Genomic DNA, 56,700 nt, shown 5'->3' with positions numbered 1-56,700 from the left:
TCGGCAAAGGCGACGCCGAACTTGGACGCCTTCAGGCCGGTGGCGATGTACGGATGGGTCCTGGCGTCGACGTTCGGGTTCACGCGCAGCGATACCGGCGCGCGCTTGCCCATGCGGCCGGCGACCTCGTTGATGCGGTGCAGTTCCGGGATCGACTCCACGTTGAAGCACAGGATGCCCTTTTCCAGCGCCAGGCCGATCTCGGCCATGGTCTTGCCGACGCCCGAGAAGATCACCTTGCCCGGATCGCCGCCGGCTGCGATCACGCGCAGCAGTTCGCCGCCCGAGACGATGTCGAAGCCCGCGCCCTGGCGCGCCAGGATGTCGAGGATGGCCAGGTTGGAATTGGCCTTCATCGCGTAGCAGACCAGCGCGTCGCGGCCGGCGCAGGGGGCGGCGTAGCCGGCGAAGTTCTCGAGCAGCCGGGCTTTCGAGTAGACGTAGGTCGGGGTGCCGTACTGCTCGGCGATGGCGGACAGGGGGACGCGTTCGGCGTGCAGGACACCGTTCTGGAGGGCGAAGTGCGACATGGTTTACTGTTGGGTGGCGGGGGACGGCGGTTGGATGGCTTGGGTATCGTTGGCGTTCGCGCCCGCGGACGGCCCGACGACGCCGGCGGCCGGGGCCGGCGGCGAGGTATCGGTGCCGATGGCGGCGCCGACCACCGGCTGCGGCGCCGGGGGCGTGGCCCCCTTGTGCTGGCGCGGCGGCGGCGTATGGGGCATGTACAGGGGACCGGTCTGGCCGCAGGCGGACAGCGCCAGCAGCATGGCGATGCCGGCGGGGAGCGCAAATGGGGGCTTCACGATTAGAATCACGGTTTGATTAGCAGACCTTGGAGTGTAGCATGACCGAAACCGAATTCCTGGACCTCGCCGAGTCCACCCTGGCCCAGATCGAAGGCGCGTTCGACGAGCTGTTCGAGCGGGACGTCGTCGACGTCGAGTGCAAGCGCAGCGGCAACGTGCTGGAGATCGAGTTCGTCGACAACGGTTCGAAAATCATCATCAACAGCCAGGCGCCGCTGCAGGAGATGTGGATCGCGGCGCGCGCCGGCGGCTTCCACTACAAGCGCGTCGGCGACGAGTGGCGCAACACGCGCGACGACAGCGAGTTCTTCGCCTCGCTGTCCGCCTACGCCACGCAGCAGGCCGGGGTGCCGATCAAGCTGGTCTGACCGACCGGCGAGCGCGCGAGCGGCTGGACGAGGCAAGTAGGGTGGACGGCTCCGCCGTCCACGCGTTCAACGCGCGGCGGCGTCGACGCGACCGTGATTCGAACGCGTGGACGGGAAACCCGTCCACCCTACCGATCCCGGCATTGTACGAAGCACCAGTCGCCGACGTTTAAAACAACTCGTTGCGCACCGCGTCGCGCGCCTTCTGCTCGGCCGGCGGCTGGGTGCCGACGTCGAGCGACTGCACGCCGGTGCCCGGCGGGTTCTCGGCGTAGTAGTACTCGTCGCCGTACAGCACCAGCCCGTCCGGCGGCGGACGGTCGACCACCGGCTCGCCCTTCAGCGCCTTCTGCATGAAGCCGATCCAGATCGGCAGCGCCAGGCCGCCGCCGGTCTCGCGGTTGCCCAGGTTGCGCGGCTGGTCGTAGCCGATCCAGGCGATGCCCACCAGGTTCGGCTGGTAGCCGGCGAACCAGGCGTCGATCGAGTCGTTGGTCGTGCCGGTCTTGCCGGCGATGTCCGGGCGCTTGAGCGTGGCCTGGGCCTTGGCCGCCGTGCCGTAGCGCGCCACGTCACGCAGCATGCTGTCCATCAGCCAGGCGTTGCGCGGGTCGATCACGCGGTTGGCCTCGACGCCGGCGCGTTCCGGACGCGCTTCCGACAGCACCTTGCCGTCCGCATCGGTCACCTTCGAGATGATGTAGGGGCTGATGCGGTAGCCGCCGTTGGCGAACACGGAATAGGCGCCCGCCATCTGCAGCGGGTTGGTCGAGCCGGCGCCCAGCGCCAGCGTCAGGTAGGGCGGGTTGCGCTCGGCGTCGAAGCCGAAGCGGGTCGCGTATTCCTGGCCGTAGCGCGCGCCGATGCGGTTCAGCACGCGGATCGAGATCATGTTCTTCGACTTGGTCAGGCCGCGCCGCAGCGTCATCGGTCCCTCGTACTTGGCGTCGTAGTTCTTCGGCTCCCAGGCCTGGCCGCCGGTGGTGCCGGCGGCGAACGAGATCGGGGCGTCGTTGACCAGCGTGGCCGGCGAGAAGCCGCGTTCCAGCGCCGCCGAGTAGATGAACGGCTTGAACGAGGAGCCCGGCTGGCGCCAGGCCTGCGTCACGTGGTTGAACTTGCTGCGGTTGAAGTCGAAGCCGCCCACCAGCGCGCGGATCCGGCCGTCGTTCGGGTCGACCGCGACGAAGGCGGATTCGACGTCCGGCAGCTGGGTGATGCTCCAGCTCGAGCCGCCGTCCTGGCTCACGCGGATCACGGCGCCGCGGCGCAGGCGGCGCGTCTCGGCCGCCTTGGGCGACAGCCATTCGCGCGCGAACGCCAGGCCCGGGCCGGTGATCTTGATCTCCTCGCCGGAGGCCAGCACGGCCGTCACCAGCGTCGGCGACGCCTGCATCACCATGGCGGCGACGATGTCGTCCGAATCCGGATGCTCGGCCAGCTCGGCCTCGATGGCCTCGTCGGCATCGGCCTTGGCCTGCGGGATCTCGATGTACTTTTCGGGGCCGCGGTAGGTGTGGCGGCGCTCGTAGTCCATCACGCCGCGGCGCAGCGCCAGGTAGGCGGCGTCCTGGTCGGCCTTGGTGATCGTGGTGAACACGTTCAGGCCGCGCGTGTAGGTGTCTTCCTTGAACTGCTCGTAGACCAGCTGGCGCGCCATCTCGGACACGTACTCGGCGTGCACGCCGAACGCCGTGCTGTCGGTCTTGATCTTGAGTTCCTCGTCCTTGGCCTGGGCGTACTGGGCGTCGGTGATGTAGCCCAGCGTGTGCATGCGCTGCAGGATGTACTGCTGGCGCAGGCGCGCGCGCTTCGGGTTCACCACGGGATTGTAGGCCGACGGCGCCTTGGGCAGGCCGGCCAGCATCGCGGCCTCGGCCACGCTGATGTCGCGCAGGTCCTTGCCGAAGTAGATCTGGGCCGCCGACGAGAAGCCGAACGCGCGCTGCCCCAGGTAGATCTGGTTCATGTAGACCTCGAGGATCTGGTCCTTGGTGAGGTTCTTCTCGATCTTCCAGGCCAGCAGCGCCTCGTAGGCCTTGCGCTTGAGGGTCTGCTCGCTGGACAGGAAGAAGTTGCGCGCGACCTGCTGGGTGATGGTCGAGGCGCCCTGGCGCGAGCCGCTGGTGGCGTTGTGCAGCGCGGCGCGCAGGATGCCCCAGTAGTCGACGCCGCCGTGCTCGTAGAAGCGGTCGTCCTCGATCGCCAGCACGGCCTTCTTCATCACGTCCGGGATGTCCTTGAAGTGCACCAGCGTGCGGCGCTCCTCGCCGAACTCGCCGATCAGCACGTTGTCGGCCGTGAAGATCCGCAACGGCATCTTGGGCCGGTAATCGGTGAGCGTGTCCAGCGCGGGCAGGTTCGGATAGGCCATCGCCAGGGCGAACACCACTACCAGCACGCCGCAGACGGCCAGGCCAAACAGGCTGGCGACGACGGTGAGGAGGATGCGCTTCGGGCTGTGCCGGGAGGGCGGAGCGGACGGTGCTCCGTTCGGAGAGGCTTTCATGCGGGTAGACGTTTCACTTTGTTGATCGGGATCATTATAAGTCAGGGTTGGATCTGAAACATCGCTAGACAAGGCAACAACAGGTGTGAAAACGGCGGCAAGATTGCTGTTTTGCAGTGTCGCGTGGCCGCCTCATTCTCCCTTTGCCATTGGTTGTTCCCACATAGAAATTTCTTGTCTGGGGACATCAGTATTGCTACGATTTGCTGCGGTGCCTGATATATGTGCCCTAAATATCTGTTTTCTCAATAAATCCCCCCGCGGGCGTTGAAGCCGTTCCCTGGGAACGCAGGAGTCAAATGGGAGTGCGCTCGTGATCAGCCTCGGTTCCTTGTTCGGACAATCGAGTCCGCCCCTCGTCGGCCTCGACATCGGTACGTCCAGCGTGCGCCTGGTCGAACTGGCCGACGCCGGCAAGGGCGAACTGCGCCTGGAGCGCTATGCGTCCGAACCGCTGGCGCGCGGCGTCGTCGTCGACGGCAACATCGAGAACATCGAGGCGGTGTCGGACGCCGTGCTGCGCGTCTGGAAAAAAAGCGGCACCAGGGCCAGGCACGTCGCGCTCGGCATGCCTCCGGCCGCCGTGATCACCAAGAAGATCATCCTGCCGGCCGGCCTGGGCGAGGACCAGCTTGAGGTGCAGGTCGAATCCGAGGCGAGCCAGTATATCCCGTTCGCGCTGGACGAGGTAAGCCTAGACTTCGACGTGATCGGCCCGGCCGCCAATTCGCCGGACGACATGGAAGTGATGCTGGCCGCGGCGCGCCGCGAAAAGGTCGAGGACCGCGTCGCGATCGCCGAGGCCGCCGGCCTGACGGCGACCGTGATGGACATCGAATCGTATGCGGCGCGCGCCGCGGCCCTGCGCGCCCTCGACGTCGCCAGGGACCGGATCGTCGCCCTGTTCCAGATCGGCGCCCAGGCCACGCATGTCTCGGTGCTGCAGAACGGCGACACCATCTACGAGCGCGAGCAACCGTTCGGCGGCATCCAGCTGACCCAGGACATCGTGCGCGCGTTCGGCCTGTCGTTCGAGGAAGCCGAGGCGCGCAAGCGCGCCGGCGACCTGCCGGACGCCTGGCGCAGCGACCTGCTGCCGCCCTTCCTGGACAACGCCGCGCTGGAAGTGACGCGCGCGATCCAGTTCTTCTTCACGTCGACGCCGTACACGCGCATCGACCAGATCTACCTGGCCGGCGGCTGCGCCCTGCTGCCCGGCCTGCTCGACATCATCGGCGGGCGCACGCGCATCCCGACCGCCGTCGTGGCGCCGTTTCGCGGGATGCAGCTGGGCCCCGCCGTGCGCGAGCAGCAGCTGCGCAACGAGGCGCCCGGCTACCTGGTCGCCTGCGGGCTGGCGCTGCGGAGGTTCGGCTGATGATCCGCATTAACCTACTGCCGCACCGCGAAGCCAGGCGCAAGCAGAAACAGGCCGCGTTCGTCGCGCTGATGGCGCTGGGCGCGCTGGCCGGCGCCGCGCTGGTGCTGGCGGTCGGCGGCTACAACGCCAGCCAGATCGCCACCCAGAACGAACGCAACCTGGTGCTCAAGAACGCCAACGCGGAACTGGACAAGAAGATTTCCAAGATCGCCAGCCTGAAGTCCGAGATCGAGGCGCTGAAGGCGCGCCAGCAGGCCGTCGAGGACCTGCAGGGCGACCGCAACCAGCCGGTCTACCTGCTCGACGAGCTGGTGCGCCAGATGCCGGACGGCGTCTACCTGAAGAGCTTCAAGCAGGACGGCCAGAAAGTGCAGATGAACGGCGTGGCCCAGTCGCAGGAGCGGGTGGCCGAGCTGCTGCGCAACCTGTCCGGCAATTCGGCGTGGCTGGAGCGGCCCGACCTGACCGAGGTGCGCGCCGTGCCGCTGGCCCAGAGCAAGAGCGGCCGCAAGGTCGTCGAATTCAACCTGAGCGTGTCGATCAAGCGCGCCCGCGAGAAGGACGAGAACGCCAAGCCGGCGCAAGGCGGCGCGGGCGCCGTCAAGCAGGCCGCCGCGCCCGGAGCATCGTCATGAACATCGACCTGAAACAATTCGGCGCCGACCTGGCGGCCCAGTTCGAAGGCCTGCAGGGCCGCCATCCCGGCCTGTGGCCGCTGGCGCCGCGCCTGCTGTGCGCGGCCGGCGCCATGGTCGCCGTGCTGGCCCTCGGCTGGTACTTCTACTGGAGCGGCCAGTTCGAGGAACAGGACACGCTGGCCGCGCAGGAACTGAAGCTGCGCGACGACTACAAGGTCAAGCTGGCCCAGGCGATCAACCTGGAGGCGCTGCAGGCGCAGCAGCAGCAGGTCAACCGCTACGTCGAGCGCCTCGAAAAGCAGTTGCCGAGCAAGGCCGAGATGGCCGCGCTGCTGTCGGACATCAACCAGGCCGGCCTGGGCCGTGGCCTGCAGTTCGAGCTGTTCAAGCCGGGCCAGGTCGTGGTCAAGGATTACTATGCCGAGCTGCCGATCGACATCCGCGTCAGCGGCCGCTACCACGAGATCGGCGACTTCGCCGCCGACATGGCCAGGATGCCGCGCATCGTCACGCTGAACAACCTGTCGCTGTCCACCGCCAAGGACGGCACGCTGTCGCTGGACGCCGTCGCCAAGACCTTCCGCTACCTCGACCAGGACGAGCTCGAGGCGCAGGCCAAGGCGCGCAAGGCCAAGAAGAAGGGCGCCGCCGCCGGAGGTGCGACATGAAGCGCGTGAACACGCTGGCCGTGGCCGTGGCCGTGGCCGCGGGCCTGCTGCTGGCCGGCTGCGGCGACGGCGACGTGCGCGAGGTGCGCGACTGGATGGACCAGGTGCAGCGCGACACGCGCCCCAACGTCAAGCCGCTGGCCGAGCCCAAGGATTTCATCCCCTATGCCTACGGGGCGGCCGGCAGCGTCGATCCGTTCGACCAGAACAAGCTGCTGGCCGAGCTGGCGCGCACCGCGGCCACCTCGCCCAACCCGAACCAGCCCGACCTGCAGCGTCCGCGCGAACTGCTCGAGACCTTCCCGCTGGACACCATGCAGATGGTCGGCACGCTGCGCAAGGGCGGCGCCGGCTATGCGCTGCTGCAGATCGACCGCTCGCTGTACCAGGTACGCGCGGGCCAGCGCATCGGTCCCAATTTCGGCATCGTCACCCGCGTGGGCGAGGATGCCGTCGATATCCGTGAAGTGGTGCAGGACGCCGCCGGCGAATGGGTCGAACGCCCGGCCAGGCTGGAGCTGCAAACCAAGGAGAACCAGAAATGACCCGATTCCTGCAACGCGCGTGCGGCCTGCTGCTGGCGCTCGCCGTGGGCGGTGCCTGGGCCCAGGACAATGCGATCGAATCGATCTGCGCCAACCAGCAGGGCGGCAACGTCGTGCTCAGGGTGACGATGAAGGAGGCGCCGGCCAGGCCGCCGATCGGTTTCTCGATCACCAATCCGGCCCGCATCGCGCTCGACTTCGGCGCCACCGCGAATGCCACCGGCAAGAGCGTCCAGGACGTCAACCTGGGCGACGTGCGCACCGTCAACGTGGTCCAGGCCGGCGCGCGCACGCGCCTCGTGCTGAACCTGCAGCGCCCGCTGAACTACGCCACCGCGATCGACGGCCGCGCCGTCGTCGTGACGGTCGAGGGGCCGGGCGGCATCGCCCCGGCGCCGGCGGCCGCGCCCGCGCCGCTCGCGGCCGCCGGCGCGCGCGCGCCGCGGCACGTGCTGCGCGACCTCGATTTCCGCCGCGGCAGCAACGGCGAGGGCCGCGTCGTGGTCGACCTGCCCAACGGCCAGGTCGCCGTCGACGTACGCCAGGTCGGCCAGCAGATCCAGGTCGACTTCCTCGGCACCGGCCTGCCGCCGTCGCTGCGCCGGCGCCTGGACGTGACCGACTTCGGCACGCCGGTCTCGCGCATCACCACCACGGCGCAGGGCGAGAACGTGCGCATGCTGATCGACGCCCAGGGCAACTGGGAACAGACGGTGTACCAGAGCGACACCCAGCTCGTCATCGACGTCAAGCCGGTCAAGGAAGATCCGAACCGGCCGGCCGGCGGCGGCGGCGGCCAGTCCTACCGCGGCGAGAAGCTGTCGTTCAACTTCCAGAATGTCGAGGTGCGTGCGGCGCTGCAGGCGATCGCCGACATCTCGGGCCTGAACATCATCACCAGCGATTCGGTCGCCGGCAACCTGACGCTGCGCCTGAAGGACGTGCCCTGGGACCAGGCGCTCGACGTGATCCTGCAGGCCAAGGGCCTGGACATGCGCAAGAACGGCAACGTGCTGTGGATCGCGCCCAAGGAAGAGCTGCTGACCAAGGAAAAGCTGGAGCTGGAGCAGAAGGCGCAGATTTCCGACCTGGAGCCGCTGCGCTCCGAGATCTTCCAGCTCAACTACCAGAAGGCCGAGGCCTTCCGCAACGTGTTCGGCCTGGACGCCAGCGGCGCCGCCAGCGCCGACAGCCGCAACCGCGTGCTGTCGCGCCGCGGCAGCGCGATCATCGACCCGCGCACCAACCAGCTGTTCGTGACCGACATCGCGTCCAAGATCGAGGACATCCGCAAGCTGATCCAGAAGGTCGACATCCGCACCAAGCAGGTGCTGGTGGAGGCGCGCCTGGTCGAGGCCAACGACGGCTTCTCGCGCAACCTGGGCGCCAAGCTGGGCTTCGCCGACATGCGCGGCCTGCGCGGCGGCGACGCCGGCTACCAGCTCAGCGGCAACCAGCGCGCGGCGGTGGGCGGCAACATCACCGGCGTGGGCGAGGCCACCGGCCAGATCGTGCCGACCACCAACTGGTACAACAATACCCAGCTGGTGAACCTGCCGGCCGCGCCGATCAACGGCACCAACGCCCCCAGCATCGCCTTCTCGCTGTTCTCCTCGGCGGCCAACCGCTTCCTGAACCTGGAACTGTCGGCGCTGGAAGCGGACGGCAAGGGCAAGATCATCTCCAGCCCGCGCGTGGTCACCGAGGACAACGTCCCCGCCGTCATCGAGCAGGGCGTCGAGCTGCCGTACCAGATGGCGTCCAGCAGCGGCGCCACCGCGGTCGAGTTCAAGAAGGCCAACCTGCGCCTGTCCGTAACGCCGCAGGTCACGCCGGACGGCAACGTGGTGCTGGACGTCGACGTCTCCAAGGACTCGAAGGGCGAGAGCACCGCGGCCGGCTTCGCCATCAACACGCAGCACGTGAAGACCAAGGTGATGGTCGAGAACGGCGGCACGGTGGTGCTGGGCGGGATCTACCAGCAGAGCGAGACCAACAACGTCAACAAGGTGCCGCTGCTGGGCGACGTGCCGGTGGTGGGCAACCTGTTCAAGTCCACCGCGCGCTCGACCAGCAAGACCGAGCTGCTGGTCTTCATCACCCCGAAGATCGTGGCGGACCGGGTGCAGAATCCGCAACAACAATAACCAACGACGAAGAGCAGAGATGAACAACTTCAAGCATCAGATCGCAGGCCCGCGCGGCGTGCGCTTGGCCGCCCTGGCGATGGCCGCACTGCTGGCGGCCTGCGGCGGCGGCGGCGGCAATCCGGGCGCGCCGGGCGGCAGCGGCAACACCGGCACCGGCACCGGCGGCGGCACCACGACGCCGGTGGCGACCACGCCGAGCATGACGCTGGCCTTCGCCAACGCCGGCGGCGTGGCGAGCAATTCGTTGACCGGCGCGACCCCGCTGACGGCCCGCGCCACGGTGCTCGACAAGGACAAGAAGCCGGTCGCCAACGCGATCGTCACCTTCGCCACCGACAACAACCTCGGCGTCTTCTCGCCCACCGCCGCCACCGCGCTGACCGACGTCAACGGCGTGGCGACCATCACGCTGCGCGCGGCCAGCCTGGCCGCGGGCGGCGCCGGCACCGTCACCGCCACGACCACCGTCGGCGACACCACGGTCAGCGCCAGCGGCAATTATTCGGTGGGCGCCACCACGCTGACCTTCGGCACGCTGACGGCATCGCCGACCAGCCTGCAGGCCTACGGCTCGACCGTGCTGTCGGTCGACCTGATGGCGGGTGCCGCCAAGTACACCGACCAGCAGGTGAATGTGAGCTTCAGCTCGGCTTGCGTGACCGCCGGCAAGGCGACGCTGGCCGCGACGGTCGCCACCAACAACGGCACCGCGCAGACGGTCTACCGCGACAAGGGCTGTGCCAACAACGACACCATCACGGTGTCGGCCGACGGCGTCGCGCGCGCCGTCTCCACCACGCTGACCATCGCCCCGCCGGCCGCCGCCTCGGTGCAGTTCGTCGGCGCATCGCCGACCAACCAGTCGATCGTGATCCAGGGCCAGGGCGGCAACGGCCGCACCGAGACCGCCACGCTGACCTTCAAGGTCGTCGACATCTTCGGCAACGCGCTGGCCGGCAAGCAGGTGAATTTCAGCACCACCACGCCGTCGGTGAAGATCAACAAGGCGAGCGACACCACCGACGCCGAAGGCAGCGTGGTCACCACCGTCAACTCGGGCAGCGTGCCCACGTCGTTCCGCGTGCAGGCCACGCTGCCTGGTACGGGTAGCAACGGCGGCGCCGACATCTCGACCATGTCCGACTCGATCGTGGTCACCACCGGCCTGCCGGTGCAGAGCGCGTTCTCGCTGAGCACCGGTTCCTTCAACATCGAAGGCTGGAGCGTGGACAGCTCGCCGGGCACGCCGGCGACCCGCCTGCAGGTGCTGCTGGCCGATGCCTTCGGCAACCCGGTCCCGGACGGCACCCCGGTCGTGTTCCAGACCAATATGGGCGCGGTCGGCACCGCCGACAAGGGCGGCTGCAACACCGTCAACGGCGGCTGCTCGGTCGACTTCCGCGCGCAGAACCCGCGCGTCCCGGTCGCCGGCAAGCCGGCCACGCCGTGCAACGCGATCAGCCCGGACAGCACCCGCGCCGGCCTGGCCACGGTCTGCGCCAGCTCGACCGACGGCAAGAACACCGTGTACGCCAAGACCGGCATCTTCTTCAGCGGCAGCGACGTCGAATACGTGTACATGGACCGCAGCAGCACGCCGCTGACGGCAGGCACGGTGGATCTGGGATCGATCAGCGTGAACGGCACCAAGGTGTTCACGCTGCAGTTCAACGACCTCAACAAGAACCCGATGCCGGCCGGCTCGCGCGTGGACATCACCAGCATGCTCAACGGCACCGCCGCCGCCGTGCTGCCGGCCACCGTGCCGAGCGTGCGGCCGCACAGCGCCACCGGCATCGACGATCCGACCGGCGTCGCGGCCAGCGGCCCGCAGGGTTCGACGCACACGTTCAGCATCTCGAGCGGCGCCGCCGGCGTGGTGCCGTGCGTGGCGAAACAGGCGACCTTCAACGTCGTCGTCACGACGCCCGCTGGCTCGTCCACCGTTATTCCGTTTAAACTGTCGTTCACCTGCTCGTAACAGATGACGGATTGAAACAGAACGGCCAGGGTAACCTGGCCGTTTTTATTTGAGCGATCGAGAATAGTGTCTGACTGCAAGAACAACAATATCTTCCTCGTCGGCCTGATGGGGGCCGGCAAGACGACCATCGGGCGCTTGCTGGCGCGGCGGCTGAACATGAGCTTCGTCGATTCGGACCACGAGATCGAGGCGCGCACCGGCGCGTCGATTCCATGGATCTTCGAGATCGAGGGCGAGGCCAGTTTCCGCCGCCGCGAAGCCGACGTGATCCGCGAGCTGACCGCGCAGCGCGGCCTGGTGCTGGCCACCGGCGGCGGCGCCGTGCTCGATCCGGCCAGCCGCGCGCTGCTGGCCGAGCGCGGCACCGTGGTCTACCTGCGCGCCAGCGTCAACAGCATCCTGCAGCGCACCGCGCACGACCGCAACCGCCCGCTGCTGCAGACGGCCGACCCGAGGAGGAAGCTGGAAGACCTGACGGCCCAGCGCGAGCCCCTGTACCGCGAGATCGCCGACCTCGTCATCGATACCGGCCGACCTAACGTACAATCGATGGTACAAACGATACTCGACCAGATCGCGGCGCTGCAGGCGGCGCGCGCACGCAAGGCAAGGCACAGAATGAACGAACAGGCCAGCATCACCCATCGCATCACCACCCTCAACGTCGACCTCGGCGAGCGCAGCTATCCCATCGTCATCGGCCGCGGGCTGCTGGACGACGGCGCGCTGCTGGACCGCCACATCGGCGCCGGCGGCGGCAAGGTGGCGATCGTCACCAACACCACCGTCGCCCCGCTGTACCTCGACAAGGTCGCGGCGCCGCTGCGCGCGGGCGGACGCGACGTCGTCCCCATCGTGCTGCCGGACGGCGAGGAACACAAGAACTGGCAGAGCCTGAACCTCGTGTTCGACGCGCTGCTGGCCAACAAGTGCGACCGCAAGACCACGCTGGTGGCGCTGGGCGGCGGCGTGATCGGCGACCTGACCGGCTTCGCCGCGTCCAGCTACATGCGCGGCGTGCCCTTCGTGCAGATCCCGACCACCTTGCTGGCCCAGGTCGATTCCTCGGTGGGCGGCAAGACCGGCATCAACCACCCGCTCGGCAAGAACATGATCGGCGCCTTCTACCAGCCGCGCGCCGTGATCGCCGACACCGCCACGCTCGACACGCTGCCGGCCCGCGAGCTGTCGGCCGGTCTGGCCGAGGTCATCAAGCACGGCGCCATCCTCGACGCCGGCTTCTTCGACTGGATCGAGGCGAACGTCGGCAAGCTGGTGGCGCGCGACCACGCGGCGCTGGCCCATGCGATCGCGCGTTCCTGCGAGATCAAGGCCGACGTCGTGCGCCGCGACGAGCGCGAGGGCGGCCTGCGCGCCGTGCTGAACTTCGGCCACACCTTCGGCCATGCCATCGAGGCCGGCCTGGGCTACGGCGCCTGGCTGCACGGCGAGGCGGTCGGCTGCGGCATGGTGATGGCGGCCGACCTGTCGCATCGCCTGGGCCTGGTCGACGCGGCCAGCGTCGCGCGCGTGCGCCGGCTGGCGCAGGCCGCCGGCCTGCCGGTGGTGGCGCCCGACCTCGGCGCGCAGCGCTGGATCGAGCTGATGGAAGTCGACAAGAAGAACGAGGGCGGGGCGATCAAGTTCATCCTGCTCAAGCCGCTGGGCAGCCCGAGCGTGACGACGGCGCCGCCCGAGCAGCTGCTGGCCACGCTGGCGGCATCGACGGGAGCGGACCCGCGATGATCGATTTCGACGCCCACCTGGCACCTTATGCGGCGCACTCGTCGAAAAGCCGTGGGCGTCGTCATCCGGAAGGCACGGCCGGCGCGCGCAGCGAGTTCCAGCGCGACCGCGACCGCATCATCCACTCGACCGCCTTCCGCCGCCTCGAATACAAGACCCAGGTCTTCCTGAACCACGAGGGCGACCTGTTCCGCACCCGGCTGACGCACTCGATCGAGGTGGCCCAGATCGCGCGCACGCTGGCGCGCAGCCTGCGCCTGAACGAGGACCTGGTCGAGGCCACCGCGCTGGCCCACGACCTCGGCCACACGCCCTTCGGCCACGTCGGCCAGGACGTGCTGAACGACTGCATGCAGGACTACGGCGGCTTCGAGCACAACCTGCAGAGCCTGCGCGTGGTGGACCAGCTCGAGGAGCACTACGGCGCCTTCGACGGCCTGAACCTGACCTTCGAGACGCGCGAAGGCATCCTGAAGCACTGCTCCCTGGCGAATGCGCGCCAGCTCGGCGACCTGGGCTGCCGCTTCCTCGACCGCACCCAGCCCAGCCTGGAAGCCCAGCTGACCAATATCGCCGACGAGATCGCGTACAACAACCACGACATCGACGACGGCCTGCGCTCCGGCCTGCTGACGATGAAGCAGATGGAAGAGGTGGACCTGTTCGCGCGCCTGCACCGCCAGGTGGTGGCGCAGTACCCGGGCCTGCCGGGCCGGCGCGAGCTGTACGAGACGATCCGCCTGATGATCACGGCGATGACGGCCGACCTGGTCCAGACCTCGGCCGCGCTGATCCTCGAGGCGAACCCGCAATCGATCGACGCGGTGCGCGCCGGCCCGCCCCTGATCCGCTTCTCGGCGCAGATGCGCACGGAAACCACGGCCCTGAAGCGCTTCCTGTACGCCAACCTGTACCGCCACTACAAGGTCAACCGCATGCGCGTGAAGGCCAGCCGCATCGTGCGCGAGCTGTTCGAGGCCTTCATGAGCGACCCGGTGCTGCTGCCGTTCGACTACCAGGTGGCGTCGGACGACCCCGCCAGGCAGGCGCGCAAGATCGCGGACTACATCGCCGGGATGACCGACCGCTACGCCATCCGCGAGCACAAGCGCATCTTCTCCCTCGACGAGTTGTAGGGTGGACGGCGCCGCCGTCCACGCGTCCAATCCTCTTTCGATGCGTCGTGCGACATGCCGGCGCCGCGTGGGAACCCGTCCACCCACCCGGTGCGTGGGCGATTCCGCGTTCGCGGGAACGACGGCGATGGGTCATTCGGTGCGTGCGAACACGCGCAAGCGGTGGCCGTCCGGATCGGCCGCCGTGAACGTGTAGCCGAAGTCCAGCACCGCCGGCGCCTGCAGGATGTCCAGGCCGCGCGCGCGCCAGTCCGCGTGCAGCGCGTCGACCGCGGCCACGCCGTCCACGCGCAGCGCGATCTCGCTGCCGCTGCCGTGGAAGTCGGCGGGCGGCTTCACGGCGTCCCTGGCCCACAGGCCCAGCATGCGCCCGCCCTCCAGGGCGAACAGCGCGAACGTGGGCATGGCGTCGATCGCCTCGGCGCCCAGCAGGCCGGCGTACAGGCGCGCGCTGGCCTGGGGATCGGCGACGTAGAGGATGGTGTAGTGCGGGGTGTGCATGGCGTGCTCCTTCGGTGGTTGACGAAGCGGCCAGTGTAGGCAGGGCGACTGTCAGTTTCCGTCAGCAGCGTGGCGGGCGGGGCGGTCGGGAATGTTCTCGCGCACGCGCCATTCCTGCAGCAGCGCGCGGCGCCGGCGCGGGTAGCGCTCCGGCGTCGCCGCGAGCGCGGCGATGCGGTCCAGGCGGAAGTGGCGAAAGCCCCCGCGCAGCTCGCACCAGGCGACCAGCATGCGCACCCGCTCGAAGAAGCCCAGCGCGACCGGCCACACCACGCGCCGCGTGGCGGCGCCGCCCTCGGCGCGGTAGTCCAGCACCAGCTTGCATTCCTCGCGCATCGCGGCGCGGATCGGCGCCATGTGCGGCCCGGGCGGCCCGGCCTCGCGCGCGCTCGCCACCAGCAGGCCGGAGTCGTCGAGCGTGCGGCGCGAGGCGTCCGGCAGCACCGCGGCGATCTTGTCGACCGCCTCGCGCGCCGCCTGCGCCAGGCGCTCGTCGCCATGCTGCGCGACCCAGCGCCCGCCCAGCACCAGCGCCTCGACCTGCTCTTGCGTGAACATCAGCGGCGGCAGCAGGAAGCCGGGTTTCAGCACATAGCCCAGGCCCGGCTCGCCCTCGATGCGCGCGCCCTGCGCGCGCAGGGTGGCGATGTCGCGGTACAGCGTGCGCAGGCTGATCCCGAGCTCGCCGGCGAGAGCGTCGCCGGTGACGGGGAAGCGGTAGCCGCGCAGGGCCTGCAGCAGGGCCAGCAGCCGTTGCGCGCGCGTCATCGCGATCCGGTGTCCACGCGCGTCAGCCGAACAGCGAGGGCTGGCCGAGCTGGCCCAGCAGCTTCTTGACGGGCGCAGGCAAGGCGGCGGCGTCGACGTCCGCCAGGGCCAGCCACTGGCAGCCGGCGGGCAGGGCGGCGCGCGCGCGCAGGCCGATGCGGAACGGGTGGATGTGCAGCCGGTAGTGGGTGAACACGTGCTGCAGCGGCAGCAGCGCCTCGCAGTCGTCGACGCTGCCGAAGCGCGCCGCCGCTTCCGGCACGCCGAGCGCGTCGGCGGGAACGTCCTCGTCGTCCAGCGCCACGTGGCCCTCGACTTCCGGCAGCGACAGCAGCCCGCCCCAGATGCCCGTGCCGGGGCGCTGTTCCAGCAGCACCTGGCCGGCGTCGATCACGACCAGCAGGCGCGCGCGCTTTTCCGGCGTCGCCTTCTTCGGCTTGCGTACCGGCAGCTCGGCCGTGCGGTCCGTCGCGTGGGCCACGCAGCGCGCCTGCAGCGGGCAGCGGCCGCAGTCCGGCTTGCCGCGCGTGCACAGCGTCGCGCCCAGGTCCATCAGGCCCTGGGTATAGGCTTCGATGCCGTCGTCCTGCGGCAGCAGGGCGTCGGCGCGGCGCCACAGCGCGTCCTCGACCGGCTTGATGCCCGGGTATTCGTCGATGCCGAACACGCGCGCGAACACGCGCTTGACGTTGCCATCCAGGATGGCCGCGCGCGTGCCCGCCGAAAAGGCGGCGATGGCGGCGGCGGTCGAGCGGCCGATGCCGGGCAGGTCGGCCAGCAGCGCCGGGTCGCTCGGAAAGACGCCGTCGTACTCGGCCACGATGCGTTTGGCGCAGGCGTGCAGGTTGCGCGCGCGGGTGTAGTAGCCCAGCCCGGCCCAGTGGGCCATCACGTCTTCCTGCGGCGCCTCGGCCAGCGCGAAGACGGTCGGGAAGCGCTCCAGGAAGCGCGCGTAATAGCCCAGCACGGCGGCGACCTGGGTCTGCTGCAGCATGATCTCGGACAGCCAGATGCGGTAGGCGTCGCGCGTGTTCTGCCAGGGCAGGGCGTGGCGGCCGTGGGCGCGCTGCCAGTCGATGACGGCGCGCGAAAAGCCCGGGTCGGACAGGATTTCGGATTCGGTGGTGCGTTTCATTCGGTTTCCAATGAGGCGGCGTCGATGGCGCCGCGCAGTTCGGTATCGACGCCGCCGGCCAGTTCGTCCAGGCGCGCGCGCACGCCGTCGAGCGCGCCGCGCGCGTCGTCGAAGGCGGCGATCTTCTGGTCCAGGCTGTCGGTGGCGTCGTGGATGCGCTGGATCGAGGCCTGGCGCTGGCGCAGCTGTTCGCGGTGCTGGCGGATGCGCGATTCGAGCGGCGCCATCAGGACCTGCAGCCAGGCTTCGGCGTCGGCGTTCGCCTCGCGCAGGGCGTGCCGCACGCGCGAGACGATGGTGTCGAAGAAGCGTTCGAGCAGCGCGGCGCGGCTGGTGATCAGGAGGGTCGCGGTGCCGAAGCGCTTCAGGTAGATGGCCTCGACGGCGTTGATCTCGCGCCGGTAGCGTTCCAGCGACAGCGGCGCCGGCAGGGCCAGCGCGAGGCCGTGCTCGGCCGAGAAGCGGCGCGCCATCGTCTCGATCATGGCGCGGATTTCCTCCGTCTTGGCGTCGGCCAGTGCGAGGCTGGTGCGCACCTCGGCGAAGAAGGCGCGCACCGGCGCGCGCGTGCCGGTGCCGAAGCGCGCCGCTTCCATCGCCGCGCGCACGGCATCGGCCTGGCGCTGCATGGCGTCCATGCCGATCAGGCTGTAGAGTTCATTGGACAGCGTCGCGAACACGGCGCGCGTGCCCTGCAGCTTGAACAGGCTGGCGTCGAATTCCTTCTTTTCCAGCTCGACGCGGCGCATCATGTGGGCGATCACGCCCTGGTTCTTGCCGCGCAGGCTTTGCAGTTCCTGCATCTGCTCGACCAGGTCGCGCGCGCGCGTGGCCAGCAGCGATTCGGCCGCCGCGCGCGCGGCCGCCAGGTCGTCGCGCAACTGGCCGCGCAAGATCGCCTGGCGCGCCGGCACCAGTTCGCCGAACAGCGCCGCTTCCAGCAGGCCCACGCGGCTCTTCTCGAACAGGGCCGCGTCGCCGTTGATCCGGCCCACCAGCGCCTTCTGCGCCGACACCGGGAACACCTGCGCGTCGGCCACGCCCAGCAGGCGCGCGACGTCGTGGCGCTGGCGCGCGATGGCGGCATCGTTGTCGGCCTCGCTGCGCAGTTCGTCCCACAGCGCGTCGATCTTGTTGAGCACGACGATGCGGCCCGCGGCCGGTCCCGGCCCCGCGCCCACGTGGGTGCGCCAGACCTCGATGTCGCTCTTCGTCACGCCCGTCTCGGCGGCCAGCACGAACAGCACCGCATGCGCGTTCGGGATCAGGTTCAGCGTCAGTTCGGGCTCGGTGCCGATCGCGTTCAGGCCCGGCGTGTCGACGATCACCAGGCCCTGCTGCAGCAGCGGATGCGGGAAGTTGATCAGCGCGTGGCGCCAGCGCGGGATCTCGACCAGGCCGTCGTCGCCCACGGCGCCCGCCAGGTCGGCGTCGGCACCGTCGTACAGGCCGTAGCCGGCCGCTTCCGCGGGATCCGCGCGCCGCGTCAGGCTGACCTGCAGGAAGGCCTCGGTCATGCGCGCCGGCGCGTCGAGGTCGAGCGGCAGCACCGTCCAGGCGCCGGCGTCGTCGCGGTAGTCGGCGGTGGTGCGGTGCGCGCGCCGCGTCTCGATCGGCAGCAGGCGGATGCAGGGCGGCAGCGCCGGGTCCCAGGCCAGCTCGGTCGGGCACATCGTCGTGCGCCCGGGGCTGGACGGCACGATGCGCCGGCCGTAGTCGGCGAAGAACAGGGCGTTGATCAGTTCCGATTTGCCGCGCGAGAACTCGGCCACGAAGGCGACCGTCAGGCGGTCGTCGCCCAGCCGCGCCAGCGCGCGCGCCAGGCGCTGCTGCGCGGCCGCGTCCAGCAGGCCGGCCGACTGCGCCCAGCCGCGATAGCGTTCCAGCGCCTGGGCGACGCGTGCGCGCCAGGCGCCATATCGTTGTAAGTCCTGCATGGTCTCGTTCGTCGCTGCGTGCCGGCGGGTCAGCGCTGGCAGGTCGCGCAATAGAAGGTGGAGCGTTGGCCCTGCTTGATCTGGCGTACCGGCGCCCCACAGTTGCGGCAAGGCACTCCAGCACGATCATAGACGAAATATGTCTGCTGGAAATAGCCAGACTGGCCATTTACGGCAATAAAGTCACGCAGCGTGCTGCCGCCCTGGACGATCGCGGCGGCCAGGATCGCGCGGATCGCCTCGGCCAGCCTGTCGTAGCGGGCGCGGCTGATGCGCCCGGCCGGCGTCTTCGGATTGATGCCGGCACGAAACAGGCTCTCGCAGGCGTAGATATTGCCGACGCCGACGACGATGTCGCCGGCCAGCAGCACCTGCTTGATCGGGGCATTGCGGTTGCGCGTGGCGCGCCACAGCAGCTCGCCGGAAAACTGGTCCTCGAGCGGTTCGACGCCGAGGCCGCGCAGCAGGATGTGCTCGTCCAGTTCGCCGTCGTCGTTGTCGTGCCAGAGCACGGCGCCGAAGCGGCGCGGGTCGTGCAGGCGCAGCACGCGCCGGCCTTCGGGGCCGCGCACGACGAGGTCGAAGTGGTCGTGCTTCTTCAGTTCGATGCCTTCGGGCAGCACGCGCAAATGGCCGGACATGCCGAGGTGGACGATCAGGGTGCCGTGCTCGAACTTCAGCAACAGGTACTTGCCGCGCCGCCCGGTGCCGAGGATGCGGCGGCCGGCCAGCAGCGCCGGCAGCGTGGGCGGGAACGGCCAGCGCAACCCCTCGCGGCGCAGCACGACGTGTTCGACGATACGGTCTTCCAGGTGCGGCGCGACACCGCGCCGGGTAACTTCGACTTCCGGGAGTTCAGGCATGAAGCGTCAGGAAAGATGGATGCAATGTAAATTCGTGTTGCAGCGGCGCACGCGCGGCAGGCGTTCGGCGTAGAATCGGATCATCGATTCGATTGGGACTTGCCTTGAAAAACGCTTTCGCCATTGTAACCTTCTCCGCGCTACTGTCGGCCTGTGCTGTGGCGCCCAAGCAGCAATCCGACCAGCCGGCAGGCCAGCAAGCCGCCGCGGCGCCATCCGACCAGCCCCTTGCCGCCGCCGAGGCCCAGAGGAAGGCAGCCGCAGGCGAGGCGCAGGACACGAAGTCGGACGAAAACGTTCCCAACGTCGCCATGACGCCCACCATGATGACGCAGCTGATGCAGGCGGAAATGGCGTTCAAGAATGGCGACTGGCAAGGCCCGTACCTCACGCTGCTGAGCCTGGCCCAGCAGACCAGGGATCCGCGCCTGGCCAAGCGCGCCGCCGAGATGGCGCTGTCGGCCAAGCAGGCCGAGGACGCGCTTGCCGCGGTGCGCCTGTGGCGCGAATACTCGCCGAACTCCGAGGAGGCCAGCCAGTACTATCTGGGGCTGGTGATCCTGTCCGACAACCTCGGCGAAGCAGAAAAAATCCTCAGGCAGCGCCTGGCCGAGGCGACCCCGGGCGCGCGCGGCATGGTGATGTTCCAGATGCAGCAGCTGCTGCTGCGCGCCAAGGACAAGCAGGCCGGCATCGCCATGGTCGAGCGCCTGGTCGCGCCGTATCCGGACATGATGGAAACCCACGTCGTGCTGGCCCAGTCGGCGCTGGCGCGCGGCGCCAAGGACGATGCCCGGCGCGAGGCGTTCGCCGCCCTGAAGATCAAGCCCGATTCCGAAATCGCCGCGCTGACGCTGGCGCAGACGGGCGACAACGATGCCCAGGCGGCCGGCGTGCTGAAGGAATTCCTGGTGGCGCACCCCGATGCCGGCGAGGTGCGCGCGGCGTACGCGCGCCTGCTCGTCAACGACAACCAGTTCGAGGCCGCGCGCCAGCAGTTCCTCCTGCTCGACAAGGCCAAGCCGGACAATCCGGCCACCCTGTACGCGCTGGGCGTGCTGTCGGCGCAGATGAAGGACGTGCAGGGCGCCGAGCGCTACCTGACGCGCTTCGTCGACGTGATGGAAAAGGCGCCGGACGACGAGCGCGACAGCGCCAAGGCCGTGCTGATGCTGTCCCAGCTCGCCGAGGAACGCGGCGACTACAAGGCGGCCCAGGACTGGCTCGACCGCCTCGACAGCGGCGACCCCAAGATCCAGTTCGGCGCCGAGCTGCGCCGCGCCCAGCTGATCGCCAAGGCCGGCGACGTGCCGGCCGCGCGCAAGTACCTGGCCACCTTGCAGGGCGACAAGGCCGAGCAGGCCCAGGTCGTGCTGGTCGAGGCGCAGATCCTGCGCGATGCCGGCAAGGAGCAGGAGTCGTACAAGGTCATGGAGCAGGGCGTCAAGCGCTTCCCCGACAATATGGATTTCCTGTACGACTTCGCCCTGAGCGCCGAGCGCGTGAACAAGGTCGACGTCATGGAGAAATCGCTGCGCAAGGTGATCGCCACGACGCCGGACAACCACCATGCCTACAATGCCCTCGGCTATTCGCTGGCCGACCGCAACATCCGCCTGAAGGAAGCCCGCCAGCTGATCGAGAAGGCGCTGGGCATGGCGCCCAACGACCCCTTCATCATGGACAGCATGGGCTGGGTGGAATATCGCCTGGGTAACCTGGACGCGGCCGAGGCCCAGCTGCGCAAGGCCTATGCGCTGCGCAGCGATGCCGAGATCGCCGTGCACCTGGGCGAAGTGCTGTGGAAGAAGGGCCAGCAGGACGAGGCGCGCAAGCTCTGGCGCGAAGCGCGCGACAAGGATCCGAAGAACGATGCGCTGAAGGCCACGCTGGCGCGCCTGCACGTGTCGCTGTGAAGCGATCTTTCATAATGTAGCGTATTTTGAAATAATATTTCATCTTTGGCCGGCGGCACTGTCCGCCGGTTGTCATTCATAGGATGTCTTTGCCGATGTACCGTTCCTCCCGCTTCATTCCCGCCATGCTGCTGGCCGCCGTGCTGGCCGGCTGCGCCACCGGCGGCGCGCCGCTGTCGAACCCGAACGCGGCCGCGGCCGCCTACCGCGACACGCTCGAGCGCAGCGGCCGCCTGTCCGTGACGTACCAGAAGGACGGCCAGCCGCAGAACGTCAGCGTGCTGTTCCGCTGGACGCAGCAGCCCGGCCGCATCGACGTCGCGCTCGATTCCCAGCTGGGCTCGACCCTGGCGCAGATCAGCGTGACGCCGCAGGCGGCCACCCTGACGCAATCGGGCCACGCACCGCGCACCGAGAAGGACATCGACAGCCTGACGCGGCGCACGCTCGGCTGGTCGCTGCCCGTGAACGGCCTGGCCGACTGGCTGCAGGGCTATGCGACCGACGCGTCCGGCAAGCGCTTCGCCGCCTCGCCGGCCAACAACAATGTGTTCACCGACGACGGCTGGCGCCTGCGCTTCGCCGAATGGCAGGACGGGCCGAAGGGCAGCGGCGGGGCGATGCCGCGCATCATCCGCGCCGGCCGCGCGGCCACGGCCGACAGCGAGGAGCTGTCGGTGAACATCGTCGTCGATCCGGTGCAATGACCATGGCGGCGTTCCTGCACGACTGCCCGGCCCCGGCCAAGCTGAACCTGTTCCTGCACGTGACGGGGCGCCGCCCGGACGGCTACCACCTGCTGCAGTCGGTGTTCCAGCTGATCGACCACGGCGACACGCTGCACTTCGACCTGCGCGCCGACGCGCGCATCGTGCGCACCACCGACGTGCCCGGCGTGCCGGAAGCGCAGGACCTGGTCGTGCGCGCCCTGCGCGCGCTGCAGGCCGAGTACGCGCGGCGCCATGGCCGGCTGCCGCCCGGCATCGACGTCGCCATCGACAAGCGCCTGCCGATGGGCGGCGGCCTGGGCGGCGGTTCCTCGGACGCGGCCACGGCATTGATGGCCGCCAACCACCTGTGGCAGGCGGGACTGACGGACGCCGAACTGATGGCGCTGGGCCTGCCGCTGGGCGCCGACATCCCGTTCTTCCTGTTCGGCGAGACGGCGTTCGCCGAGGGCGTGGGCGAGCGGTTGCAGGCGGTGGACGGGCCCGACGTGTGGTACGTCGTCGTCGAACCGGGGGTGTCCGTGCCGACCGTTGCGATTTTTACCGCGACCGATTTGACAAGGGACACGAAACCCATCACAATAGCGGACTTTCCAAGGGGGCAAACCGGATCGCAAGACTGGATTGGCTTCGGGAAAAATGATTTGCAGGACGTGGCGGCCCGCCTGTTCCCTCCGGTAGCGGAGGCGATCGACTGGTTGGGGCGGCACGGAGCGGCCAGGATGACTGGTTCCGGAGCGTGCGTGTTTTGTGCGTTTTCCAGCGAGCAAGAAGCCGAGCGTGTACGGAAGCAGGTACCGGCGGGGTGGAAGGCGTGGAAAGCCAGGGCACTGCCGAGACATCCGATGAAAACGCTCTTGCAAATCAACGAGTTGTAGAATAAAATCTTGCCTGTCGATGCATTGCACGGTATAATAATCGAGTGCAGCGACGAGCTGACAAGTTTCAGTGTAGGGGAATCGCCAAGCTGGTTAAGGCACCGGATTTTGATTCCGGCATACCAAGGTTCGAATCCTTGTTCCCCTGCCAAAGTTGATTGCCTGAGCTGTTGATGCCTTATGCTCCAGCAGGCAGAGAAGTGGAGCCGCCTCGAGCGGCCCATTTTTTTTGTACTTCAAGCGTTAATGATCTTGCATTAGCGACTTTTCAAAAGTTCTATTCACTACTCTTCTGGAACTCCCATGGCTTATGAAAACCTGATGGTTTTTACCGGCAATGCCAATCCGGCGCTAGCAGAAGGGGTCGCAAAAAGCCTCGGCATTCCTCTCGGTAAAGCCGTGGTTTCGAAGTTCTCCGACGGCGAAGTCATGGTCGAAATCAACGAGAACGTTCGCGGCAAGGACGTCTTCGTTCTGCAATCGACCTGCGCTCCCACCAACGACAGCCTCATGGAAATCATGCTGATGGTCGACGCTCTCAAGCGCGCATCGGCAGGCCGCATCACCGCGGCGATTCCTTACTTCGGCTATGCCCGCCAGGACCGCCGTCCGCGTTCCGCCCGCGTGGCGATCTCGGCCAAGGTGGTCGCGAACATGCTGCAGCAGGCCGGCGTCGAGCGCGTCCTGATCATGGACCTGCACGCCGACCAGATCCAGGGCTTCTTCGACATCCCGGTCGACAATATCTACGCCTCGCCGATCCTGCTGGGCGACCTGCAGAAGCGCAACTACGACGACCTGCTGGTCGTGTCGCCGGACGTCGGCGGCGTGGTGCGCGCCCGTGCGCTGGCCAAGCGCCTCGGCTGCGACCTGGCGATCATCGACAAGCGTCGCCCGAAGGCGAACGTGTCGGAAGTCATGAACATCATCGGTGAGGTCGAAGGCCGCAACTGCGTGATCATGGACGACATGGTCGACACTGCGGGCACGCTGTGCAAGGCCGCCGAAGTGCTGAAGGAACGCGGCGCCAAGAAAGTCGTTGCCTATTGCACGCACCCGGTGCTGTCCGGCCCGGCGATCGACCGCATCGCGAATTCGCCGCTGGACGAACTGGTCGTCACCGACACGATCCCGCTGAGCGCGGCCGGCCAGGCTTGCGGCAAGATCCGCCAGCTGACCTGCGCGCCGCTGCTGGCCGAGACCTTCAAGCGCATCGTCAAGGGCGACTCGGTCATCTCGCTGTTCGTCGACTAACAGCGGTCGGCATGGTAGGCTCGGGGAGCCCACCGACAATGTGATGTGCCACTACCACGGCGCGCAAGGTGATACCGGCGCGCCGTTGGCACATCGAGCAGTACGGAATTTCTTGAGCGCGCAAGCGCTCTGTTTGCGGAGGTCCCTGGTCGCGGGGACCTCCACCACCCGGGCCACCGGGCCGGCGCTGCGCCGGCATTCGGGACCTCATCACTTGGAGTTTCACATGAAAGTTGTTGCATTCAACCGCACTCAGCAGGGGACCGGAGCGAGCCGCCGCCTGCGCAACGCCGGCCAGACCCCGGGCATCATCTACGGTGGCGCCGCTGCCCCGCAACTGATCGCCCTGGACGGCAACGCGTTGTTCCACGCGCTCAAGAAAGAAGCTTTCCACGGTTCGATCCTGGATCTGGAACTGGACGGCGAAGTGCAGAAAGTCCTGCTGCGCGACTTCCAGATGCACGCCTACAAGCAACTGGTCCTGCACGCTGACTTCCAGCGCGTCGACGCTTCGCAGAAGATCCACACCAAGGTCACCCTGCACTTCGTCAACGCCGAGACCTCGCCGGCCGTCAAGCTGGGCGGTGCGATCATCTCGCACGTGCTGAACGAACTGGACGTCACCTGCCTGCCGGGCCAGCTGCCGGAGTTCATCACCGTCGACCTGGGCAACCTGGAAGCCGGCGCATCGGTCCACCTGGCCGACCTGACCCTGCCGGAAGGCGTGACCGCCGTGTCGCACGAGAACCTGACCATCGTCACCTCGTCGGTGCCGGCTGGCGCCGCTTCGGCCGAAGCCGCTGCAGAGTAATTTCTTCTCGCTCACTGCCCGGCTTGCCGGGCAGGCTGACGAACAACCCGCCGCGATGCGAATCCGGCGGGTTTTTTGTTGCCTGCTCAGAGCAGGCCGAGCGTCAGCGCCTTGAGGGTGGCGGCCGCCCGCGTCGAACAGTCGAGCTTGCGGAAAATGCTTTCGACGTGCGTGCGCACCGTCGACGGGCTGATGCCCAGCACGCGCGCCGCTTCCTTGTTGCTTTCGCCCAGGCTGATGCGCCGCAGCACCTCGGCCTCGCGCTCCGACAGCAGGCCCTTGCGCGCGGCCGGCGGCGGCGCGCTGCCGCCCGCCGCCGCGATCACGCAACCGGCCGCATCCGCATCGAAGCGGCCCGCCGCCGCATCGGCCAGCAGCAGGCGCGCGGCCTCGTCCTGCGGCCAGGCGGCGCGCCAGGGGCGCGGCGCGCACAGGGCGACATAGGCGCCCGCCGCCGCCAGCAGGCGCTGCGCCGGCGCCAGCGCGTCCGCCTCCAGGCCGCGGAAATACCCGCTGCCGTCCAGGCGTTCGTAGATGCGCGAGGCCAGTTGCGCCTCCGCGCGCAGCGCCGGCACCTGCTCGGCGGCGCGCGCGGTCCAGTACGGCGCCAGGCGGATCCGTTCCCAGTCCGCGCCGCCCGGCTTGCCCGCGCATTCCCACACCGCGTTCGGCACGGCGGCGCGCCCGATGCCGTGGATCAGCGCGGCGCGACCGATGCAGGCGCGCTGTTCCTCGGCCAGGCCGGCCAGCGCGGCGGCGCGTTCGGCCAGCTCGGCCACGCGGCGCGCATGCCCGGCCAGCCAGGGCAGCTTGAGTTCGACCAGGTCGGCCACGATGGTCAGGGACACGCGGCGCGCCGGCGGCGCATCGGTATCGTGCGCCGGGGCGTCCGGGTGCGCGAGCGCGGCGAGCCAGTCGCGGGCGTGCGGCAGCACCGTGTCGACCAGGGCGGCCGGATACTTGACGTCGCGCCACGGCGCGATCATGCGCAGCGCCTCGTCGGCGCCGTGGGTGCGCGCCAGGATCTCCAGGTCGCCCGCCAGGCTGGTGCGGTAGACCACGGCGGGCACCGCGCCGGCGCGCAGGCCGTCCGGCGTGCCGCTGCCGTCGTACAGTTCCCAGACATGGCGCAGGCCGGCCTCGACCTCGGGCGCCAGCCCCAGCATGCGGGCGATGTCGCCCGCCACCTCGCAATGGATGCGCGCCAGTGGCGTCACGCGCGCGACGGTCAGCGGGTGGTCGGGCGGCAGCATGTGCCGCAGCATGGCGTCGCGCCCGCCGACGTCGTCGCCCAGCAGCGTCGCGAAGCCGGCGGCGTTCGCCGTGCAGCCGGACCAGCGCAGCAGCGACACCAGCCGCGCGTGCGCGCAGCCGGCGGCGCCGGCGCCGTCGGCCAGCGCCACGCGCCCGGCCAGGCGCGCCGCGCGCAGCGACTGGTCGGTGGGCTGGCCCATGCTGAGGTCGCCCACCATGGCGATGACATGGACGGCGTCGTCGACGGTGACGGTATGGTCGGTATGCATCCCGGTACTGTAGCGGCGATGTGTGCCTCCGGCAAGACGCCCGGGGAGGGCGGGTCGGTCGATCGACCGATACCGCCGCCGCCTCCCTCTCCCTACACTGCATCCATCGACACCGATCAACCCTCGCAAGGAGACCATCATGCAAGCAGCGCACACCCTGAACACCCTCCGCAACGGCCTGCGCGTCGTTGCCGCCGCCGCCATCACCACCGCCGCCATCGCCGCCGGCGGCAACGCCCTGGCCGCCGCGCCGGCGCCGGCCGGCCAGCCGTCGGTGGTCATCGTCCACGGCGCCTTCGCCGACGGTTCCGACTGGGCCAAGGTCATCCCGCTGCTGCAGGCCAAGGGCGTGCAGGTGACGGCCGTGCAGAATCCCCTGACCTCGCTGGCCGACGACGTCGCCGCGGCGCGCCGCGCGATCGCCAACCAGCCCGGCAAGGTGGTACTGGTCGGCCACTCCTGGGGCGGCACCGTGATCACGGAAGCGGGCAACGACGACAAGGTCGCCAGCCTCGTCTATGTGGCCGCCTTCGCCCCGGACGCCGGCCAGGCGACCGGCGAGCTGGGCAAGGACCTGCCGGTGCCGCCGGGCATCGCGAAACTGTCGGTCGACAAGGCCGGCTTCGCCAGCCTGCCGCCGGCCGCGCTGCGACAGGATTTCGCCCAGGACGTTCCGGCCGCCCAGGCCGCCGTGATGGCGGCGACCCAGGGTCCGATCGCCATGAAGGCCTTCGGCGACAAGACCACCGCGGCGGCCTGGAAGACCCGGCCGAGCTGGTACATCGTCAGCAAGAACGACCGCATGATCCAGCCGGACCTCGAACGCGCCTTCGCGAAGAAGATCGGCGCGAAGACCACCGAGCTGGCGGCCAGCCACGTGCCGCAGCAGTCGCGCCCGGCGGACGTCGCGAAGGTGATCCTGGAAGCGGTCGCGGCCAGCAAGTAAGCCGCGCCGCAAGGCGCACGGGTGGAGGGCGGACAGCGGACGGGCGGCGGACGGGCGGACGCGACGCTGGCGAAACAGCCCGGCTCCCCGGCGTTTTCCGCGATAATCTGGATTTACGCTCCAGATTATCGCCCTTATGCACATCCGCCTGATCGTCGGCCTCGGCAACCCCGGCCCGGAATACGAACAAACCCGCCACAATGCCGGCTTCTGGCTGGTCGACAACCTCGCCAATTCGCTGCCCAACTGCCGCCTGCAGCGCGAATCGCGCTTCAGTGCGATGGTCGCCAAGACCGTGCTGGGCGGACACGACACCTGGCTGCTGGAACCGCTGACCTACATGAACCGCTCGGGCCAGTCGGTGGGTGCGCTGGCGCGCTTCTTCAAGATCGCGCCGGAAGAGATCCTCGTCGTGCACGACGAACTCGACCTGCCGCCCGGCGCCGCCAAGCTCAAGCGGGGCGGCTCGTCCGGCGGCCACAACGGCTTGAAGGACATCACCTCCGCCCTCGGCACCCAGGACTACTGGCGCCTGCGCCTGGGCATCGGCCACCCGCGCACGCTGAACCTGCAGCAGGCGGTGGCCGACTTCGTGCTGCACCGCCCGCGCCGCGAGGAACAGGCGCTGATCGAGGAAGCCATCGACAAGGCGCTGCGCATCGTGCCGATGGTCTGCGAGGGCAAGATGAATGCGGCGACGATGCAGCTGCACACGGATTGAATCCGCGCCGGCGGGCGGTGCCGTCCACGCCAGCGGTGCCGCAGGGGGCGCTTTCCGAGCGCGCCGTGCCGGGTCATCGGCCTCACGGCGCGCACCCGGCCGGGACGTGCGCCGGGTTCAGAGCAGGCCGCGCGCCAGCGCCTTCAGGGTCATTGCCGGCCGCGACGTCGATTCCAGCTTGTCGAAGAGGCTGTCCACGTGCATGCGCACGCTGGCCGGGCTGATGCGCAGGGCGCGCGCCGCCTCGCGGCTGGTTTCTCCCTGGCTGATGTGGCGCAACACCTCGATCTCGCGCTCGGAGAAGCGGGCGTCGCGCCGCGGCACCGGCGGCGCCGTCGCGCGCGCCGCCGCGATCACCGCTTCCACGGCGCGGCGGTCGAAGCGCCCGGCCGCCGCCTGCGCCGTCATCAGCGTGGCGGCCGCGGCATCGCCGTGCGCCGGCCGCCACGGGCGCGGCGAACACAGCGCGACGTGGGCGGCGGCGGCGGCCAGCATGCGTTCCTGCATGCCCAGCGCATCGGCGCGCGCCTTGCGGAAATAGCCGCTGCCGTCCAGGCGTTCGTAGACGCAGGAGCCGAGCGTGGCCTCGGCGTGGATCGCCGGCACCTGGTTGCCGGCGCGCGCCGTCCAGAACGGCACCTTGCGCACCCGGTCCCAGTCGTCCTTGTCCAGCTTGCCCGGGCGCTCCCAGACCGCGTTCGGCACGGCCGCGCGCCCGATGCCGTGCAGCAGGGCGGCGCGCGCCAGCGGCCGTTCCTCGAGCGGCAGCATGCCCGCCAGCGCGGCGGCGCGGCGCACCAGGGCCGCCACGCGGCGCGCGTAGCCGGTCAGCCAGGGCAGCTTCAGTTCGATCACGTCGGCGACGATGCTCAGGGGGACGCGGCGGTCGTGGCCCGCATAGTCGGCCGCGCACGCCGGTTCTTCCAGCGCATCGAGCCAGTCCTGCGCATGCGGCAGCAGGCGCTGCACCAGCGACGCCGGGTACTTGACGCCGGCGCGCTCGCCGATCAGGCGCAGGGCGCCGGCCGTGCCGTGGGCCGGCGCCAGCACCTCCAGGTCACCGGCCAGGCGCACGTGGAACACGGCGCGCGGGATGCTCGGCGAGAACAGCGCATCCTGCATGTCGCCGCGATGGTGGCTGCCGAACAGTTGACGCAGGCTTTCCTCGACGTCGCCCGGCAGGCCGAGCAGCGCCGCGATGTCGCCCGCGACTTCGCACTGCATCTGCGCCAGCGGCAGCACGTTGGCGAACGTCAGGTTGCCGCTGCCGCCCAGCGTGCGCGTGACCATCGCATGGCGTCCGGCGACGTCGTCGCCCAGCAGGTGCGCGAACCCGACGGCCGTGGCCGTGCTGCCGGACCAGCGCAGCAGCGCGACCAGGCGCGTGCCGGTGCAGGCCTGGGCGCCGTCGCCGTTTTCCTCGGCCAGCCGGGCGGCCAGGCGCGCCGTGCGGATCGAGTGGTCCGGCGGCAGGCCCATGCTGAGGTCGCCGACCATGGCCAGCACCTGCACGGCGTCTTCGACGGTGATGGTTTCATCGGGTTGCATGGCCATAATGTAAGGGCCATTGCCATTGTGTACAAGCTACACGCGGAACGCGGCGGCCGCGCATGCCGTCAACGACGAACAGCCCGCCGATGGCGGGCTGTTCGGAATGGGCACGGCGGCTGGAAGCGGCCGCTACCCGGGCGTGGCGCCGGGCCCGGCGAACCGGGCCCGAGGCTCAGATGCCGCGGATGTTGCTGGCCTTGTCGCCCTTGGGGCTCGACGCGCGCTCGAACGAGACGCGCTGGTTTTCACCCAGGCTCTTGAAGCCATCCGACTGGATGTCCTTGAAGTGCGCGAACAGGTCGGCGCCGCCCGCATCGGGCGTGATGAAGCCGAAGCCCTTGGAATCGTTGAACCATTTTACGGTGCCGGTTTGGATAGACATGATTAATACCTTTAAGTGTGTGTGATGGCGGACAGCCGCCGGTGCGCACTGGCGAACAAGAGGGGGGTAACCGAAAGGAATCAAACAGGAATGCCCGGGAAGGCGAGACGGGAGAGATCCAACAATGACGACGACTTGATATAGTGCGAGATCCAATATACAGGGCTTTGCGCCGCGCACCTAATCATTTCGGTTTTATTTTCGGCTTGCCCGTCCGGTGTCGGCAATCGGCAATCGGCAATCGGGCGCCGCCCAGCCCACCCTTTCGCCTGCCCGCATGGCCATGACGATACGCATCCGACGTTACCGACCCGGCGACCGCAAGGCCGTGCTCGCCGCCTTCCGCTCCAACGTGCCCGACCACTTCCCGGCATCGGAAGAAGCCTGGCTGCGCGCCTGCCTCGACGCGCCGGACGGCCCGCTGTTCGTCGTCGTGCGCGCGGGCGAGGTGGTCGGCTTCGGCGGCTACGAGCTGTCGCCGTTCTACGACCTGGGCACGCTGGTGTTCGGACTGGTGCGCGCCGACTGCCACGGCACCGGCATCGGCCGCGCGCTGCTGACCTACCGCCTGCTGCACATGGCGCGGCGCAAGCTGCGTCCGCGCTGGGTCACCGTCGATACGCATCCGCACACGGCCGGCTTCTTCCGCCGCTGCGGCTTCGAGGAAATCGCGCGCTGGCCGGGCGGCTACCGGTCGGGGCGCGACCGGGTCGACCTGCGCTTCGCGTTGAGCGACGCCGCGGTGGCGGCGTTGCGGGCGCCGGGGCAAGCGCTTGCATCCGCACCTTCGGCGCGTCGCTCCGGCGCAGGCCGGGCTCCCGCTTCCTGACGCGGCCGGGCAACGGCACCGGAGTCCGGCCTTGGCGGGAGACGGTGCCGAGGCGAACCAGGCGATGTCGTCCGGCCGGGTCCTATCGACCGCTGACGACGATCTGGCTGCGCAGGTCGCGCAGGATGCGTTCCAGCGCCGGGCGCATCGCGCGGTGGTCGGCCGGCGTGCAGGTGGCGCGGCCGTGGCGGAAGGTCAGGCGCCGCTTGACCAGCACCGCGCTGCCCCGGCGCGCATAGCTGGCGCGGTAGAAGATGCCGCCGTCGAACACGCCCATCGACGCCGGCAGCGCCAGGATGCGCACGCCCTTCGGCAGGCGCAGGCGCGTCTCGTCCTCGGTGTCGAGCGCGGGGCAGACGTAGTCCTGGCGCCGCTCGCGTTCCTGCAGCATGCCGTCGACGGCGTCGCCGACCACGCTCCAGGCGCCGTAGGTGGTCGCCAGCGCGCTCGGCCCCGGCAGGTCGACGAAGCCGGCGCCGGTGCCGGACACCGACATGCTGTAGTCGTCGCCGCTGCCGTCGACGAGGCCGGCATCGAACATGCCCGATCCTTTCTGGCCCATGCCCTGCAGCATGCGCTGGACGAACTGCTCGCGCTCGAACGGCCGGGTGGCGCGCACGGCCTTGCGGAACGGTTCCGCGATGGCGCCCGACATCGTGCGGCTGACGCGAAAGCTGCCGCGCCCGTCCTTGCCGATCTCCACGGTCGCCAGCGCGCGCACCTTCTGCGGCTGCGTCATCGGGGTCATGGCGAAGCCGCCGGTCTTGAGCAGCAGCACCGGCTTGCCCAGCACGGTGGCCGGCAGGTAGCCCGCCGCCACCGCCTCGGCCGTCGGGTCGAGGAACAGGTCGAGCGCCGGAACGTAGGTGATCATGTGGTTGAACACGCCCAGCGTGGGCGCGTCGGGCAGCCGGTAGGCGTTGCCGCTGTTGACGAGGGCGGCGGTGCTGTCGATGCCGATGCTGGCGAGCATGGCCTCGAGCAGGCCCGCGTGGTCCTTGCAGTCGCCGTAGCGGTTGTCGAGCACGGCGGACGCCGGGTGCGGCACCACGCCGCCCGGGCCGACGTAGACGGCGACGTAGCGGATGTTGCGGCGGATCCAGTCGGACAGGGCCAGCACGCGGGCGCGCGTGTCCGGCAGCCCGGCGCTGAGCTGGCGCGCCAGCGCGGCGATGGCCGGGGAGGGCGCGGCCTTGCCGGCGGCGCCCTGGCGGAAGGCGGCGGCGAAGGCGGGGTAGTCGGGAAAGGTCGAGACGGCCAGCCGCTTGCCGTAGTCGAGGTAGCTGACCGCATCGGCCTCGATGCGCGCGTTGTCGCCGTTCACGTAGCGCCACTGGTAGCGCCGCTTGCCCGGCGGACCGGCGCCGGGCACCGGCACGAAGCCGACGGCGTCGGCATGCAGCGCCATCGACGGCGGCATGTCGTAGACCAGCAAGAAGTCCCGGTGGAGGTGGAAGGGCGCCGACGACAGGTCCTCGAAGTGGCCCGGGAACAGCGGCGTGGCGCGCCTGAGCACGTAGCGCACGGCGAGCTGGTCGCCGACCGCGACGTCGGGAAACACGACGACCTTGACGCGCGTGTCCTGGAACAGCGGCGCGTCGGCGGAGGCGGGCTCCTGCTGGTCCCGGATCTGGTCCGGACGCACCGCCACGCGGCGCCCGTCCGGCTTGTGCGTGTAGGCGGCGATCGACACGATCTCGTCCAGCGTCTGGTTGTAGACGATCGCGTACTGGCCGTGCGCCTGGATGGCGCGCGCCTCGACGATGGTGCGGGCGTCGTCGACGGTGAGCTGGTAGGCGCCGTCGGGTTCGACCACGTAGTGCCGCACGTGGCGGTCGACGACCACGGCGGGATCGGTCCCGGTGTCGCGCGCCAAGACGCGGCCGCAAGCCGCCGCCAGCGCCAGCACCAGTACGAGCAGATGCAGCGGCAGCAGGTGTGATGAGGCGGCGCAATGTCTGGCGGGCATACGGACTCCAGTTGCGTGGTCAACCGGACCATTGTTACGAATGCTCAATCCTCGACCCTTGCGCGAACGCAAGCGCGCGCTTCCTGCGATAATTTCGCCATGCATGCACTGACGTTCCACGCCGGGCCGGCGGCCCTGGCCCACATCCGCGCCCATGGCCTGCGCGCCCAGGACATCGCCGTCGTCCCGGCCGCGGCCGGCGGTCCCAAGGGCCTGGTGTTCCGCGCGCTCGACCAGTGGCTGTTCGGCCACTGGTTCCCCGGCGCGCAGCGCGAACGCATCCTGGTCGGCTCCTCGATCGGCGCCTGGCGCATGGCGGCCGCCTGCCAGCGCGACCCGGCGGAGGCGTTCCGGCGCCTGGGCACGCTGTACAGCGGCCAGCGCTATGCCAGCACCAAGCCCGGCCAGGAGCAGATCGACGCCGTCGTGCAGGGCCTGCTGGGCGAATTCGTGCGCGGCCACGAGGACGACATCGTCGCCCACCCGCACTACCGCCTGCAGGTGCTGGCGGTGCGCGGCAAGCGCGCGCTCGCCGCGCCCGGCCACCGCCATGCCGAACTGCGCGGCTTCGCGGCCGCGGCCCTGCACAACCTGTTCTCGCGCGACCGGCTGGCGCGGCTGATGGACCGCGTCGTCATTGGCGACGTGCGCGCCGGCGCGGCCTGGCTGGCGCAGCCGTTCGACGGTTTCGCAACGCAGTTCGCGCCGCTCACCAAGGAGAATCTCGCCGCCAGCCTGCTGGCCTCGGGCACGCTGCCGATGCTGATGAAACCGGTGCGCGACATCGCCGGCGCGCCGCCGGGCCACTACTGGGACGGCGGCCTCATCGACTACAACCTGGCGCTGCCCTACGGGCGCATCGCCGCGCGCGAACCGGGCGCGATCGTGCTGTATCCGCATTTTTCGGAGCACATCGTGCCCGGCTGGCTGGACAAGGCCATGCCCTGGCGCCGCGCCGCGCGCGGGCCGAACCGCGGCTGGCTGGACAATGTGCTGGTGGTGGCGCCCAGCCGCGATTTCCTGGCAAAAATGCCGCGCGGAAAGCTCATCGACCGCAGCGATTTCCAGTTCTACGGCCTGGACCACGACGCCCGCATCCAGGCGTGGCGCCGGGCGATGGACGAGGGAGAACGGCTGCGCGACGACTTCGCCGCCTTCGTGGCGCGGCCCGATCCGGCGCGGATCCGTCCCCTTTGAGCGACGCCGTCAGGGCCGAAGACCGGCAAATCGCCGCATTTGCGGCCGGATTGCGATCTTCGGCAGCGAGCGGAGGTACAATACGGGGTTTCGAAATTCGACCCCAGAAAGCTTCCCATGAGTCTCAAATGCGGCATCGTCGGCCTGCCCAACGTCGGCAAGTCCACCCTGTTCAACGCCCTGACCAAGGCCGGCATCCCGGCTGAAAACTACCCGTTCTGCACCATCGAGCCGAACGTCGGCGTCGTCGAGGTGCCGGATCCGCGCATCGAGCAACTGTCGGCCATCGTCAAGCCGGAGCGCGTCGTGAAAGCCATCGTCGAGTTCGTCGACATCGCGGGCCTGGTGGCCGGCGCGTCGAAGGGCGAGGGCCTGGGCAACCAGTTCCTGTCGCACATCCGCGAAACCGACGCCATCGTCAACGTGGTGCGCTGCTTCGAAGACCCGAACGTGATCCACGTGGCCGGCAAGGTCAGCCCGATCGACGACATCGAAGTCATCCAGACCGAACTGGCGCTGGCCGACATGGGCACCGCCGAGAAGGTGCTGCACCGCGAGCAGAAGAAGGCGCGCGCCGGCGACAAGGACGCGATCAAGCTGGTCGCGATCATCGAGAAGATGCTGCCGCACCTGAACGAAGGCCAGCCGGTGCGCACGCTGGGCCTGGACGCCGACCAGCTGGAACTGATCAAGCCGATGTGCCTGATCACGGCCAAGCCGGCCATGTTCGTGGCCAACGTGTCGGAAAGCGGCTTCACCGACAACCCGCTGCTGGACCAGCTGACCGAGTTCGCCAACAAGCAGAACGCCCCGATCGTCGCGATCTCGGCCGCCATCGAAGCGGAAATCGCCAACCTGGACGACGCCGACAAGCAGGAATTCCTGAGCGACCTGGGCATGGAAGAGCCGGGCCTGGACCGCCTGATCCGCGCCGCCTTCAAGCTGCTGGGCCTGCAGACCTACTTCACCGCCGGCGTGAAGGAAGTGCGCGCCTGGACCGTGCCGATCGGCGCCACCGCCCCGCAGGCGGCCGGCGTGATCCACACCGACTTCGAACGCGGCTTCATCCGCGCGCAGACCATTTCCTTCGATGACTACATCGCCTACAAGGGCGAAGGCGGCGCCAAGGAAGCGGGCAAGATGCGCGCGGAAGGCAAGGAATATGTCGTCAAGGATGGGGATGTGTTGAACTTCCTGTTCAACGTCTGACGGAAAGCAGTGTTTCCCTGAAACTGTCGGAAGGGGCGCCGGTCCCGGCATGATTTCGGTGCGGGCACATCGTCGTGCAACTGCGCGGCATGCACCAGGACCGGCGCAACGCAGATGAGTTTGCGCTACTGATTGCCGATGCCGAAGGGCTGCAAACGAAAATGCCTATGGCGCCAGTGCGGCGCCACCCCACCTCCTGCCGCGCCTTTCCGAAGCGCCGGGCGTCAATGCCTCGGGGCCGACCAGGATGCCGTTGTAGCGTGAGGCTGCTCTCTGCAATAGCTTGGCGCGCTTGCGCTCCCCCAGGCCGGCCGCGCGGCGTAGCGCCTCGTCGTATTCGCAGTGCGGCGTCACGCGCGCCTGCTTCAAGGCCATGTAGAGAAACACACGTATCACGTAGCTGACCGCGGCATGCATCGATCGGTGGATGCCGCTCTGATGCGCGAGCCGTTGGCAATCCTCCGCACTCATCGCCGCGGCTAGCGAAGATGAGAAGCGCGAACATGCCAGCCGCCGAAGTATCTCCTGCCTGATTTGCCTGCATAGCGTGCCAGGATCCTGCCAGAGAGGCTAGTGTTCCCGAGTGCATGTGTCCAGCTATCCAGTGCGCCCTGCACACGGAAGTGTACAGGGCAAGGCCTGCCAAGAAGCCAGGTTACGGGGCTGCGAACCAACGCCGGCCCGACGTTCACGAACTCGCCCATCCGTGCAGATTGCCGGGAAACCCTATTTGTGGCAAGCGTTTGAATGTGTCACGTCGGGTTCTGAGCATTGCCGATTTCTCCAGGAAAGCCGTCAGAAAACTGTAGAGATGGCGCAGGGAAATGTGTTGATACTGGTTAAATTCGTTTTGGCAGCCTCCGGGTAACGTGTTCGCTGAGTCTTTTCCACTTCGGCCAAGGCCGCACGGGCAACGGGAGACAATCAATGGGCGAAACCCAGGAGGTCGTGGCGGGTGCCGCACGGTCGGCATTCAGCGGTGCATCCCAGCACAACCGTCTCATGCGGCTCGATTTCCCCTTGAACGATGGTCCGCCCGCGATCCTGCTGCCGAACAAGTTGGTCGCTCATGAGGAGGTGTCGCGGTGCTTCCGCTTCGATGTCGAAGTACTGTCGGATGACGCGCGTATCCCGCTGAAAACGCTGATGGCCCGGATGGTGACGATCTCCCTGGTCCGGGAAGACGGGTCATTACGTTACTTCAATGGCTACATCACTGAATTCCGTTTCCTGCGCGGCGACGGCGGTTTTGCTTTCTACCGGATGGTGCTTGAGCCTTGGCTCGCGTTCGCACGCCTGAGCAAAAACTGCGTTTCGTTCCATAACAAGAACGTGCGGGAGATCACCGAGGAAACCCTGCGGCACTACCGTCAGGCCGACTGGCAGATGTACCCGATCGACGAGTCGAAGCTGACCGTCGCCAACCAGTACAACGAAACCGACTACAACCATCTGCACCGGCGCTGGGAAGCACTGGGCCTCTACTATTGGTACGAGCACAGGTTTGATGGTCACCAGCTCATGATTTCGGATAACAGCTTCATGGCCCCGCCCATCCATGAGGAAATGGTCGTCATTTCGTTCCATGACCAGGGTGGCTCGCACGAAGACGACGGCATTCACGAATGGACGGCAATCCGGCGCCTGGGCTCAGGCCGCGCCACGCTGGCGACTTTCGACTACAAGAACCCTCGCGTGCAACGCGCTGAAGCCGCTTCCCTCAACCAGCAAGGGGATATTTTCCCTTACGAGGTCTACGAGGACACCGGCTCCTACGGCTTTCGCTTGTACTCCGACGGTGAACAACTGGCGGCGCGCCGTATGGATGAAGCGGACAAGGACACGCAGTATTTCGAGGCGAAGGGCAATGAGCGCTTCGTGCTGCCCGGTCGCAGGTTCAAGCTCGGCGGCCACTTCAGCGCCGAGTCGCGCGCACGCCGATACGACGCTGAACCGCGCCGCGGCATTGGAGACCGTTATTACCTGATCCTGTCCGCCGACCACGAGGTATCGAACAATTACCAGGCTGGTCCGGGGGCACCCTCGCGCTACGAAAATCGTTTGAGGTGCATCCGCCAGGACATTCGCTGGCGTCCCGGTCGCAACTACAACAGCGAGCCGGCTACCTACATGGGGCTGCACACGGCCATTGTCGTCGGCCCGGCCGGCGCCGACATCCACACCGACGGCTATGGGCGCGTCAAGCTGCAGTTTCACTGGGACCGGCTGGGTGACTACAATGAGATGAGCTCGCCGTGGATCCGGGTGATGACGCCAGCCGCCGGCGACCAGTTCGGGCAGATCCGCTTGCCCCGCGTCGGCGAGGAAGTGGGTGTCGTCTACGCGAATGGGAATATCGACCATCCGCTCATACTCGGCGCGCTCTACAACCAAACCCACATGCCGCCGTGGTCCCTGCCGGAGCAGCAGACGCTTGCCGGCCTGCGCAGCCGCGAACTGGGTGGCGGGGTCCGCGGCAACCACCTCGTGCTGGATGACACGCCAGATAGAATCCAGGCGCAGCTGAAAAGCGATCACCAGTGCAGTCAACTGTCGCTCGGCCACATCACGCGCATCGAGGACAACGCGGGCCGCAAGGACGCGCGCGGGGAAGGCTGGGAGTTGCGCACCGACGGGCATGGCGTGGCGCGCGCAGCCAAGGGACTATTGATCACGACCGAAGCGCGGCAAGCCGGGCGTGGGCCGATCAAGGACATGGGCGAAACGGCAAACCGGCTGGACGCGGCGCACAAGCTGCACGATGACCAGGCGACCGCCGCACTGCAAGGCTTGGCGCAGGAAAGCGGACAGCAGCACGACGTCGCCGATTCGCTGAAGGCGCAAAATGACGCGGTACGCGGCACCGGCAACGAGTTTCCTGAGCTATCCCAGCCCCACCTCGTCCTTGCTAGCCCAGCGGGAATTGAGACGACCTCGGCACAATCGACCCACATCGCCAGCGCCGAGCACACGGCGCTGACGGCTGGGCGCAACCTTTCGATCGCAACGGGCGACAGCCTGTTCGCAAGCATCAGGCAAACGTTCCGCCTGTTCGTCCACAAGGCCGGCATGAAGCTGGTTGCAGCTTCCGGCAAGATCACGGTGCAGGCGCATGACGACGACATCCAGGTCATTGCCAACAAGGTCCTCTCCCTGATCAGCCAAACCGACTGGATCGACCTGAAGGGGAAGAAAGGGGTGCGGTTGCATGGCCCCGAATGCATGGTCGAAATCACCGACCGCATGCAGGTCTTCGCACCCAAGCCGGCGCTCTTCCACGGTAACCTCGAAACCCTCGCGTCCCAGAATCGGCCGCAACCATCGACGGAGCACAAGATCGCCATTGCGGAACCGAAGACGCCGGAAGATCCGAAGCAGTTGCTCTTCATGCTGCAAACCCATCCGGAAAGCGGCCGCCCGTTCGCGAACGTCCCCTACACCCTTTACAAGAACGGCAGCCAGGTCGACGAAGGGATCACCGACGACCTGGGACGTATCGCCATCGAGCATACGGGCGGGACACCGGGCTACACGGTCGAGCTGGCGAACGGCGAAAAATTCGATCTCAAGGCTTGGGAGAAATTCGATCCCAAGGACAAAGCCTTGCACAGTGAGCAGATGTTGTCGAACCAGGGGGCACGCTCGCTCGATGGATCGGCAGACGGGCGCACGCATTCCTGAATTGGCAGCGAACTGAACAGGGGATCTCATGGGCTCCGAAAACTATCTGCGAACCGAAACGGTTCACATCGACGAAGTCAGCGGCAATGCGACAAGCACTATCCAGTGGTTTGCGGAGAACAAGAACAAGAAGGGAAACGCCACCCATCCCATTACGCACAATAACAAGCTCAGCCTTCATATCTGTGGCAAGGAAGGCTTCGCCGCCATCGCCAAGGACATTCAGGAAGCGAAAGGCAGCATCGACCTGGTGTGCTGGGGTTTCGACCCAGGAATGGAGTTGGTACGAAATGGATACAACTGGCCGCGGGCCGAGACCTATGGCGATCTTTTGATTGCCGCGGGAAAGCGGGGCGTGCAGGTCCGCCTGTTGGTCTGGTATAGCCACAGCGGCGGATTCATACAAGAGCATATGCCGGGCCACACCCATGGGACAAGGCCCTGGCGCACTCAGGAAAGCGATGTGGAAGTCCAGCAAATCAATGCCAAGCGCAGTCTGCAACTGATACAGGAGCATGCCCGGAATAACCGTCACAAGAAGGAATGGAACCTCTCGGGCGACAGGCTGGCGGCCATGGCCAGGGAGGAGTATTGCTGCAGCTGGTACAAAGCGGCATTTGCGGGACGCCTGCAGGGCATCACTATTCGCACGCGCGACGGCGATTCAAGCAGCATCGAAGACTCGCTTGGCCACGAGACGAGAAAGCCCGATGCCGTCGAGAGCAAACTACTGACATACTGCGGGACCCACCATCAAAAGCCGATCCTGATCGACTTCGCCTATAACGACGGCAAGAAAGCCGTCGGTTACGTTATGGGCCTAAACTCCCTGACCGATTACTGGGACACCCCCGAACATGGCGTCGAGAATCCGCTGCGCGAACAAGGCGCGGCCAAGACGAAGAAGGAGCATGCGCAGGGCGTCGACGGCAGCTTCGACTTCGAGACCTTGAAGCCGTACCGTGACTACGCTTGCCGCATTGATGGCGGTCGGGCACTCATACCGCTTCATGAGAATTTCGAGCGGGCATGGGCACGTGCGGGTGGCGGTACGAAGGCCAACCAATACGTGTGCGACAAGCCGCCGTCCGCCTTGTTGCGCAAAGCCGCACCCGGTGACTCGACGGTGCAGATTGTCAGGACGCAGCCCGAAGAAGACGACTTTACGATCAAAGACATTTACTTCAATGCGACCCGGGTGGCTGCTGGAGGGACAGGCTACCTGTACATGGAAAACCAATATTTCCAGTACCAGGACTGGGCCGAGCACTTGCTAGCGATACGAAAAAAAGTCATCGCTGGGTGGAAACGCAGTTGCGCAAAGATCGGAAAGGGCATTGAGGACCTGCCGGTTATGCATGTGTTCGTGGTCATCCCAGCGCCTGAACGTGCAGAGATGGTTCCGCGTACGTACGACACCTTGGCAACCTTGGGCCAGCAGGACGGCATGACCGCCCAGGTCAAGATGATCGAGGAAGCGAATGAAAAGGAAAAGGCCAGGGCTCAGGGAACAGCGTCAAAGCAGCCGTTCTTAAGAAACGTCGCTGACAGGGTCGCGAGCGTGCCACAAGCGTTAACGGACGTCATCCCGACTGCAAACAGCATTGACAAGCCTTCCGAACTGATCCTCAAGGAAACATTCGGCCTGCGAGTATGCGTTGCCGTGCTTAACGCCTGCGAATTCAACCAGGCGCGGCGCCAGTGGCGTTACCGCGAAATCTACATTCATTCCAAGCTGCTACTGGTCGACGACGGCTTTTTCACGCTCGGCAGCGCCAACCTGAACCAGCGCAGCATGGCGGTGGACAGTGAGATTAATCTCACCACGAACGACCTGCGTCATGCAACCGCCTTGCGAAAACGGATCTGGTCGCAGCTCACCGGCGGACTATATGACGGCGGAAACGCTACCCGACAGGAAGTCGCACAAACCTTTAAGGACTGGGTAAAGCTAATGAAAAAGAACAAGGAAAGACAGAAATCGCCCTCAACCGCTCCGAAGGAAAAGCTGATGGAGGGCTTTATCGTCCCGCTGGACGATGGTCGAAGCTCGACTATCCGCTTCGGTTGAGCCATGCGCACCCTTGCCGCTTTTCCCCTACGGCGTTGCCGCAATTTGGCAACCTTCCTGATGAGTCTCACTTTCCTAATGGCCTGCGATATGGACAAAACCAAGGTCCCCCCCCACATGCAACCCCTGCCGCCATTCAATCCGCACATCGCCTCGTTCGAATGCCAGACCGAAGCGAGCAAGGGGCCACCGATCGATGCCCAGGCCGAAGACTGGTTCCTGGAGGCGCGCGCGTTAGAAGATCGCACAGTTCTCATCGAAGAGCCCGACTACAAGCAGGTCGTTCAGTTGACCCGTCAGGCCGGCGAACGGCATCACTGGAAGGCGATGCTGAACCTGGCCAGTCTGTACATTGAAAAGCACGATCCGCCACATGGCGCGACCGAGGCGGTGGCCCTGGTGTCCGAGGCCATGGAACTGGGTGTACCGGCCGCCTACGACCGGATGGGCACCTACTATCTTAACGCCACGGGCGTGAACGGCGATCCCGACCGAGCCTACGCCTTTTTCCAGAAGGCGGCAGCGATGGGTAGCCCGCATGCCATGCACTTCCTGGGCGAGAAGATGGACGCGGGCGCGGACAACCTGAAGCCGGGCTACTGGGGCAACATCCCGATTGCGATCAAGATGTTCGAGTGCGCGCTAGCCCAAGGCTACGGCCCGGCCGCAGAAGAACTGGAATACATGTATGACGTCCCCAGGGCACCGGATGGTTCGGAACTTGGCAGGGCGACTCAGCAAACTCGCGACCGCGTGATGCGCGCCCTGCACGAGGGCGTGAAGGGCGGCTGCAAGAGCTGCGCAAACAGCTTGGCTATCGAGTTTGACCACCCTAGCAAACTAGAAGACATGTTCGTACCGTTCATCGACAAGGCACGTGCCCAACGTTACAACATGCTTGGTGACGCACTCGAGTCCAACCCCGACCGCCGCTTCCCGAACCTCGACAAGATCCTGCCCCTGCCACCGGCACCACTACCGCCATGGGATGGAACCCGCAAAAGCCTGCTCGCGACGGCCATGGCCGTCGTGCCCGCGTCCGAGGCTCCGGCACCGACCGAAGCCTCGCTCAGGAAGGGACGCTACTTCCTCGACAGCGCCTATGCCTTTAGGCCTATAGCGGAAACGACCGACGCGCCCCAGGCGCCTTTCGCCAGCTACTGGCAACCTATGGCGCCAAAGGAATCCGCCGAGGTACGCGCCTTCCTTGCCACGGTTCCACCCGGCCTCTACAGCAGGGGCGAGGCATTCGAACAGCCGCGCTACCCGAGCGGCACGGGAAAGGGTGCCATTGCCGGGATCGTTTGGCAGCGCGTGCTTACCGTCCACAACAACGGCGGCATGGTTGCGCCGCGCACGGCGCTCAGGTTGTCCCGGCACGTCCCGCGCTTGGCCCCGCCCGTGGAATGTAGCGGAAACAAGGTCTGCCCGATCACGGGAACCTGGCAGCCTTGGCTTGCGCCTGGCCATCCGCTGGAACAGGAAGTCAATCAGGCCTGGCGACAGCGCTGGCTGACCGCAGGACAATCTTTCCCCGACCCCAAGCGCGACTGGATGCTGCCACTGGAGAGTGCCGAGTTGAAGTGGCATCTGTTGGAGGCGGATAAACCAACGGGGAAATGACTCGGCTGATTATGTCGAAACGTCGCGCTCGCGCAAGTTCGTTGCTTTAGGCAACGCACCGTGGCGGACCGGCCATCAATCAGCATCGGGAGGTGATTGAACATGAAGCATGAAGGGCGTGGCGTAATTCGATTGAATGACAAGACGGACCACGGCGGTGAGGTTATTTCTGTTTCATCCGGCACTATCGTGATGGGGACTGAAGCAGCGCTTGCCGACGATCTCACCTTCTGTCCTCAATGCAAAGGGAAGTTTCCTATCAAGTCCGACGGTGCCGGCGCCAAACACCAGGGGCGGTCTTACGCCTATGACAACGACCTCACCGCTTGCGGCGCGAAGTTGATTGCCTCGATATGAGAGCTACCGCGTTCGTATAAGGCGGTTCAAGTCGAAATCGCATGTCAGCTATGGACATGCGTCGGACGAAATTTTTCATAGAAGATTCAATAGCCCAGGCTCGTGTCAGCGGGTTGTAATTCCGGGGGGGGGCTGGCTTGTCTTTCCTGCCGCGTCGCGCCCGCACCACAAGCGCTCCCATCGGTGCGCGGCCCGTCCGCGCCCGGTGCTACAACGGCACGTCATGCACCCACCATGGAGATTGCCATGCAACACCTCCCCGCCCTGCTGGCCGTGGCCGGCGCGCTCGCCATGCCAGCCGGCCCCGCGCATTCCGATACGCTGCCGTTCGTCACGTTCACCAGCACCGGCACGATTACCCGCGGCGACGACTACATCGATTATTTCCATAACGGCGGCGTGCTGATCGGGCAGCAATTCACCATGTCGCTGACGGTCGACGTCAGTACGTTGTCGCTGTTTCCGTCCAATCCGGATGCCGTCGTGTACGGGAATGCGACGGACACGGCCGTCTCCTGGGGCGAACTCACCATCAACGGCCGCACGTTCTCGTGGGCCAACGACCAGAGTTCCAGCTACGTCATCAAGCGCAACCCGGCGGACGCGGGACATGGCGCGTCCATCGATACATGGGGCATCGCCAACGACGGCATCTCCGTCTATGCTTCCACGGACATTCGCTCGCTGTACAATCGTTTCCTCCCGGACCGCGACATCACGCAGCCCGTCGTGTTCGACATGGGCGCGCCCTACATGGAAGGGGAGACCTATGTGTCGGTCAACGGCGGCACGCAGGGATTCGACTTCAGCGCGACCCGATTGGCCAGCGCCGCGTGGACCGTCAGCGCGGTGCCGGAACCGGGCAGCTACGCGATGCTGGCCGCCGGCCTGGCCGTGGCGGGACTGGCGCGGCGCAGGAAGCGGTAGCAGGCCGGCGCGCAGCCGGCGTTCAACTCGAGGAGTCCAGCACCGATGTCCCTCCGCGCCCTGCGCACCCTGCTCGCCATCGCCAGACACGGCTCCTTCGCCCGCGCCGCCGACGCCGTCCACCTGACCCAGTCCGCCGTCAGCCTGCACGTGCGCGCGCTGGAGCAGGAGTTCGATGCCGTGCTGTTCGACCGGACCAGGCGCATCCCGGTGCTGACCGATGCCGGCCGCCGCGCCGTCGAGCGTGCGCAACAGATCCTCGACCTGTACGATGGCATCGCCGGCGAGCTGGGCGAGGGCGGCGAGCTGCACGGGCGCCTACGCATCGGCGCCATCAACACGACGCTGGCGGGCATCCTGCCGGCCGCGCTGGCCGTGCTGCGCGAACGCCATCCGCGCGTGCGCGTGCTGGTCCATTCCGGCATGTCGGCCGAGCTGGCGGCACGCGTCGATGCCGGCGAACTCGATGCGGCCGTCACGACGGAGCCCGTCAAGCCGCATCCGGCGGGCCTCGTGCATGCGGGCCTGTACCGCGAGGGCTTCTGGGTGATCGCGCCGCCGGAACTCGGCGGGAGCGATGCAGCGACCCTGCTGCGCGACCACCCGTTCATCCGCTTCGACCGCCATGCCTGGGCCGGCCGCACCATCGATGCCGAATTGCGGCGCCTGCGCCTGGACGTGCAGACCAGCATGGAGCTGGACAGCCTGCAGGCCATCGTGCACATGGTGGCGTCCCGCCTCGGCGTGGCCGTCGTGCCGCTGTCCGAGCGCACGCGGGCCGCGCTGCCGGGACTGGTGTGCCTGCCGTTCGGCGCGCCCCAGCTGGAACGCAAGGTCGTCCTGCTCGAACGCGAGGACCGCCGCGCCGGCCGCCTGGCGCAGGCGCTGGCCGAGGCGATCCGCCTGGAAGCGGGCGGCGCCGCCATCCATGAGAAAAACTTGGGTTGATACCGATTTAATATCGTTTTTACTCATGGAATAATGCCGTTATCCTTGCGGCATGACGACGACCCTGCTGCTTGCCCTCATTCCCATCGCCCTGTTGATCGCCCTGGGTGCCTGGCTGCGCCATGCGCGCTTCATCGACGACGCCTTCTGGCCCCATGCGGAAAAGCTGGGCTACTACGTGCTGCTGCCTGCGCTGTTCCTGCACGGCCTGGCGACGGCCAAGCTGGATGGCCTGCCGGTCGCCGCGATGGCGGCGGCGCTGGTCTGTTCGACGGTGCTGGTGGCGCTGCTGCTCGTCGTCCTGCGCAAACGGCTGGCCGTCGACGATCCCGCCTTCACCTCCGTGTTCCAGGGCGGCGTGCGCTTCAATAACTACGTCGGCGTGTCGGCCGCCGCCGGCATCTGGGGCGCGCAGGGCATCGCGCTGGCGGCCGTCGGCAATGCGGCGATCGTGCCGACGGTGAACGTGCTGTGCGTGCTGGTGTTTGCCCGCTACGGCAGGAACGGCAAGCCGTCGTTCAAGGCCGTGGCGCGCCAGCTGGCCGCCAATCCGCTGGTGCTGGCCTGCGTCGCCGGCATCGCGCTGCACGCGACGGGACTCGGCTTGCCGGCCTTCGCCGAACCGGTGTTCAAGGCGCTGGGGCAGGCGTCGCTGCCGCTCGGCCTGTTGTGCGTGGGCGCGGCGCTGGACTTCTCGGCGGCGCGGCGCTGGATCGGGCCGGTCGGCATGGCGTCCGTCGCCAAGTTCGCCGGCATGCCGCTGGCGACGCTGGCCGCCTGCCACGCCTTCGGCCTGCACGGCCCGGCGGCGCTGGCCGCGCTGCTGTTCCAGTCGCTGCCGACGGCGTCGTCCTCCTACATCATGGCGCGCCAGCTCGGCGGCGATGCGCCGCTGATGGCGGGGATCATCGCGGTGCAGACCATCGTGGCCGGGGTGACGATGCCGTTGTCGTTGCTGGGCCTTGCCGGGTTGTTGTGATCCGTCGGGATGGTGCGCTCGGGGAGCGCACCCTACTGGGGTTGGCCGGTTTGTTGTGATCGGGTGGGCATGGTGCGCTCGGGGAGCGCACCCCACGGCGGAAACGGGATCGTAGGGTGCGCACCCCGTGCGCACCATGCGCACCGGACTGCATGTCACACAGCCGTTAAATTCCTGTCATCAAGCTGACATACGCGTCTTCTATCCTCGCCGGGATTGCCGCACCGCCGGGTGCGGTCCCCCACGATCATCTGGAGAGATTGACGCATGACCTCGAATACCGACCTGTCCCGCCGCCGCATGCTACGCCTGTTCGGCGCCACCCCGATGCTGCCCCTGGGCGCCGGCGGCATCACCGCCCTGCTGGCAGGCTGCGGCGGCGGCGACGACGACGTGGCGCCGGTGACCACCGCCCCGGCTCCGACCTACGCCAGCGTCGTCTTCAGCGGCATGAACGCCCCGGCGCTGACCGATGCCGCCTCGATGGCCAAGACCTACGTCGCTTCCGGCATGACCGTCAACTTCAGCGATACCAGCAAGATCGACTTCAAGCTGGCCTACCAGACCTTCTTCGTCACCGGCGACATGGTCCCGGACGGCAAGGGCGGCACCATCCTGGCCGGCGGCTACTACGACATCAACAACAAGCCGATCGTCGACACCACCGTGGCCGGCAAGGAGCGCCAGTTCTTCTCGGATTCGCCGGACGGCACCTCGCTGCTGACCGTGCCGAACGCCAGCGTCGCCGGCGTCAAGGGCAATACCGTGTTCGCGGTCGTGCAATTCGAATACACCACCTGGGCCCAGGACGGCAAGACCGACATGTACGGCAAGCTGCCGTCGCCGATCGCCGTGCTGACGCTGGACCAGGACAAGACCACCGGCAAGCTGTCGCTGGTGAAGTACCACAACGTCGACACCTCGAGCGTCAACGGCCTGTGGATCACCTGCGGCGCCAGCCTGTCGCCGTGGGGCACCCACCTGTCCAGCGAAGAGTACGAGCCGAACGCCTTCACCGCCGCCGGCGACGCCCAGTTCAAGGCCTACAGCAAGAACCTGTACGGCGACGAAACGAAGGCCAATCCGTACAACTACGGCCACCTGCCGGAAATCACCGTCAACCCGGACGGCACCGGCAGCATCAAGAAGCACTACTGCATGGGCCGCATCTCGCACGAGCTGGTGCAGGTGATGGGCGACAACCGCACCGTGCTGATGGGCGACGACGCCACCAACGCCGGCTACTTCGTGTTCGTGGCCGACAAGGAAAAGGACCTGTCCTCGGGCACCCTGTACGTCGCCAAGGTCGGCGCCGGCTTCTCGCTGGACCCGGCCGCCGCCGCGGCGCCGCTCACCTGGATCAAGCTCGGCTCGGCCACCAGCGCCGAGATCCGTTCGCTGGCCGCCTCGGTCAAGCCGGCCGACATCATGGACGTCAAGACCGCCGATCCGCAGGACGCCACCTACACCAAGGTGGCCGCCAGCGGCCGCATCGAGTGGATCAAGCTCAAGCCGGGCATGGAAAAGGCCGCGGCCTTCCTGGAAACCCACCGCTACGCCGCGCTGGTCGGCGGCTCGATGGGCTTCACCAAGATGGAAGGCACCACCGTCAACCTGCGCGACAAGGTCGCCTACTCGGCGCTGGCCAATGCCAACGGCTCGATGGTCGCCGGTAATGCGCTGAACGTGCCGGGCAACGGCGTGTCGATCCCGAAGGCGCTGACCGCCGGCGCCGTGATGGCGCTGAACATGAAGGGCGGCCAGAAGGATACCGCCGGCAACGCCATCAACAGCGAGTGGATGCCGGTCGACATCAAGGCGCTGCTGATCGGCGAGGACATCGCGGCCGACGCGCTGGGCAATACCGCCAACCCGAACAAGATCGCCAGCCCGGACAACCTGAAGTTCTCGGAGAAGATGCGCACCCTGTTCATCGGCGAGGACAGCGGCAACCACGTCAACAACTTCCTGTGGGCGTACAACGTCGACACGAAGCAGCTGGCGCGCGTGCTGTCGACCCCGTCGGGCGCCGAGTCGACCGGCCTGCATGCGGTGGACGACATCAACGGCTGGACCTACATCATGAGCAACTTCCAGCACCCGGGCGACTGGGGCGGCATCCACAACATCGTCAAGGGCACGCTGGATCCGCTGATCCGCGCGAACTACAAGGACAAGTTCGGCGGCGCCGTTGGCTACCTGACGGCGGATGCGTCGCAGATCAAGCTGGGCAAGTGATGTAGGGTGGACGGGTCTCCCGTCCACGCGTTCGACCAGCGTAAGCAGGCCGCGCGGGTAGTTGCGTAGGGTGGACGGGTCTCCCGTCCACGCGTTCGACCAGCGTGAGCAGGCCGCACGGTAGCCCACACGCCGACTGGACGCGTGGACGGCGTAGCCGTCCACCCTACGCAAAACCGTCGTACGGCGTCGTCCCCGCGCAGGCGGGGACCCAATCTTGCATGTTCAAAACAGCGCCGCCAACTCCCGCGCGGCCGCCTGCGGATCGTCGGCCCGGTACACGCTGCTGATCGCCGCCACCATGTCCGCCCCGTTCTCCACCAGCACGCGCGCGTTCTGCGCCGTCATCCCGCCGATCACGACCACCGGCAGCGCCAGCCGCTCGCGCGCCAGCGCGACGATGCCCGGCGGCGTCGTCACCGCATACTGCTTGACCAGCGACGGATAGAAGCCGCCGAACGCCACGTAGCTGGCGCGCGCGTCCGCCGCGGCCTGGGCCAGGGCGAAGTCGCCGTAGCACGAGGCGCCGACGATCTTGTCCGGCCCCAGCGCCGCGCGCGCCGCCGCCAGCGGCGCGTCGGTGGCGCCGACGTGGACGCCGTCGGCGTCGAGTTCCAGGCACAGCGCCACGTGGTCGTTGATCACCAGCGGCCGGCCGCGCCGGCGGCACAGGCGCAGCAGGGCGCCCGCCTGCTCGCGCCGCAGGGCCGGGCCGGCATGCTTGTGGCGGTACTGCACGAGCGCCGCGCCGCCGCGCAGCGCCTGGTCCGTGGCGTCAAGCAGGCGGTCGGTGTCGTCCCAGTCGGGGGTGACCAGGTAAAGTCCTCGCATCATGGGTTTGCCTCCTTCATGGATGGATGCGGCGCGGGATGCGCTGGCCCGGCGCGATCGCGTACGCGTCGGCCAGCGCCTGGTTGCAGTAGCGCTGGCCTTTCTCGAGCGCCTGCGCCATCGGTTCGCCCAGCGCCAGGCGGGCGGCGATGCTCGACGCCAGCGTGCAGCCGCTGCCGTGGAACTCGCCCGGCAGGCGCGGCCAGCGCCAGGCGCGCTCGCCCGCGGCGCTGGTCCAGCGGTTGACGACCTCGTGGCCGCCGCCGTGGCCGCCCGTCACCAGCACGTGCGGGCAACCGGCCAGGCGCGCGCCCAGCGCCGCCGCTTCCGGCAGGTTCGGCACCAGCACGGTCGCCACCGCCAGCAGCGGGGCGAGGATGGCCGCGGCATCGCCGTCCGCGAGCCGGTCGCCGTGGCCGCTGGCCAGGACCGGGTCGACCACGACGGGCAGCGCGGGCTGCGTCTCGCGCAGCTGGCGCACGACGTCGGCGATCGCCCGGGCGTTCGCCAGGTTGCCGGGAATGCCGACCTTCACGGCGCCGATCGCCATGCGCTCCAGCAGCGCGCCGGCCTGGCACCGCAGCACCAGGTCGCTCACCGCTTCGATGGCGTGCACGCGGTCGTTGTCCTGCACGGTCAGCGCGGTGACGACCGGCAGCGCGTGCGCGCCCTGGGCCGCGATCGCCTCGATGTCGGCCTGGATGCCGGCGCCGCCGGACGGATCGAGTCCGGCGAACACCAGCACGCAGGGCCGCACGGGCGGACGCAAAGAAGGCGCCAGTGCGGCCATCACACCCGCCCGGCCATCGGCGAGGACGGCGATGCGGCGAAGCGGCGCGCCATGCGGCCGGCGAGCCAGGCTTCGCGCCCGCCCTCGACGGCCAGGCGCATCGCGCGCGCCATGCGCACCGGATCGCGCGCCAGGGCGATGGCGCTGTTCATCAGCACGCCGTCGCAGCCCAGTTCCATCGCGACGGCGGCGTCCGACGCCGTGCCCACGCCGGCGTCCACCAGCACCGGCACCTTGGCCTGCTCGATGATCAGCGACAGGTTCCACGGGTTCAGGATGCCCATGCCGGAGCCGATCAGGGACGCCAGCGGCATGATCGCCACGCAGCCGATGTCTTCCAGCATGCGCGCCTGGATCGGGTCGTCGCTGCAGTAGACCATCACGTCGAAGCCGTCGCGCACCAGCTCCTCGGCGGCGCGCAGCGTCTCCGGCATGTTGGGGAACAGGGTCTTCTCGTCGCCCAGCACCTCCAGCTTGACCAGCTTGCGGCCGTCCAGCAGTTCGCGCGCCAGCTGCAGCGTGTAGACGGCGTCCTTGGCCGTGTAGCAGCCGGCGGTGTTCGGCAGGATCGTGTAGCGGCTGGGCGGCACCGCGTCGAGCAGGTTGGGCTGGCCCGGGTCCTGGCCGATGTTCACGCGGCGGATCGCCACCGTGATGATCTCCGCTCCGGCCGCCTCGGTCGCCGCGCGGGTCTGGTCCAGGTCGCGGTACTTGCCGCTGCCCACCAGCAGGCGCGAGTTGTAGCGTTTGCCGGCGATGGTCAGGGGCCGGTCTTCGTGCATCGTATTCGTCATCGTCGTCTCCGATCTTGGAAGGAATTCAACCGCCGCCGATCGCGCGCACCACGTCGACCCGGTCGCGGGCCTGCAGCAGCGTGTCGGACCAGCGCTCGCGCGGCACCACGCGGCGGTTCACGGCCAGCGCCAGCGCCTGCCCGGACAGGCCGAGGGACTCGACCAGCGCATGCAGGCTGGCGTCGTCGGGCAGGACGTAGGGCGCGCCGTTCAGTTCGATCTGCGCCATGCTCACTCCTTGTGGTACAGCGCGGCGCCGCGGCGCATGAACTCGACCGCCTTCACCTGCATGCCGTGCGCCAGCGCGTCCTTGTCGCGCAGGCCCTGGCCGGCCGCGTAGTCGCGCACTTCCTGGGTGATCTTCATCGAGCAGAAATGCGGGCCGCACATCGAACAGAAATGCGCCACCTTGGCGGAATCCTTGGGCAGCGTCTCGTCGTGGAATTCGCGCGCCTTGTCCGGGTCGAGGCCGAGGTTGAACTGGTCTTCCCAGCGGAATTCGAAGCGCGCCTTCGACAGCGCGTTGTCGCGGATCTGCGCGCCCGGATGGCCCTTGGCCAGGTCGGCCGCGTGCGCCGCGATCTTGTAGGTGACGATGCCGTCCTTGACGTCGTCCTTGTCGGGCAGGCCCAGGTGCTCCTTGGGCGTCACGTAGCACAGCATCGCGGTGCCGTACCAGCCGATGTTGGCCGCGCCGATGCCCGAGGTGATGTGGTCGTAGCCGGGCGCGATGTCGGTGGTGAGCGGGCCCAGCGTGTAGAACGGCGCCTCGTGGCACTGCGCCAGCTGCAGGTCCATGTTTTCCTTGATGAGCTGCAGCGGCACGTGGCCCGGCCCCTCGATCATGGTCTGCACGTCGTGCTGCCAGGCGACCTGCGTCAGCTCGCCGAGGGTCTTCAGTTCGGCCAGCTGGGCCTCGTCGTTGGCGTCGTAGATCGAGCCGGGACGCAGGCCGTCGCCCAGGCTGAAGGCGACGTCGTAGGCCTTCATGATCTCGCAGATCTCCTCGAAATGCGTGTACAGGAAGGATTCCCTGTGGTGCGCCAGGCACCACTTGGCCATGATCGAGCCGCCGCGCGAGACGATGCCGGTGAGCCTGTTGGCCGTCAGCGGCACGAAGGGCAGGCGCACGCCGGCGTGGATGGTGAAGTAGTCGACGCCCTGTTCCGCCTGTTCGATCAGCGTGTCGCGGTAGATCTCCCAGGTCAGCTCCTCCGCTTTTCCGTGCACCTTCTCCAGCGCCTGGTACAGCGGCACGGTGCCGATCGGAACCGGGCTGTTGCGGATGATCCATTCGCGCGTCTCGTGGATGTGCTTGCCCGTGGACAGGTCCATCACGGTGTCGCCGCCCCAGCGCGTGGCCCACGTCATCTTCTCGACTTCCTCGCCGATGGACGACGTGACGGCCGAGTTGCCGATGTTGGCGTTGATCTTCACGAGGAAGTTGCGGCCGATGATCATCGGTTCCGATTCCGGGTGGTTGATGTTGGCCGGCAGGATGGCGCGGCCGCGCGCGATCTCGGCGCGCACGAATTCCGGCGTGATCTCGCGCGGGACGGCGGCGCCGAACGACTGGCCCGGATGCTGGCGCCCCAGCAGCGCGGCCATGCGCTTGCCGGTGGGGCCGGCCTCGTCGAGCGCGCGCAGGTAGTCGGCGCGGCGCAGGTTCTCGCGGATGGCGACGAATTCCATCTCGGGCGTGACGATGCCCTGGCGCGCATAGTGCATCTGGGTGACGTTGCGGCCGGGCGCGGCGCGGCGCGGCTTGCGCCGCAGGTCGAAGCGCAGCGCGGCCAGGTTCGGGTCGTGCAGGCGCGCGATGCCGTAGGCGGACGTCGGACCGGGCAGCTCCTCGGTGTCGGCGCGTTCGCCGATCCAGCCGGCGCGTAGCGGCGCCAGGCCCGAGCGGATGTCGATGCGCGCCTGCGGATCGGTGTAGGGGCCGGAGGTGTCGTAGACCCATACCGGCGGGTTCGGCTCGGCGCCGAACGAGGCGGGGGTGTCGGCCTGGCGCACCTCGCGCATCGGCACGCGGATGTCGGGCCGGCTGCCGGTCACGTAGACCTTGCGCGAGTTGGGGAAGGGTTGCAGGGCCGCGGCATCGGCCGTGGCGCTGGCGGAGAGGAATTTCGGATCGGCGTTCAAGTGCACTCCCTGTTGCTGAAGATCGGTCACTGAAGATCGGCGATCCAGCTCGGAGGAGTGCAAAGATGCGTGCGGACGAACGGCGTACGGGCACGCGGAACTCTGTAGCTTCCCTTCGCTGGCATTATCCAGATCAGGTTCGGAGGGTATGTCTCACCCGCGCCCGTGACGGCGCAGGACCCCTAGCGTTTGTGCCGGCCGCCCGTGGGGGCAGCCGACCGCGGCGAGTGTACGCCGGTTTCAGCGGGTTGGCAATCGGTCCGGCGCGGCCGGTTCGGCCAGCATCGCCAGCAGCCGCGCGCGGCGCCGTTCGAGGTCGGCGATCTGGCGTTCGATGGCTTCCAGGCGCCGGCGCTGGGCCGGCGTGGTCTCCGGGCACATCGCGGCGCCCTCGACCAGCAGCATGCAATCGGGGAAGGCGCGGATCTCGGCGATGCCGAAGCCGCTGGCGATCAGGCGCTGGATCTGCCGCACCCGGGTGACGGCGGCCGGCGCGAACAGGCGGTAGCCGTTGGCGGCGCGGGTGGAAGCCAGCAGGCCGTGCTCGTCGTAGTGGCGCAGCGAGCGGATGCTGGCGCCGGTCAGGCGCGCCAGCTTGCCGATCGACAGGAGGGAAGGGGAGGCGTCCATGGCGGTGACGGATTTCGCTTGAGTCTCACATCGATGTGAGGGTCCAGACTAGCACATCCCATCATCGAAGGAGCATCATCATGCATTTCACGCGCATCCGCGCCGGCCTGCGCGGCCTGCTGCTGGCGGGCCTGCTGGCCTTGTGGACCCTGGCCCAGGCGGCCGACCGGCACTACACCGTGACCGCCCCCGACGGCGTCGCGCTGGCGGTCCAGGAAACCGGCAATCCCGACGGTCCCGCCATCGTGTTCATCCATGGCCTGCTGGGCAGCCGCCTGAATTGGCAGGCCCAGCAGGACAGCGCGCTGCTGCGGCGCTACCGCCTCGTCAGCTACGACCTGCGCGGCCATGGGTTGTCGGGCAAGCCGGCCGACCCCGCCGCCTACCGCGAAGGGCGGCGCTGGGCCGACGACCTCGACGCCGTGCTGCGCGCCAGCGGGGCGCGGCGGCCGCTGCTGGTCGGCTGGTCGCTGGGCGGCGCGGTCATCTCGAACTACCTGGCCGCCTACGGCGACGGCGCCATCGGCGGGGCCGTCTACGTGAACGGGGTCGTCGAACTGGCCGCCGACCAGATCGTGGCGCATCCGCAGGTCTACCGCGACATGGTCTCGCCCGACCTCGCCACCCACCTGGACGGCGAGCGTGCCTTCCTGGCCCTGTGCTTCGCGCGCCGCCCGGCGGCCGCGCTGTTCGCGCGTTTGCTGGCGAATGCCGCCATGGCGTCCTGGGACATGCAGGCGGCCGTGCAGTCGATGACGGTCGACCTGTCCGGGCTGCGCCAGGCCCGGGTGCCGGTGCTGCTGCTGTACGGCGAACGCGACGCGCTGGTCAAGGCGCACGCCGCCATCGCGCGGGCGCGCCAGCTCAATCCGCGCGTGCGCAGCATCGTGTATCCCCGATCCGGCCACGCGCCCTTCGTCGAGGAAGCCGACCGCTTCGCTCGCGACCTGGCCGCCTTCGCCGCCAGCGCCGCCGGCAGGTGACCCTCCGGGGAGATGGCATGACGGCCGGTTTGGTGCGATACTGTCGGCCCTCCCCGAACCGGCGATCTTTCCAGCATGGCTACCCTGACCCAGTTGCTCATCTACCCGATCAAGTCCTGCGCCGGCATGGCCGTCGCCTCCGCGACGCTGCTGGAATCCGGCCTGGCCGCGCAGGGCGTGCACGATCGCGAATGGATGCTGGTGACCGGCCAGGGCCAGTTCCTCACCCAGCGCGAGCATCCGCGCATGGCCCTGCTCGCGCCGCGCCCCGACGGCGCCGCGCTGCGCGTGAGCGGCCCGGGCATGCCCGACCTGTGCCTGCCGCTGGCCTGGGACGAGCAGGCGCCGGTGCGCGAGGTGCAGATCTGGGACGACGTCGTGGCGGCCGCCGACTGCGGCGATGCGGCCGCGGCCTGGTTTTCCGATGCGCTGGGCGCGCCGTGCCGGCTGGTGCGCTTTCGCCGCGACGTCGTGCGTCCGACCAGCGTCAAGTGGACCGGCGGCGTGCCGGCGCAGACGCGCTTCGCCGACGGCTATCCGCTGCTGCTGATCGGCCAGGCTTCGCTGGACGACCTGAACGCGCGCCTGGCCGGCGCCGGCCGCGCCGCGCTGCCGATGGACCGCTTCCGCCCGAACCTGGTGGTGGACGGCCTCGAGGCGTTCGAGGAAGACTTCCTGGAGGCGCTGCACACGCAGGACTGCGCCGTGCGGCCCGTGAAGCCGTGCGCGCGCTGCCCGATCCCGTCGATCGACCAGGCCACCGGCATCCCGGGACCGGACCCGCTCGACATCCTGCAGACCTACCGCGCCAACCAGCGCATGGAAGGCGCCGTGTGCATGGGCATGAACTGCATCGTCGTGCGCGGCGCCGGTGTCGTGCTGCGCGTCGGACAGGAGCTGGACGCCGAGCTGGCGTTCTGATGGCATCGCAGCCCGCGCGCGCGCCGCAACTGGTCGTCCTGCTGCACGGCGTGGGCGGCGTGCCGGCCGACATGGCGCCGCTGGGCGAGCGGATCGCCGCCGCGCACCCGCACGCGCGCATTGCGGCGCCGCCCGCGGCCCACGCGTACGACCTGGGGCCGCGCGGCCACCAGTGGTTCTCGGTGGACGGCATCACGGAAGAGAATCGTCCGGCGCGCATCGACGCCGCGCTGCCGGCCTTCGCCGCCACGGTGCGCGCGCTGCAGCGCGCGCACGGCGTCAAGCCGGAACGAACGGTGCTGGCCGGCTTTTCGCAGGGCGCGATCATGGCGCTGGCGGCGTGCGCGCGCGAGCGGCTGGCCGGCCAGGTGCTGGCCATCGCCGGCCGCTTCGCGCCGCTGCCGGCGCGCTGGGAGTCCGGGGCCGCGGTCGGCCTCGTGCACGGGCGCATGGACGGCATCATGCCGGTCGCGCACAGCGAGCAGGCCGCGCGGCGCCTGGAGGCGCTCGGCGTGCCGGTGCGGCTGGAACTGGTGCCGCGCGCCGTGCACATGCTGTCGCCGCCGATCCTGGAGGCCGCGCTGCGGGCCTGGCACGGCATGCCGCCGCACGGTTGAGTTGACAAGACGGCAAAGCCGTCGCAGGCGGATCTGACGTCGCGACAACGCCGGCGGCGGTTTTCGTTTGCAAGCCGCCGGACTTGGCGTAATGTTAGGGTAATTGCTGAAGGGGAACAACCAATGCACGAGCGCGGCGCCAGTGTGCGCGAACTCATCGCCGAGAACGAGGCCCTGCGCCGCCAGCTCGCCAGCCTGATCGACCAGGCCGAAAGCAACCACGCCATCATGATGCGGCACCAGGCCTTCGACCTGGAGATCGTCGGCGCGGCCAGCTTCCAGGAACTGGTCGGCACCATCTTCCGCCTGCTGCCCGTGGTCTCGCGCCTGGACGCGGTGACGCTGTCGCTGGTCGACACCGGCGCCGACATCTATACCGTGATGCTCAAGCTGGGCGTCGACTTCGAGGTGCTGCCCGACCTGCTGTTCCACGAAAGCCCGGAGGAACTGGGCTACGACCTGGCGTCCGGCCAGGCGCCGGCGCCGCGCCTGTGCCCGTTCGACGCGCGCGCCCAGCGCCACCTGTTCCCCTATCCGCCGCCGGGACTGGCCAGCGTCGCGCTGGTGCCGCTGCTGCGCAACAAGCGCCTGATCGGCAGCCTGAACCTGGGCAGCCGCGATCCCGGCCGCTTCACGCCGGTGCTGGGCACCGACCTGGTCCAGCACATGGGGTCGATCATCGCGATCTGCCTGGAAAACGTGATCAGCAACGAGATGCTGAAGTACATCGGCCTGACCGACGCGCTCACCGGCGTCTACAACCGCCGCTACATGGACCGGCGGCTGGTCGAGGAAATCGCGCGCGCGCAGCGCCAGGCCTACCGCATCTCGTGCATGTACATCGACGTCGATCATTTCAAGCAGGTCAACGACACCTACGGCCACCTGGCCGGCGACGACGTGCTGCGCGAGGTCGCGGCGCGCATCAAGGCCGAGCTGCGCATGTCGGACGCGCTGGGCCGCTTCGGCGGCGAGGAATTCGTGGCGCTGCTGATCGACGCCGACATCGGCAGCGCCAGCCTGGTGGCCCAGCGCATCCGCGCCAGCGTGGCCGACGAGCCGGTGCTGCTGCCGGACGGGCAGGCGCTGTCGGTGTCGGTGTCGATCGGGGTG

Annotated in this window: 50 protein-coding genes, 1 tRNA gene and 1 riboswitch (2 of these 52 cut by a window edge); of the genes, 32 read left to right on the top strand and 19 right to left on the bottom strand. The window is 68.1% G+C overall.

The features are described 5' to 3' along the window. Positions 1-530, bottom strand: partial view of a diaminopimelate decarboxylase gene (gene lysA, locus QZ749_RS08295; protein ID WP_296945438.1) — the beginning only. Its footprint begins 745 nt before the window's first position; 530 of the gene's 1,275 nt are visible here — the first part of the coding sequence; the start codon lies at positions 528-530; the stop codon falls past the left edge of the window. A gap of 3 nt (positions 531-533) precedes the next feature. Continuing rightward, positions 534-806 (bottom strand): lipoprotein, encoded by a 273-nt coding sequence (locus QZ749_RS08290; protein WP_296945437.1) that lies wholly within the window; start codon positions 804-806, stop codon positions 534-536. Positions 807-847: 41 nt separating this feature from the next. On the opposite strand from QZ749_RS08290, the gene cyaY reads away from it, so the two are divergent. Then, positions 848-1,177: an iron donor protein CyaY gene (gene cyaY / locus QZ749_RS08285; RefSeq protein ID WP_296945436.1), complete on the top strand. Its 330-nt coding sequence runs from the start codon at positions 848-850 to the stop codon at positions 1,175-1,177. Positions 1,178-1,346: 169 nt separating this feature from the next. Here the strand turns inward: cyaY and QZ749_RS08280 are convergent, their stop codons facing one another. After that, on the bottom strand, positions 1,347-3,686 hold the full coding sequence (locus tag QZ749_RS08280; protein WP_296945434.1) for a penicillin-binding protein 1A: 2,340 nt from the start codon (positions 3,684-3,686) through the stop codon (positions 1,347-1,349). 313 nt (positions 3,687-3,999) lie between these two features. On the opposite strand from QZ749_RS08280, the gene QZ749_RS08275 reads away from it, so the two are divergent. From QZ749_RS08275 to QZ749_RS08240, 8 genes are all read left to right on the top strand, one after another. Beyond that, entirely contained in the window at positions 4,000-5,064 is a 1,065-nt protein-coding gene (locus QZ749_RS08275; protein ID WP_296945432.1) for a pilus assembly protein PilM, read from the top strand. Then, positions 5,064-5,702: a PilN domain-containing protein gene (locus QZ749_RS08270; protein ID WP_296945431.1), complete on the top strand. Its 639-nt coding sequence runs from the start codon at positions 5,064-5,066 to the stop codon at positions 5,700-5,702. The genes QZ749_RS08275 and QZ749_RS08270 overlap by 1 nt, the downstream gene beginning before the upstream one ends. Beyond that, positions 5,699-6,373 (top strand): type 4a pilus biogenesis protein PilO, encoded by a 675-nt coding sequence (locus QZ749_RS08265; protein ID WP_296945430.1) that lies wholly within the window; start codon positions 5,699-5,701, stop codon positions 6,371-6,373. Before QZ749_RS08270 ends, QZ749_RS08265 begins: the two co-directional genes overlap by 4 nt. Further along, the gene (locus tag QZ749_RS08260) at positions 6,370-6,918 is read left to right on the top strand and encodes a pilus assembly protein PilP (RefSeq protein ID WP_296945429.1); all 549 of its coding nucleotides are present in this window, start codon (positions 6,370-6,372) and stop codon (positions 6,916-6,918) included. The genes QZ749_RS08265 and QZ749_RS08260 overlap by 4 nt, the downstream gene beginning before the upstream one ends. After that, positions 6,915-9,065, top strand: coding sequence for a type IV pilus secretin PilQ (gene pilQ, locus QZ749_RS08255; RefSeq protein ID WP_296945427.1), 2,151 nt, complete (start codon positions 6,915-6,917; stop codon positions 9,063-9,065). The genes QZ749_RS08260 and pilQ overlap by 4 nt, the downstream gene beginning before the upstream one ends. A 19-nt stretch (positions 9,066-9,084) precedes the next feature. Next, positions 9,085-11,049 (top strand): Ig-like domain-containing protein, encoded by a 1,965-nt coding sequence (locus QZ749_RS08250; protein WP_296945425.1) that lies wholly within the window; start codon positions 9,085-9,087, stop codon positions 11,047-11,049. A 108-nt stretch (positions 11,050-11,157) separates the two neighbouring features. Next, positions 11,158-12,798, top strand: a complete 1,641-nt coding sequence (gene aroKB, locus QZ749_RS08245) for a bifunctional shikimate kinase/3-dehydroquinate synthase AroKB (RefSeq protein WP_373896798.1) — start codon at positions 11,158-11,160, stop codon at positions 12,796-12,798. Beyond that, a complete protein-coding gene (locus QZ749_RS08240) occupies positions 12,795-13,934 on the top strand; it encodes a deoxyguanosinetriphosphate triphosphohydrolase (protein ID WP_296945422.1) in 1,140 nt (379 codons plus the stop codon). Before aroKB ends, QZ749_RS08240 begins: the two co-directional genes overlap by 4 nt. Positions 13,935-14,066: 132 nt before the next feature. Here QZ749_RS08240 and QZ749_RS08235 read toward each other — a convergent pair whose 3' ends face one another. Genes QZ749_RS08235 through mutM form a run of 5 tightly spaced genes read right to left on the bottom strand, consistent with a single transcriptional unit; the run spans position 14,067 to position 19,138 of the window. Continuing rightward, positions 14,067-14,435, bottom strand: coding sequence for a VOC family protein (locus QZ749_RS08235; RefSeq protein ID WP_296945420.1), 369 nt, complete (start codon positions 14,433-14,435; stop codon positions 14,067-14,069). A gap of 51 nt (positions 14,436-14,486) precedes the next feature. Beyond that, positions 14,487-15,203 (bottom strand): YafY family protein, encoded by a 717-nt coding sequence (locus QZ749_RS08230; RefSeq protein WP_296945418.1) that lies wholly within the window; start codon positions 15,201-15,203, stop codon positions 14,487-14,489. A gap of 22 nt (positions 15,204-15,225) precedes the next feature. Then, positions 15,226-16,338 (bottom strand): A/G-specific adenine glycosylase, encoded by a 1,113-nt coding sequence (gene mutY, locus QZ749_RS08225; protein WP_296945416.1) that lies wholly within the window; start codon positions 16,336-16,338, stop codon positions 15,226-15,228. Then, positions 16,335-18,275 carry a dynamin family protein gene (locus QZ749_RS08220; protein WP_296945414.1) on the bottom strand — a complete coding sequence of 647 codons (1,941 nt, stop codon included), beginning with the start codon at positions 18,273-18,275 and terminating at the stop codon, positions 16,335-16,337. Before QZ749_RS08220 ends, mutY begins: the two co-directional genes overlap by 4 nt. Before the next feature lie 29 nt (positions 18,276-18,304). Further along, positions 18,305-19,138 carry a bifunctional DNA-formamidopyrimidine glycosylase/DNA-(apurinic or apyrimidinic site) lyase gene (gene mutM, locus QZ749_RS08215; RefSeq protein WP_296945413.1) on the bottom strand — a complete coding sequence of 278 codons (834 nt, stop codon included), beginning with the start codon at positions 19,136-19,138 and terminating at the stop codon, positions 18,305-18,307. A gap of 104 nt (positions 19,139-19,242) precedes the next feature. On the opposite strand from mutM, the gene QZ749_RS08210 reads away from it, so the two are divergent. The 6 genes from QZ749_RS08210 (at position 19,243) to QZ749_RS08185 (ending at position 24,725) form a co-directional block, all read left to right on the top strand. Further along, entirely contained in the window at positions 19,243-21,054 is a 1,812-nt protein-coding gene (locus tag QZ749_RS08210) for a tetratricopeptide repeat protein (protein WP_296945411.1), read from the top strand. A gap of 95 nt (positions 21,055-21,149) precedes the next feature. Then, positions 21,150-21,761: an outer membrane lipoprotein LolB gene (locus QZ749_RS08205; RefSeq protein WP_296945409.1), complete on the top strand. Its 612-nt coding sequence runs from the start codon at positions 21,150-21,152 to the stop codon at positions 21,759-21,761. A 2-nt stretch (positions 21,762-21,763) separates the two neighbouring features. Beyond that, a complete protein-coding gene (ispE, locus tag QZ749_RS08200; RefSeq protein WP_296945407.1) occupies positions 21,764-22,660 on the top strand; it encodes a 4-(cytidine 5'-diphospho)-2-C-methyl-D-erythritol kinase in 897 nt (298 codons plus the stop codon). 74 nt (positions 22,661-22,734) lie between these two features. Next, positions 22,735-22,811 (top strand) — tRNA-Gln (locus QZ749_RS08195). A 152-nt stretch (positions 22,812-22,963) separates the two neighbouring features. Next, on the top strand, positions 22,964-23,914 hold the full coding sequence (locus QZ749_RS08190) for a ribose-phosphate pyrophosphokinase (RefSeq protein WP_296945406.1): 951 nt from the start codon (positions 22,964-22,966) through the stop codon (positions 23,912-23,914). A gap of 226 nt (positions 23,915-24,140) precedes the next feature. Beyond that, positions 24,141-24,725 carry a 50S ribosomal protein L25/general stress protein Ctc gene (locus QZ749_RS08185; RefSeq protein ID WP_296945404.1) on the top strand — a complete coding sequence of 195 codons (585 nt, stop codon included), beginning with the start codon at positions 24,141-24,143 and terminating at the stop codon, positions 24,723-24,725. An 86-nt stretch (positions 24,726-24,811) separates the two neighbouring features. Here QZ749_RS08185 and QZ749_RS08180 read toward each other — a convergent pair whose 3' ends face one another. Beyond that, entirely contained in the window at positions 24,812-26,248 is a 1,437-nt protein-coding gene (locus QZ749_RS08180) for an HD domain-containing phosphohydrolase (protein WP_296945402.1), read from the bottom strand. 139 nt (positions 26,249-26,387) lie between these two features. On the opposite strand from QZ749_RS08180, the gene QZ749_RS08175 reads away from it, so the two are divergent. Both QZ749_RS08175 and pth read left to right on the top strand, forming a co-directional pair. Further along, the gene (locus QZ749_RS08175) at positions 26,388-27,194 is read left to right on the top strand and encodes an alpha/beta hydrolase (RefSeq protein ID WP_296945400.1); all 807 of its coding nucleotides are present in this window, start codon (positions 26,388-26,390) and stop codon (positions 27,192-27,194) included. A gap of 136 nt (positions 27,195-27,330) precedes the next feature. Beyond that, the gene (gene pth / locus QZ749_RS08170) at positions 27,331-27,915 is read left to right on the top strand and encodes an aminoacyl-tRNA hydrolase (protein ID WP_296945399.1); all 585 of its coding nucleotides are present in this window, start codon (positions 27,331-27,333) and stop codon (positions 27,913-27,915) included. A 117-nt stretch (positions 27,916-28,032) separates the two neighbouring features. On the opposite strand, the gene QZ749_RS08165 is transcribed toward pth, so the two are convergent. Together QZ749_RS08165 and QZ749_RS08160 are read right to left on the bottom strand one after the other, a co-directional pair. Further along, positions 28,033-29,463, bottom strand: a complete 1,431-nt coding sequence (locus tag QZ749_RS08165) for an HD domain-containing phosphohydrolase (protein ID WP_296945397.1) — start codon at positions 29,461-29,463, stop codon at positions 28,033-28,035. 175 nt (positions 29,464-29,638) lie between these two features. Next, positions 29,639-29,848 carry a cold-shock protein gene (locus tag QZ749_RS08160; protein WP_296945395.1) on the bottom strand — a complete coding sequence of 70 codons (210 nt, stop codon included), beginning with the start codon at positions 29,846-29,848 and terminating at the stop codon, positions 29,639-29,641. Positions 29,849-30,131: 283 nt separating this feature from the next. Between QZ749_RS08160 and QZ749_RS08155 the strand changes: the two genes are divergently transcribed. Continuing rightward, the gene (locus tag QZ749_RS08155) at positions 30,132-30,677 is read left to right on the top strand and encodes a GNAT family N-acetyltransferase (RefSeq protein ID WP_296945394.1); all 546 of its coding nucleotides are present in this window, start codon (positions 30,132-30,134) and stop codon (positions 30,675-30,677) included. Positions 30,678-30,759: 82 nt separating this feature from the next. On the opposite strand, the gene QZ749_RS08150 is transcribed toward QZ749_RS08155, so the two are convergent. Beyond that, on the bottom strand, positions 30,760-32,646 hold the full coding sequence (locus QZ749_RS08150) for a DUF3857 and transglutaminase domain-containing protein (RefSeq protein ID WP_296945392.1): 1,887 nt from the start codon (positions 32,644-32,646) through the stop codon (positions 30,760-30,762). Between the two features lie 99 nt (positions 32,647-32,745). Between QZ749_RS08150 and QZ749_RS08145 the strand changes: the two genes are divergently transcribed. Both QZ749_RS08145 and ychF read left to right on the top strand, forming a co-directional pair. After that, the gene (locus QZ749_RS08145) at positions 32,746-33,843 is read left to right on the top strand and encodes a patatin-like phospholipase family protein (protein ID WP_296945391.1); all 1,098 of its coding nucleotides are present in this window, start codon (positions 32,746-32,748) and stop codon (positions 33,841-33,843) included. A gap of 117 nt (positions 33,844-33,960) precedes the next feature. Further along, positions 33,961-35,052, top strand: coding sequence for a redox-regulated ATPase YchF (gene ychF / locus QZ749_RS08140; protein ID WP_296945390.1), 1,092 nt, complete (start codon positions 33,961-33,963; stop codon positions 35,050-35,052). Positions 35,053-35,217: 165 nt separating this feature from the next. Here ychF and QZ749_RS08135 read toward each other — a convergent pair whose 3' ends face one another. Further along, positions 35,218-35,523 carry a hypothetical protein gene (locus QZ749_RS08135; protein ID WP_296945388.1) on the bottom strand — a complete coding sequence of 102 codons (306 nt, stop codon included), beginning with the start codon at positions 35,521-35,523 and terminating at the stop codon, positions 35,218-35,220. Between the two features lie 456 nt (positions 35,524-35,979). Between QZ749_RS08135 and QZ749_RS08130 the strand changes: the two genes are divergently transcribed. The 8 genes from QZ749_RS08130 to QZ749_RS08095 all read left to right on the top strand — a co-directional run bounded on the left by QZ749_RS08130 (position 35,980) and on the right by QZ749_RS08095 (position 47,876). Continuing rightward, a complete protein-coding gene (locus tag QZ749_RS08130) occupies positions 35,980-38,733 on the top strand; it encodes a type VI secretion system Vgr family protein (protein WP_296945386.1) in 2,754 nt (917 codons plus the stop codon). Between the two features lie 28 nt (positions 38,734-38,761). Continuing rightward, on the top strand, positions 38,762-40,804 hold the full coding sequence (locus QZ749_RS08125; protein WP_296945385.1) for a phospholipase D-like domain-containing protein: 2,043 nt from the start codon (positions 38,762-38,764) through the stop codon (positions 40,802-40,804). Positions 40,805-40,807: 3 nt separating this feature from the next. After that, complete coding sequence (locus QZ749_RS08120) at positions 40,808-42,427, top strand: tetratricopeptide repeat protein (RefSeq protein ID WP_296945383.1); 1,620 nt, start codon at positions 40,808-40,810, stop codon at positions 42,425-42,427. A 102-nt stretch (positions 42,428-42,529) separates the two neighbouring features. Then, positions 42,530-42,784, top strand: a complete 255-nt coding sequence (locus QZ749_RS08115) for a PAAR domain-containing protein (protein ID WP_296945382.1) — start codon at positions 42,530-42,532, stop codon at positions 42,782-42,784. A gap of 246 nt (positions 42,785-43,030) precedes the next feature. Then, positions 43,031-43,711: a PEP-CTERM sorting domain-containing protein gene (locus tag QZ749_RS08110; protein WP_296945381.1), complete on the top strand. Its 681-nt coding sequence runs from the start codon at positions 43,031-43,033 to the stop codon at positions 43,709-43,711. Between the two features lie 45 nt (positions 43,712-43,756). Continuing rightward, a complete protein-coding gene (locus QZ749_RS08105) occupies positions 43,757-44,659 on the top strand; it encodes a LysR family transcriptional regulator (protein WP_296945380.1) in 903 nt (300 codons plus the stop codon). Positions 44,660-44,711: 52 nt separating this feature from the next. Continuing rightward, complete coding sequence (locus tag QZ749_RS08100; RefSeq protein ID WP_296945379.1) at positions 44,712-45,638, top strand: AEC family transporter; 927 nt, start codon at positions 44,712-44,714, stop codon at positions 45,636-45,638. Between the two features lie 267 nt (positions 45,639-45,905). Further along, positions 45,906-47,876, top strand: coding sequence for a PhoX family phosphatase (locus tag QZ749_RS08095; protein ID WP_296945376.1), 1,971 nt, complete (start codon positions 45,906-45,908; stop codon positions 47,874-47,876). Positions 47,877-48,101: 225 nt separating this feature from the next. Here QZ749_RS08095 and thiE read toward each other — a convergent pair whose 3' ends face one another. The 6 genes from thiE to QZ749_RS08065 form a co-directional block, all read right to left on the bottom strand. Continuing rightward, positions 48,102-48,707 (bottom strand): thiamine phosphate synthase, encoded by a 606-nt coding sequence (gene thiE / locus QZ749_RS08090; protein WP_296945470.1) that lies wholly within the window; start codon positions 48,705-48,707, stop codon positions 48,102-48,104. 16 nt (positions 48,708-48,723) lie between these two features. Next, positions 48,724-49,497 (bottom strand): hydroxymethylpyrimidine/phosphomethylpyrimidine kinase, encoded by a 774-nt coding sequence (locus QZ749_RS08085; protein WP_296945374.1) that lies wholly within the window; start codon positions 49,495-49,497, stop codon positions 48,724-48,726. Continuing rightward, positions 49,497-50,291 (bottom strand): thiazole synthase, encoded by a 795-nt coding sequence (locus QZ749_RS08080; RefSeq protein ID WP_296945372.1) that lies wholly within the window; start codon positions 50,289-50,291, stop codon positions 49,497-49,499. Before QZ749_RS08080 ends, QZ749_RS08085 begins: the two co-directional genes overlap by 1 nt. A gap of 25 nt (positions 50,292-50,316) precedes the next feature. Next, complete coding sequence (gene thiS, locus QZ749_RS08075) at positions 50,317-50,520, bottom strand: sulfur carrier protein ThiS (protein ID WP_296945370.1); 204 nt, start codon at positions 50,518-50,520, stop codon at positions 50,317-50,319. Between the two features lie 2 nt (positions 50,521-50,522). Then, positions 50,523-52,436, bottom strand: coding sequence for a phosphomethylpyrimidine synthase ThiC (gene thiC, locus QZ749_RS08070; RefSeq protein ID WP_296945368.1), 1,914 nt, complete (start codon positions 52,434-52,436; stop codon positions 50,523-50,525). Between the two features lie 93 nt (positions 52,437-52,529). After that, a riboswitch (TPP riboswitch) is annotated at positions 52,530-52,630 on the bottom strand. Between the two features lie 46 nt (positions 52,631-52,676). After that, on the bottom strand, positions 52,677-53,066 hold the full coding sequence (locus QZ749_RS08065; protein ID WP_296945367.1) for a MerR family transcriptional regulator: 390 nt from the start codon (positions 53,064-53,066) through the stop codon (positions 52,677-52,679). A gap of 80 nt (positions 53,067-53,146) precedes the next feature. Here QZ749_RS08065 and QZ749_RS08060 point away from each other — a divergent pair, with 80 nt between their 5' ends. The 4 genes from QZ749_RS08060 to QZ749_RS08045 form a co-directional block, all read left to right on the top strand. Next, the gene (locus QZ749_RS08060; RefSeq protein WP_296945366.1) at positions 53,147-54,049 is read left to right on the top strand and encodes an alpha/beta fold hydrolase; all 903 of its coding nucleotides are present in this window, start codon (positions 53,147-53,149) and stop codon (positions 54,047-54,049) included. A gap of 75 nt (positions 54,050-54,124) precedes the next feature. Then, positions 54,125-54,970 (top strand): MOSC domain-containing protein, encoded by an 846-nt coding sequence (locus tag QZ749_RS08055; protein ID WP_296945364.1) that lies wholly within the window; start codon positions 54,125-54,127, stop codon positions 54,968-54,970. Continuing rightward, on the top strand, positions 54,970-55,587 hold the full coding sequence (ypfH, locus tag QZ749_RS08050) for an esterase (RefSeq protein WP_296945362.1): 618 nt from the start codon (positions 54,970-54,972) through the stop codon (positions 55,585-55,587). The genes QZ749_RS08055 and ypfH overlap by 1 nt, the downstream gene beginning before the upstream one ends. Before the next feature lie 123 nt (positions 55,588-55,710). Continuing rightward, positions 55,711-56,700, top strand: the 5' portion of a protein-coding gene (locus QZ749_RS08045; RefSeq protein ID WP_296945360.1) for a diguanylate cyclase. Its footprint extends 129 nt past the window's final position; the window shows 990 of its 1,119 coding nt (coding positions 1-990); its start codon is at positions 55,711-55,713; its stop codon lies beyond the right edge, outside the window.

It is taken from the genome of uncultured Massilia sp. (genome assembly GCF_913773735.1).
Taxonomy (GTDB): Bacteria; Pseudomonadota; Gammaproteobacteria; order Burkholderiales; family Burkholderiaceae_D; genus Telluria.
Note: the sequence above shows the minus strand (reverse complement) of the source record. Positions and strands in the feature narration are given on the sequence as shown.

Coding starts and splice junctions, on each gene's coding strand:
- QZ749_RS08105 (WP_296945380.1), top strand. CDS start 43,757: ATGTCCCTCCGCGCCCTGCGCACCCTGCTCGCCATCGCCAGACACGGC.
- QZ749_RS08175 (WP_296945400.1), top strand. CDS start 26,388: ATGCAAGCAGCGCACACCCTGAACACCCTCCGCAACGGCCTGCGCGTC.
- QZ749_RS08145 (WP_296945391.1), top strand. CDS start 32,746: ATGCATGCACTGACGTTCCACGCCGGGCCGGCGGCCCTGGCCCACATC.
- QZ749_RS08260 (WP_296945429.1), top strand. CDS start 6,370: ATGAAGCGCGTGAACACGCTGGCCGTGGCCGTGGCCGTGGCCGCGGGC.
- QZ749_RS08235 (WP_296945420.1), bottom strand. CDS start 14,435: ATGCACACCCCGCACTACACCATCCTCTACGTCGCCGATCCCCAGGCC.
- QZ749_RS08060 (WP_296945366.1), top strand. CDS start 53,147: ATGCATTTCACGCGCATCCGCGCCGGCCTGCGCGGCCTGCTGCTGGCG.
- QZ749_RS08080 (WP_296945372.1), bottom strand. CDS start 50,291: ATGACGAATACGATGCACGAAGACCGGCCCCTGACCATCGCCGGCAAA.
- QZ749_RS08205 (WP_296945409.1), top strand. CDS start 21,150: ATGTACCGTTCCTCCCGCTTCATTCCCGCCATGCTGCTGGCCGCCGTG.
- pth (WP_296945399.1), top strand. CDS start 27,331: ATGCACATCCGCCTGATCGTCGGCCTCGGCAACCCCGGCCCGGAATAC.
- QZ749_RS08120 (WP_296945383.1), top strand. CDS start 40,808: ATGCGCACCCTTGCCGCTTTTCCCCTACGGCGTTGCCGCAATTTGGCA.
- QZ749_RS08065 (WP_296945367.1), bottom strand. CDS start 53,066: ATGGACGCCTCCCCTTCCCTCCTGTCGATCGGCAAGCTGGCGCGCCTG.
- QZ749_RS08135 (WP_296945388.1), bottom strand. CDS start 35,523: ATGAGTGCGGAGGATTGCCAACGGCTCGCGCATCAGAGCGGCATCCAC.
- mutM (WP_296945413.1), bottom strand. CDS start 19,138: ATGCCTGAACTCCCGGAAGTCGAAGTTACCCGGCGCGGTGTCGCGCCG.
- cyaY (WP_296945436.1), top strand. CDS start 848: ATGACCGAAACCGAATTCCTGGACCTCGCCGAGTCCACCCTGGCCCAG.
- QZ749_RS08150 (WP_296945392.1), bottom strand. CDS start 32,646: ATGCCCGCCAGACATTGCGCCGCCTCATCACACCTGCTGCCGCTGCAT.
- thiE (WP_296945470.1), bottom strand. CDS start 48,707: ATGCGAGGACTTTACCTGGTCACCCCCGACTGGGACGACACCGACCGC.
- QZ749_RS08115 (WP_296945382.1), top strand. CDS start 42,530: ATGAAGCATGAAGGGCGTGGCGTAATTCGATTGAATGACAAGACGGAC.
- QZ749_RS08085 (WP_296945374.1), bottom strand. CDS start 49,497: ATGGCCGCACTGGCGCCTTCTTTGCGTCCGCCCGTGCGGCCCTGCGTG.
- QZ749_RS08180 (WP_296945402.1), bottom strand. CDS start 26,248: ATGCATACCGACCATACCGTCACCGTCGACGACGCCGTCCATGTCATC.
- QZ749_RS08130 (WP_296945386.1), top strand. CDS start 35,980: ATGGGCGAAACCCAGGAGGTCGTGGCGGGTGCCGCACGGTCGGCATTC.
- ychF (WP_296945390.1), top strand. CDS start 33,961: ATGAGTCTCAAATGCGGCATCGTCGGCCTGCCCAACGTCGGCAAGTCC.
- QZ749_RS08265 (WP_296945430.1), top strand. CDS start 5,699: ATGAACATCGACCTGAAACAATTCGGCGCCGACCTGGCGGCCCAGTTC.
- QZ749_RS08160 (WP_296945395.1), bottom strand. CDS start 29,848: ATGTCTATCCAAACCGGCACCGTAAAATGGTTCAACGATTCCAAGGGC.
- QZ749_RS08240 (WP_296945422.1), top strand. CDS start 12,795: ATGATCGATTTCGACGCCCACCTGGCACCTTATGCGGCGCACTCGTCG.
- ispE (WP_296945407.1), top strand. CDS start 21,764: ATGGCGGCGTTCCTGCACGACTGCCCGGCCCCGGCCAAGCTGAACCTG.
- QZ749_RS08220 (WP_296945414.1), bottom strand. CDS start 18,275: ATGCAGGACTTACAACGATATGGCGCCTGGCGCGCACGCGTCGCCCAG.
- QZ749_RS08270 (WP_296945431.1), top strand. CDS start 5,064: ATGATCCGCATTAACCTACTGCCGCACCGCGAAGCCAGGCGCAAGCAG.
- QZ749_RS08110 (WP_296945381.1), top strand. CDS start 43,031: ATGCAACACCTCCCCGCCCTGCTGGCCGTGGCCGGCGCGCTCGCCATG.
- QZ749_RS08055 (WP_296945364.1), top strand. CDS start 54,125: ATGGCTACCCTGACCCAGTTGCTCATCTACCCGATCAAGTCCTGCGCC.
- ypfH (WP_296945362.1), top strand. CDS start 54,970: ATGGCATCGCAGCCCGCGCGCGCGCCGCAACTGGTCGTCCTGCTGCAC.
- QZ749_RS08250 (WP_296945425.1), top strand. CDS start 9,085: ATGAACAACTTCAAGCATCAGATCGCAGGCCCGCGCGGCGTGCGCTTG.
- mutY (WP_296945416.1), bottom strand. CDS start 16,338: ATGAAACGCACCACCGAATCCGAAATCCTGTCCGACCCGGGCTTTTCG.
- QZ749_RS08125 (WP_296945385.1), top strand. CDS start 38,762: ATGGGCTCCGAAAACTATCTGCGAACCGAAACGGTTCACATCGACGAA.
- QZ749_RS08100 (WP_296945379.1), top strand. CDS start 44,712: ATGACGACGACCCTGCTGCTTGCCCTCATTCCCATCGCCCTGTTGATC.
- QZ749_RS08280 (WP_296945434.1), bottom strand. CDS start 3,686: ATGAAAGCCTCTCCGAACGGAGCACCGTCCGCTCCGCCCTCCCGGCAC.
- QZ749_RS08185 (WP_296945404.1), top strand. CDS start 24,141: ATGAAAGTTGTTGCATTCAACCGCACTCAGCAGGGGACCGGAGCGAGC.
- thiS (WP_296945370.1), bottom strand. CDS start 50,520: ATGGCGCAGATCGAACTGAACGGCGCGCCCTACGTCCTGCCCGACGAC.
- QZ749_RS08230 (WP_296945418.1), bottom strand. CDS start 15,203: ATGACGCGCGCGCAACGGCTGCTGGCCCTGCTGCAGGCCCTGCGCGGC.
- QZ749_RS08165 (WP_296945397.1), bottom strand. CDS start 29,463: ATGCAACCCGATGAAACCATCACCGTCGAAGACGCCGTGCAGGTGCTG.
- QZ749_RS08190 (WP_296945406.1), top strand. CDS start 22,964: ATGGCTTATGAAAACCTGATGGTTTTTACCGGCAATGCCAATCCGGCG.
- QZ749_RS08155 (WP_296945394.1), top strand. CDS start 30,132: ATGACGATACGCATCCGACGTTACCGACCCGGCGACCGCAAGGCCGTG.
- aroKB (WP_373896798.1), top strand. CDS start 11,158: ATGGGGGCCGGCAAGACGACCATCGGGCGCTTGCTGGCGCGGCGGCTG.
- QZ749_RS08095 (WP_296945376.1), top strand. CDS start 45,906: ATGACCTCGAATACCGACCTGTCCCGCCGCCGCATGCTACGCCTGTTC.
- pilQ (WP_296945427.1), top strand. CDS start 6,915: ATGACCCGATTCCTGCAACGCGCGTGCGGCCTGCTGCTGGCGCTCGCC.